This window comes from Polynucleobacter sp., from assembly GCF_018500155.2.
In the GTDB taxonomy this organism is placed as follows: Bacteria; Pseudomonadota; Gammaproteobacteria; order Burkholderiales; family Burkholderiaceae; genus Polynucleobacter.
In genome coordinates, this window is record NZ_JAHBAK020000007.1 from 1 (window position 1) to 57,671 (window position 57,671).

The window sequence follows — 57,671 nt, forward strand, 5'->3', positions numbered from 1 at the left end:
GGCTCACGCAGGCACTGAATTTCTTTTGTGCATGAGGGGGCGCTTTCCACATGCTGTTATACAAAAGGTGCAGCCCTTGATTTCCCGTGTTTATTAATATACTATTAAATATAATATTAATTAATATATTTATTGAGGAATAATCATGAAAACAGCACATGATTTGGTGGTTCAGGCTAAGGGTGTAATAGCTGAAGTTGGTCTTGCGGATGCGCCAGAGGCAATTCAACAGGCAGATGTCATTATTGATGTGCGCGAGGCAGATGAATATGCTAATGGACATATTCCAGGAGCAATACACATCCCAAGAGGCCTTTTGGAATTTAAGCTAGACAATGATCCAAGCCTTAGTGCCCGTGATCTGAAAATAGTTTTATATTGCAAAACTAGTGGTCGTGCAGCCTTAGCTGCAAAATCACTAAAAGACATGGGTTATTTGCATGTGCAATCCATTTCGGGTGGTTTTGATGCATGGTTATCCAATGGAAATGACATTGTCAAACCAGAATCGATTAAGTTTGAGTAATATGATTTTGTATTTATTTGATCAAGTTAAAGGAGTATTTAGTGAGTGGTGAGCCATCGGTAAGACTAGTTCAGCGGGCGGATTATCAATTCGCTATTTATTACAACGAGGAGCGAGATCCTATTTATGGTGATGAACCACCGCCCCTTGGGAAATCAGAAGGAGCAACGCCCTCACAGTTTCTTTTGGCTGGAGTCGCCAATTGCCTATCAGATTCTCTGCTTTTTGCATTGAGAAAATTTAAGCAAAATCCGGAGCCGATTGAAACGAGAGCACGTTGTGAAATTGGTAGGAATGAACAAAACCGGTTACGTATTCTGGCAATATTCGTAGATATACATATTGGGGTACCAGGCGCAACTTTGGAAAATTTGGAGCGCGTTTTGGCGCAATTTCAGGACTTTTGCACCGTGTCTTCCAGTGTCAGTCTTGGTATACCTGTGAATGTCACCGTTGTAGATTCAGAAGGTAAGAAGCTTTACCCACAATAGCCGAAGTTAAGGTGATGCAGTTGACGTTATATGGGTTTCAATCCCATATAACGCTTACATTTAATCTGTATTTCTTACTCTTCCTCGCGACGCAAATGCGGGAACAGAATCACATCACGAATGTTCGGCGCATCAGTCAAAAGCATCACTAAGCGATCGATGCCGATGCCGCAACCGCCTGTTGGAGGCATGCCATATTCCAGAGCGCGAATAAAGTCATGGTCAAAGTACATTGCTTCTTCATCGCCAGCTTCTTTTTGCTCGACTTGCTTTCGGAAGCGATTGGCTTGATCTTCAGCATCATTTAATTCAGAGAAGCCGTTGGCAATTTCGCGACCGGTAATGAATAGTTCAAAGCGTTCGGTGATACCAGGTCGTGTGTCCGATTCTCTAGCAAGAGGGCTAACTTCAATAGGGTAGTCAATGATGTAGGTAGGTTCCCAAAGGTGCTCTTCAGCAACCAATTCGAATAAAGCTAATTGCAAGGCGCCAATCCCAGCATTCTTGAGGGCTGGAGAGTCTGGGTTCTCGCCACCTTTTTTCAATTCAGCACGAATGAATGCAGCATCTTCTAACTGAGCAGCCTCATAGTTTTTGCCGGAATGACCGCAATACTTGAGGATCGCTTCATTGATCGTCAAACGTTGGAAGGGTTTGCTCAAATCGAGTTCACGACCTTGATGGGTTAATACTGCAGTGCCTTGTGCATCGATTGCTGCCGCACGAATTAAGCCTTCAGTGAAATCCATTAACCAACGGTAGTCGGTATACGCTGCGTAGAACTCCATCATCGTGAATTCTGGATTGTGACGCGGACTCACGCCTTCGTTGCGGAAGTTGCGGTTGATTTCAAAAACACGCTCGAAACCACCAACAACCAAGCGCTTAAGATAGAGCTCTGGCGCAATACGCAAGAACATCTGCATATCTAGTGCATTGTGATGTGTGATGAAGGGTTTAGCTGCGGCTCCGCCAGGGATCGGGTGGAGCATTGGTGTCTCTACTTCCATGAAGTCCGCATCAAGCATGTGGCGACGCAGGGATGCGATGGCTTTGCTGCGTGCTTTAAATGTCTCACGACTTTCTGGATTGACGATCAAATCAACGTAGCGTTGACGATATTTAGTCTCCAAATCTGAAAGGCCATGGAACTTATCAGGTAGCGGGCGTAGTGATTTGCTGAGTAAACGCAAATTACTGCATTCGACTGAAAGCTCACCCTTATTGGTCTTAAAGAGGTTGCCTTCTGCGCTGATAAAGTCGCCCATATCCCAATGTTTAAAGGCGTTATGCGTATCGGCGCCGGTTAACTCATCATTGATATAGAACTGAATTTGTCCACTGCGATCTTGAATAGTAGCAAAGCTGGCTTTTCCCATGACGCGTTTCAGAATCATGCGTCCAGCGACTTTGACATGAATCTTTTTGGTAGCTAGCTCTTCTTTTGTCAGGCCGTCATAGTGGGCATGGAGGTCAGCAGCTAAATGGGTCGGTACAAAATCGTTTGGAAAAGCAACTCCGTTTTGACGAAGCTTGGCAAGCTTTTCACGACGCTCAGCAATGATGTGATTTTCATCAACTGCTTCGGTAACTGGGGGCAAATTCGTTTTATCGTTCATATTAGTAAAAATTAAACACCTTGTTTCAGGCTAGCTTCAATAAATGCATCGAGATCGCCGTCCAATACTTTTTGGGTATTAGAAATCTCAACGTTAGTACGTAAATCTTTAATACGGCTTTGATCCAAAACATAAGAGCGGATTTGATGACCCCAGCCCACATCGGTTTTGCTTGCTTCTAATTTATCTTGCTCAGCACGGCGTTTTTGCATTTCATGCTCATAGAGTCTTGACTTGAGCATACTCATTGCCTCAGCGCGATTACGATGCTGGCTACGGTCATTTTGACACTGCACCACAATTCCTGTTGGTATATGGGTTAAGCGCACAGCAGAGTCAGTTTTATTGATGTGCTGACCGCCAGCCCCAGAGGCGCGGTAGGTGTCAGTACGAATATCGGCGGGATTGACTTCAATCTCAATCGAGTCATCAATCTCAGGATAGACATAGATTGAGGCAAAGGAGGTGTGGCGTCCATTGGAGGAGTCAAATGGTGACTTACGCACTAAACGGTGAACACCTGTTTCTGAGCGCAGATGTCCATAAGCATATTCACCATCGACCTTAATGGTTGCGCTTTTAATGCCAGCTACATCCCCATCAGACTCTTCTAGTATTTCAGTTTTATAGCCTTTGCTCTCGCAATATTTGAGATATTGGCGATAGAGCATGCTGTCCCAATCCCATGCCTCAGTGCCCCCAGCACCCGCTTGAATTTCAATAAAACAGTTCCATGAATCCATTTCGTTATGGAACATACGACGAAATTCAAGATCATTAATGACTTTGCTGTAACCCTCAACATCTTGTTCGATGGCGGCAATCGTTTCAAAATCACCTTCTTCTTTTGCCATATCAAAGAGCTCGATTGCTCCTGTGATGTTGTTGTTTAAGTCGGTGAGGGTTGCGACAACACCATCGAGCAATTTCTTTTCTTTGCCCAATGCTTGTGCTTTTTTTTGATCATCCCAAATGGTGGGATCTTCTAGGATTGAATTGACTTCAGTAAGGCGGCGTGACTTTACTTCGAAGTCAAAGATACCCCCGTAGAGCTTGCTCACGATTGAGCAGATCAGACAAGGTATTTGAAATGGTATTTAGTTGTTCGGCTTCCATCCCCTAATTATAAGGGGGTTATAGGGGGCGCTTCTGGGAACTAGCCAGCTACTGAGCTTTCGTCGTGCGCCTCAATCATCAGCTGTACTCGGGCTTGACCTTGATAGCGATCGGTTACCAAGCGGTAAGCAAGTTTGGCTGTCGCTGGTAGGCTCTGTGTGCGGTTAAACCATACAGCGGTTAGCGGCGCTCCATTTGTATTGGACGAGGCACTCTCAGTCATGGGGCGAACCATCAGACGAAGATGCTTTTCTTTCATCAAGCTCTGCGAGATGATCTCAAACTCTCCATAAAACACCGGCTGAGGAAAGCCTTGCCCCCAGATTTCTTCTGCGAGTAAATCACCAATTTCGGGGGTAAATTCCGAAGGGAGGAGTGCGCCATCATGGGGGTGGCGACGCTCGAGAATGTCATCGGTTAGCAAACTATCAGCCACTTCCTGAAAGCAGCGATCAAACTTTGCAAAATCATCTTTACGTATGGTGAGTCCTGCAGCCATCGCATGTCCGCCAAATTTTAGGATAAGGCCAGGCTCGCGCTTAGAGACCATATCGAGCGCATCACGCAAATGAAAGCCCGTTAGTGATCTACCCGAACCTCGTAATTCTTCACCAGTATTCCCATCGGGTGCAAAAACAATGGCAGGGCGATTAAAACGTTCTTTTAAGCGCGAGGCCACAATACCAACAACACCTTGATGCCATTCAGGATGCCAGAGGCAAATGCTATTGCGTTGCGCGATAGTTCCTGAGAGCTGTTCTTCTGAGAGGTTTGCTAATGCTGTCTCTTGCATTCCTGTTTCGATGACACGCCGTTCACGGTTAATGCGATCAAGCTCTTGGGCTAATGCCATAGCCTCATCAGGGTGATCTGTAAGTAGTAGTCGAATACCCAGCGTCATATCCGCCAAACGCCCAGCAGCATTGAGTCTAGGACCGATTGCAAATCCAAGATCAAAGCTATTTGCCTTACGAGGATCGCGTCCGGCGACCTGAAACAATGCTTGTATGCCAGGTTGAGCAATGCCCGCGCGAATGCGTTTTAATCCATTGGCAACCAGAATGCGATTATTGCGATCAAGGTGTGCAACGTCAGCAACGGTGCCTAGGGCGACAAGATCCAAAAGATTTTCTACTTTAGGCTGAGTTTCATTCGTGAACTTACCGCGTTTGCGTAGCTCTGCACGCAAGGCTACTAAAACATAAAACATGACCCCAACACCTGCTAATGCTTTACTTGAAAAAGTACAGCCAGGTTGATTGGGATTCACAATTGCAGCTGCTTTTGGTAACCGATCACCGGGAAGATGGTGGTCAGTCACAATCACTTCCATGCCTAATTCACGCGCGCGATCTACACCAGCTTCACTCGCTATCCCGTTATCAACGGTAATGAGGTACTTGGGCTTAGGGTTTTGTTGTGCAGCAAGCTCAACTACCTCAGGGGTGAGACCATAACCCATCGTAAAGCGATTTGGCACCAGAAACTGTATGGGCGTATCAATACCCCCCAACATTTTTAGCCCTCGCAATCCTACGGTGCAGGCTGTAGCCCCATCGCAGTCGTAATCTGCAACGATCAGCATGGACTCTTTTTTCTCCAGAATATCGGCAAGCAGATATGCAGTGCTAAGACAATTTTTGAGTTCGGTTGGAGAGAGTAGATGTTTTAATTCCAGCGGTAGTTCGTCAGGCGATTCAAGACCGCGCGCAGCGTATAACCTTGCCAACAGTGGATGTAAGCCACTTTGCTGCAACCAGATTGCAGTTCGTTCGGAAAACGGACGTTGTGAAAACAGGCTCATTTAGAAACCACTTCACTCCAAGGGAGCAGCTCTTTTGTTTTCCAGAATGCCCATGATTTTTTGTATATATCTTTTGCGCTAAATATCCGCTCACGCAACTTTCCATTGGGAAAATCGATCAGCATCAATTCATCTATTTGATGATGTGTAAAGGATGCGCAGATCTTAGGCCAGAACAATTCTGGTTGATTGGACCACACAAATGCGCCAGCAAGATTTTCATTCGGTCGGTTCGGGCTATATGAAATGCCTAAAAGTTTTGCTAGACCTGCAAGTAAAGGATGGTCGCCGTAGCAATGTGTTGACTGCTTGAGCGGCTCTGGCGGGTTGACATCGCTCAGTTTGCCAATACCGCTGATCCATATAGAGTTGATACTTGGCATGCCATGTTGTTCTCGCGCTTCATTGACCGGATCAATATGCCAAAGCATTTGAATTTCATTTTGTAATTTACGCCAGCGTTTCGCAATACCTTCTTCTTGTGAATCACGGGGCATCCACCAATCAATATTGCGACCATGGGCTTGATCCACACTGTAAGTTGCAAGGCTGGTAAATGGACCAGCCGGTAAAAACCAGAACTGTTTGTTGTGAAATAAAACGGGATGATGAAAATCCTCTTCTATTAGTGGCAGCGCAGATCGAAGAAGTTTGGATGATTCATTCTCTGTCAGATCAATCTGATTTTGACCCATCAAAATGAGGTGGTCACGCGTAGCATGCAGATGAACAGGCTGAAGGCATGCGATGGATTCATTGGGATCAAACGATATATTGGTTTGACTCAACAGCAGAATAGGGGCGCTTGGAACCAGCTCGCCCAGTAAATATCGCTCATGGGGCAGGCCTTTAGATGGCTTATCTCCAAAATCTGCGGCATCCAATGCATCCTCGCCAGATAGCATCAGGGTTAGGCGCCGGATATTGCCAGTGGAGACTAGGGGGGTGCTTGGGTTGGATTGCATTTCCCTAATTTTAGGTGGCATTTGAATATTCCACCGGCTTGTCTTAGCAATTGTCTAAACTGTAGCCATGTTGAGACTTCCCATCGAACTAGAGATTGGCCTGCGCTATACCCGCTCTAAGCGGCGTAAGGCCGTCGGCAAGCGAGATGGCTTTCTTTCCTTCATCTCAGGAATCTCGACTGCTGGCATAGCCCTGGGCGTAGCTTCTCTGATTGTAGTTTTATCCGTTATGAACGGCTTTCAGAAAGAAGTTCGCGATCGCATGCTTTCCGTGCTTTCCCATGTCGAGATCACCTCTCCAGAGGGTTTAGCAAATTGGGAGTCTCTTGCTGCCAAAGTGGCTACACAACCTCATGTTATCGGTGTTTCCCCAATAGTCAGTTCACAAGGTTTGCTTACCCGCGAGAATGTCATGCGTGGTGTGGCTATTCGTGGTGTCTCACCTGCGGATGAAGGCAAGGTATCAGACCTACCCAAGCAATTTGTATCGGGCAATATTGATGATCTCAAGCCGGGTGCTTTTGGTGTAGCCCTAGGCGCACAACTTGCTTCCATTGTTGGTGCTCGCATGGGAGACAGGATTAATTTAATCGTTCCTGAAAGTGATTTAACGCCTGCAGGCTCAATGCCTAGAATGCGCACACTGCAAGTGGTTGGTATTGTCGATAGCGGCCATTATGAATATGACAGCTCTCTGGCCATCATGCATTGGAAAGACGCTGCGGCTTTATTGCGCTTGCATGACCCATCCGGTTTACGCGTTAAGGTGGATGATATGCAGCGTGCTCCTGATATAGCAAATGAATTAGCAACTGTAGTTCCCCAGGCTTTATGGGTTACAGATTGGTCACGTACTAATCGAAATTGGTTTGCGGCAGTTCAAACTGAAAAGAAAATGATGTTCATCATTTTGACTTTAATTATTGCAGTCGCCGCTTTTAATTTGGTATCGACCTTAGTCATGACGGTGAATGAAAAACAAGCTGATATTGCCATCTTAAGAACGATGGGTGCAAGCCCTGGCATGATTCAGAGAATTTTTCTTGTGCAAGGTCTAGCAATAGGCTTGTTAGGTTCTTTGGCTGGGGTAGCACTCGGATTACTCATAGCACTAAATATTGATGTCATTGTTCCTACGATTGAAGCAATTTTCCGAGTGCGTTTCTTGCCGCGCGAAGTGTATTTCATCAGTGAACTTCCTTCAGATGTAAGGGCGGGCGATGTGCTTACGGTTGGGCTAATGGCGTTTGGCTTATCTGTTCTTGCCACCTTGTACCCAAGTCGTCGTGCAGCTAAGGTGCAGCCTGCGGAGGCGCTCAGATATGAGTAAGGTTTTAATTAGCAAAGGACTAGCAAAAACCTACGGACTAGGCACAACAGCAGTTGAGGTGCTGAAATCGGTAGATCTTGAAGTTGCTCCCTCTGAAAAAGTAGCCATTGTCGGAGCTTCTGGTTCGGGGAAAAGTACCTTGCTGCATCTCTTGGGCGGTCTTGATACCCCAAGCGCAGGTTCCGTTTTCTTGGATGGTGCCAATATCAACCAGTTGTCCGTGGCGAAGTTAGATCGGATGCGGAATCAACGATTAGGCTTCATATATCAATTTCATCATCTTTTGGATGAACTCACCGCAGTTGAAAATGTTGCTCTGTTATTACGTATACGTGGATTGAGCAATGATGAATCTATGGAGAAGGCAAGCCATATGCTCAAAGCGGTTGGTCTAGCTAAGCGTGAGTTGCATACTCCAGCCGAATTGTCCGGTGGGGAGCGCCAACGGGTAGCCGTTGCAAGAGCTTTGGTTGGAAATCCCGCCTGCGTTCTAGCAGATGAGCCTACAGGTAACTTAGACACAGAGACTGCAGACGTTGTCTTTGATTTGATGCTAAATATTGCTAGGGAACAAGGTACAGCTTTTGTGATTGTGACGCATGATCCTGTGCGCGCAAAACGTTGTGACCGTATCTTGCACTTAGAACGTGGAGTGCTCAAGACATTTTCAGAGTGATTGCTAAGGATGCACATCCTATGTGGATAGATACTCACTGTCACTTAGATGCACCTGAGTTTGCAGGCCAACTACCAAAAATCGTTGCGGCCGCAAAGATAAAGAATGTCCAGGCAATTTTGTTGCCAGCGGTCAAAGCAGCAGATTTTCAAAATGTCAAAAGTATTGCATCTCAATTTAGCAAAGAGATTCCAGGTTTGGCATATACATTAGGAATTCATCCGCTGTATACCAATCAAGAAAGCGAACAAGATCTAGCAATTTTAGATAAACAAATTGAGGAATCACTCACTGATCCAAGATTTATTGGCATTGGGGAGATTGGTTTAGATTACTTTGTTGAAGGCTTAGATCCTCAACGGCAAGCATATATCTTTCACACTCAATTAGACCTTGCACAAAAATACCAATTACCAGTGATTCTGCATGTGCGTCGCTCTCAGGATGCCATTTTGAAAGCTCTTAGGCGGCGCAAACTTACCGGGGGAATTGCACATGCTTTTAATGGAAGTTTTCAACAGGCAGAACAATTTATTCAATTGGGCTTTAAATTAGGTTTTGGCGGTGCAGCTACTTATGAGCGTGCGCTACAAATTCGAAGACTATTAGTGGATCTGCCATTCGATAGTATCGTTACCGAGACTGACTCACCCGATATTCCCCCGGCTTGGTTAAAGCAAGAGGGGGTGAAATTCAACGAGCCTGCATTTGTTGCCAGAATTGCTAAAGAGTTAGCAGTGATTCGGGGTGTATCCGCTGAGCAATTTGCCACTGTTGTATGGCAAAACGCAATGCAGGTATTGCCACGATGGTCGGATTTATGTGCTGGTTTAACTCTCAAATAGCTCAGTTGGTTAGAGCAGTGGGCTCATAAGAAAGAAGCCCTAGGGGGTTTAAATTCGCTACACACCGCTGCCCAACCAAGTGCTCAAAAGTAAAAAGCCCTTAAAAATTAAGGGCTTAGTACAAAAATCTTGGTTGCGGGGGCAGGATTTGAACCTACGACCTTCGGGTTATGAGCCCGACGAGCTGCCAGACTGCTCCACCCCGCGTCTGAAGCTGAAATTCTACCATTTTTTGCACTGCAATGTCGAGGTATTCCGCTCTAAATCGCATAAATAAGCGGTTTTTGACCAGAAATTTCAATTTTGAGCGCCCTTTAGAAGGAGTAACATATTGCCACGCAACATCACCTTAAGGTTATGAGATGTCAATTAGTAATCCAGAGTTTTCTAGTTCAACGCTTTTAAACCCAGTTCAGGTAAGCGGTCCTGGTGGGGAGCACAAGAAAAGCCTTGCGGTCATGATGCTTGCTGCCATTGGTGTTGTGTTTGGCGATATTGGCACGAGTCCTTTGTACGCTCTTAAAGAGTGTTTTGACCCTCACCACGGTATTGCCTATACACCAGAGGCTTTATATGGCGTGATCTCAATGATGATCTGGGCATTGATATTGGTGGTTACAGTCAAATACGTTTTATTCGTGATGCGCGCGGATAACAAAGGGGAGGGCGGTGTTCTTTCTCTGATGGCGTTGGCGCTGCGTTCTTTCGATAGCAAATCAAAAGGCTATTTCTTTTTTATGACCATGGGCATGCTTGGCGCATGCATGCTCTTAGGTGAGTCTGTTATTACTCCGGCAATTTCAGTTCTATCCGCTGTAGAAGGTATCGAGATTGCGACGCCCGGTTTGCATAAATTCATTATTCCTATTTCACTCATTATTCTGGTTGCATTATTTCTAATCCAGAAATACGGAACTGCGGCGGTAGGAAAGTTGTTTGGGCCAATTACGCTTGCATGGTTTATCACTTTGGCGGCGCTGGGAATTATCAACATCGGAGATGCTCCGGAAATTATTGCAGCCTTTAATCCTTTGTATGCTATTGATTTTGTCGCACTTCATCCGACAACTGCTTACATTGTGATGGGTGCGGTTGTATTGGTTGTTACTGGGGTTGAGGCGCTTTATTTGGATATGGGCCATTTTGGCCGCACACCTGTCCGATACGCTTGGTTATTAGTTGTCTTACCAAGTTTGCTGATTAACTATTTAGGTCAGGGCGCCCTGGTGCTTTCAAACCCTGAAGCAATCAAGAATCCATTCTATTTAATGGTTCCAGAGTGGGCTTTGTGGCCAACAGTAGGCTTAGCAACCGCTGCCACTGTGATTGCATCACAAGCAGTTATTTCTGGTGCATATTCTTTGGTCAGTCAAGCCATCTTGCTTGGCTTTATGCCCCGCATGAATATCCTGCATACATCCGACTCTGAGCAGGGACAAATTTATATTCCATTGGTCAATTGGGCGCTCTTATTCATGGTGGTGGTGACTATCATTGAATTTAGAGAGTCAGTCAATCTTGCTGCTGCATACGGCATTTCTGTGACCTCAACGATGTTAATTACAACCATTCTGTTGGCAGTGGTCATGTTCCGAGAGTGGAAGATGAATCTGGTGCTGGTTTCAGTCATCACCGCCTCTTTTTTCTTGGTGGATTTTGCGTTTTGGACGGCTAATTTAATTAAGGTTAAAGACGGCGGCTGGTACCCGCTTGCACTCGGATTGCTTTGCTTTACGTGTTTGATTACTTGGTATCGGGGTCGGCAAATTTTGCGTCAGCGCGCAATGGAAGAGGGTATCCAATTAAGTAGTTTTATTAGCGCGCTTTTGCAACATCCCCCTCATCGAGTTGAAGGTACGGCAATTTTCCTAACTGCACACGTTGATTATTTGCCTGTCTCGTTTTTACATAACCTTAAACACAATCATGTATTACATGAAAGAGTATTTTTTCTGAAGGTTAGTATTTGGGATGTACCCTATGTCAATGATGAGGATCGAATCACGCTAAAAGACTTGGGTGGCAATATTTTTGTGGTGAGGGCAATTTATGGATTTAAAGAAACCCCAGACATGGGTACCATCATTCATCTGATTGAGACACACTTCAATATGAAGTTCGACATGATGAACACCTCTTTCTTTTTATCACGCGATACCATCGTGCCATCAGCCATCCCTGGCATGGCTCTGTGGCGGGAGAGATTATTTTGCTGGATGTATCAGAATGCTGGTCGTCAATCTAATTTCTTTAAGATTCCGGCAAACAGAATTGTCGAGTTGGGCGCGAAGGTGGAAATTTGAGTAGGCACTTCCCATTACATTCCAAAATCGCAGTTGGAATTTTTCTATTATTTAGCACCTGCAGCGGACTTGTTTTAGCAACTCCAGAAGAAGAGGCTGAATTAGAACAGCTCAATGCTATAGAAAAGCAATTAGAAATTCAGCGGGAGTGGGTTACTTACCGCTGGGAAAAAGCATCCTTTGAGTGCTACAAAGATTTCTGGGTTAATTACTGCCTAAATGATGCGCGAGCCAGCTACAGAGAAGAGCTTGATCCTATCCGCGAGCAAGAAGTTGCTTTGCGCGAGGCGCAACGCATTCTGCGCAAGAGCATTAAAGATCAAGAAGATCAACGGCGCGCGGCCGAGCGTGCATCACCGCTCAAAGCAGTTGAGCGTGCTGATAATCAGCGTCAATTCGAAGAGAAGCAAAAAGCTGCAGCTGCAAGGGCAGCAGATCTTGAGCAGCGCCGTAAAGATGCTCCGAAACGTGCTCAAGAAAATAAAGCTGGTACGCAGCTTGATTAACATAACCCCATCTTTCTAAAACTGAGTATCTCTTGGCCAAAGTTAAAACGATTTATATCTGTCAATCTTGTGGTGGCACCTCTGCAAAATGGCAGGGTCAGTGTCCATCATGTCAGGCGTGGAATACTATGGAAGAGGGGTTGCCAGAAACTACTTCTCAATCACGCTTTCAGGGGCTTGCTCAGTCATTGCCAAGACAAAAACTTTCTGCAATTGCTGCGGAAGATTTGCCGCGCTTTAGTACGGGTGTAGAAGAATTTGATCGTGTCTTAGGGGGTGGTTTAGTGCCTGGTGGAGTTGTTCTACTAGGCGGTGATCCAGGAATCGGTAAATCCACTCTTTTGTTGCAAGCTTTAGCGCAAATGAGTAATTCAGGGATGAAGGTGCTCTACAGTAGTGGCGAAGAATCAGCTGCGCAAATTGCTTTGCGCGCAAAGCGTATCGCATTAGACGCGCCTCAATTAGAAGTATTGGCAGAGATTCAGTTAGAAAAACTCATTTCGATCATGGATACCGTCAAGCCGCAGGTATTGGTCGTTGATTCGATTCAGACTTTATATTCTGAGGTTTTGAGTTCTGCGCCTGGATCAGTAGCGCAAGTGCGTGAGTGTGCTGCTCAATTAACAAGGGCAGCAAAAGCAAGTGGTATTTGTGTTCTGATGGTAGGTCATGTGACTAAAGACGGGCATTTAGCCGGTCCACGAGTTTTAGAGCATATTGTCGATACCGTCTTGTATTTTGAGGGCGATACACATTCATCATTTAGATTGGTGCGCTCAATCAAGAACCGTTTTGGTGCTGTCAATGAGCTTGGTGTATTTGCAATGACCGAAAAGGGTTTGCGTGGCGTTACTAATCCCTCCGCAATCTTTTTATCGCAACATGAGCAAATGGTTCCAGGCGCATGTGTACTGGTGACTCAAGAAGGCAGTAGACCGCTCTTAGTGGAGATCCAAGCTTTAGTTGATACAGCCCATGTACCCAATCCTCGTCGTTTGGCTGTTGGCCTTGAACAAGCACGCTTGGCTATGCTGTTAGCGGTATTGCATCGCCATGCTGGAGTAGCTTGCTTTGATCAGGATGTATTTTTAAATGCGGTGGGTGGCGTCAAGATTTCTGAGCCAGCAGCTGATTTGGCGGTATTGCTAGCGATACAGTCTTCCATTCGTAATCGCGCGTTACCCAAAGAATTGATTGTGTTTGGTGAAGTGGGTTTGGCTGGCGAAATTCGGCCATGTCCACGGGGTCAAGAACGTTTGAAAGAGGCTGCCAAGTTAGGCTTTACTGTGGCCATTATTCCTAAAGCGAATATGCCTAAAACCAAAATCCCAGGTCTTAAAGTCATTCCCGTAGAGCGAATTGATCAAGCCATTGCAGCTGCCGCCGAGCTCAGCTAAATCAATATAGCGGAATTAACGCAAGTCTTCTGCTTGTATTAATAAAACCTGTTCATCGCCTGCAGAAACTTCCATCCAGATAACGGGAATTTGTGGAAACGCTTTCTTAAAGTTTTCAAATTCATTGCCAATCTCTAGAAGAAGTGCGCCACGCTCAGAAAGGTAATCGGGTGCTAGAGCAATGATTCTACGAATAATGTCCATGCCATCATCTCCACCTGCAAGAGCGAGGTCGGGTTCTGCACGATATTCCGCTGGAAGCTCATTCATAGAAGACGCATTTACATAGGGAGGGTTGCAGATAATGAGATCAAATAGATTGTCTTCATTAGGTTCAGGCAAGGCTTCCCACAGGTCACCATCTAAAAGCTCTATTTGAGAACCAAGGCCATGACGATCAACGTTTCTTGCGGCTACAGAAAGGGCGGGTAGACTGATATCGCAAGCACTTACATGGATATCCGGGCAGGATAAGGCCAGCAATACTGCGAGTGAGCCATTACCGGTACAGAGATCGAGAACATTCCCGTCTGCGGGCAACCACGGCTCAAGTGAGCCATCCACAATAAGCTCGGCAATCCAAGAGCGAGGAACAATGCTTTGCTCGCTGCAGTAAAACGGCACGCCCATCAACCAAGCTTCACCTAAGATGTAAGCCAAAGGTTTGCGTGTAGCAATTCTTTGCTCCGTTACTGCAAGGGCATTGCGATATTGATCAGACGATAAAACTTGCTCTAAATAATCGAGTGCTTCTGCTGGACTTAAATCAAGTTGCTTGCTGACGATCCAAAGCGCTTCACTGTTTGCATCAATCGCACCATGACCAAAATGCAAATGGGCGGCATTTAATTTTTGTGCAATCTGTTCAATGCACTCGTTAACAGTCAACGATGGAGAAGGATCAGGATCCATTAGTGATGGGATATGTTAAGAAATAGTAGTAAATGGGCCGATAGTCTGGCGTTCAAGCAATGAGTTGCTCAAGAGTTCTGCGGTAAATATTTTTGAGTGGCTCAACATCGTCAACATTGACGCATTCATCAATCTTATGGCTGGTGGCGTTGATTGGCCCAAATTCAACGACTTCTTTACAAATCTTGGCTATGAAACGCCCATCACTAGTACCTCCAGTGGTAGATAGCTCAGTATCCACTTGGGTTTCAGCCTTAATGGCTTTGCGAAGAGCGCCTGCGAGATTTCCATCGCCGGTAATAAAAGGGCTGCCGCCAAGCACCCAATCAATTTCAAAATCTAAACCAGCATTTTTCAGAATGGTTTCGAGACGTTCGCGTAACTGTTCTGGCTTGCTCTCTGTTGAAAAGCGGAAATTAAAGTCGATGACGAGTTCACCTGGGATCACATTATTGGCACCAGTGCCGGCATGAACGTTTGAGATTTGAAAGCTAGTGGGCTGAAAATATTCATTTCCTTTGTCCCATTCAGTTTCAACCAGTGCTGTGATAGCTGGTGCAGAAAGATGAATGGGGTTCTTCCCAAGATGAGGGTAGGCAATGTGGGCCTGAATTCCTTTGATCCTTACTTTGCCAGATAGCGAACCACGACGACCATTCTTAATCATGTCGCCCAATTGGTTAACTGATGTAGGTTCACCAATGACGCAGTAATCAAGACGTTGACCATGTTTTTGCAAGCGGTCGCACATGATGACTGTGCCATCATTGGCCGGACCCTCTTCATCGCTAGTGATGAGAAAGGCAATAGAGCCAGCATGATTTGGATGGGCTGCAATAAATTCTTCTGTAGCCACAACAAAGCCTGCTAAAGATGTTTTCATATCTGCAGCGCCACGACCATAAAGCATCCCATCGCGGATCGTGGGAGTAAATGGATTGCTGGTCCACTTTTCTACTGGGCCCGTTGGCACAACGTCGGTATGTCCCGCAAATAGGAGTACTTTGCCTTGATCGCCCGCTTGCCCTTTTTTGATGGCCCATAGATTTCTAACTTGGAAATTGTCGGGGCCGCTAATAACGCTTTCGGTATGAAAGCCGAGTGCTTGAAGCCGTTCTGCAATGAGATCTTGGCAACCATCATCGGCAGGTGTAACCGATTGACAAGCAATAAGGGCTTCAGTCAGCTCGAGGGTGGCGCTCATGGATATTTAGTCGCGTAGAAGTTCGTTAATAGCGGTCTTTGCTCTAGTTTGAGCATCCACCTTTTTCACAATGATGGCGGCATAAAGGCTGTATTTGCCGCATGCTGATGGCAGTGAACCTGGCACTACAACAGAACCTGCTGGAACACGACCGTAATGCACCTCACCGGTCTCGCGATCGTAAATCTTGGTGCTTTGGCCAATGTATACGCCCATTGATAGAACCGCGTTTTCTTCGATCACGACGCCTTCTACTACCTCGGAACGGGCGCCAATAAAGCAGTTATCTTCAATAATGACTGGCCCCGCTTGAATTGGCTCCAAGACACCGCCGATACCAACACCGCCAGATAAATGAACGTTTTTGCCGATTTGGGCGCATGAACCTACCGTTGCCCAAGTGTCCACCATGGTGCCTTCGCCTACATATGCACCAATATTGACGTAGGAAGGCATCAGAACGGCATTTTTACCGATAAAGGAGCCTCTGCGGGCTACTGCGGGTGGAACTACACGAAAACCACCTGCTGCAAAGTCGGCCGCGGTGTAGCCCTCAAATTTGCTGGGAACTTTGTCGTAGAACTGGGTATATCCACCCGCGCTCATTGGAATGTTGTCTTCTAGGCGGAAGGACAGGAGTACAGCCTTCTTAACCCATTGATTTACTTCCCATTTGCCAACATCACGGCGTTCCGCAACACGGATTGTGCCCGCATTCAGGCCTTCCAGAACGGCGTTTACAGCGCCACGAATTTCTCCGGGGACTTTGCTAGGGGAGAGTTCTGCACGGTTTTCCCAGGCTTGTTCAATGATGCTTTGTGGTGATTGGCTCATACTTTTTAGTTAACTATCAGATTGTTAAGGGATTTTGCCTTAGAAGGTCAATTTATCATTATATCGATGGGGCAAAAACGCGTCTAAGTAGGCTCAAGCTTGCTATCATCTTCCCACTTTAGAAGTAATTTTTTATTCCCTTTTTGAACCTCTTTTTTCCCTGCAAAGTACGCCGTGCAACTGAAATCGATCAAACTTTCTGGTTTTAAGTCTTTTGTTGACCCAACCCATTTTGAAATGCCCGGCCAATTAATTGGCGTGGTGGGTCCCAATGGTTGCGGAAAGTCGAACATTATTGATGCTGTTCGCTGGGTTTTGGGAGAGTCTCGCGCCAGTGAATTGCGTGGCGAATCGATGCAGGACGTTATTTTTAATGGCTCTGGCTTACGTAAACCTGCTGGTCGCGCTAGCGTAGAGCTCATATTTGATAACTCTGAAGGTCGCGCCCAAGGTCAATGGAGTGCATTTACAGAATTGGGTATTAAGCGTGTTTTGACGCGTGATGGCAATTCAAGTTATTACGTTAATAATCAAGTAGTGCGCCGCAAGGATATCCAAGATATCTTCTTAGGTACCGGCATGGGTCCAAGAGGCTATGCCATTATTGGTCAAGGAACTATTAATCGCATCCTAGAAGCGAAACCAGAAGAGTTGCGTGTGTTCTTGGAAGAAGCGGCTGGTGTTTCAAAATATAAAGAGCGTCGGAAAGAAACTGCTGCACGCCTTGAAGATACTGTAGAAAATTTGACGCGTGTTGAAGACATTCTGCGCGAGCTTGATCAGCAACTGACTCGCTTGGAGAAGCAGGCAACCGTTGCAGAACGTCATGCAGAGCTCTCTACGCAAATGAAATCACAGCAGCAATTGTTGTGGTTTGTGCGTCAAACGGAAGCTGGCAAAGAGCAAGAGCGCCATGCCAACGGCATTCGCGATACTCAAGTGGGCTTGGAAGAGCAGACTGCAAAATTGCGGCATGCAGAGGCAGAACTCGAGACCATGCGTACACAACAATACGCATTGCAGGATAAAGTTTCTGAAGCGCAAGGTGAGTTGTATCAAACCAATTCTGACGTGAGTCAAGTTGAGTCGCAAATTCATTATGTGCAAGAAGCACGACAACGCTTGCAACAACAAACGCAAGATTTACAAGCCCAACTGCAACGTTGGACTGTTCAAGAAACTGATGCTGCTCAAGCACAACGTAGTGCTGAACATGAATTGGCTTTAGCTGCTGAAAAAGAACAGACCTTATTAGCTGATCTCAATGGTTTGCAAGAGCAAATGCCAAGTCGTGACGAGGCATATCAAACAGCTTCACGTGATTTGAATGATGCACGTGACAGTTTGGCTTCTATTGAGCAACGTCTAGCTAGCTTAGGTGAACGTATGCGAGCTATGTCCGCACAAGCTGACGAGCTTAAAGGTCGCGAAGGCCGCCTAATAAGCGAGCTTGACGGTATGCGCAGACCAGATGCTCAGGCACTGCAGATGGCTATTGATCGTCAAGCCATGGCTCAGCGTAAGGTTGAAGAGGCTAGAGTGCGGGCTACTGAAACTCAGCAACGGGTTCCTGCGGCCGATGAGGCGCGCAATGCCGCTCAACAAAAAATTCAGACTGCTAATCAAGACTTAGCGCAAACTGAAGCGAAGTTGACAGCGCTAACGGCATTACAAGCTAGTGTCCAGGCGCAAGGCAAGATTGGACCTTGGTTAGAAAGCAAAGGTCTAAAAGAAAGCAAGCGTCTATGGCAAGAGCTGAAGGTGGAAAGTGGCTGGGAAGCAGCTTTGGAATCTGTTCTGCGCGAACGTTTAGCTGCCGTTACAGCGAAGAGCGTTCAAGAGACTTTGGCTTTGGCCAATGATGCACCTCCTAGTCGTTTAGCAATTTTGCTAACAGAAGATATAAGTCCTGCTCATACATCGGCGCCAGCAGATTTCACGCCTTTATTAAGTCGAGTTCAAAGCGCAGGCGCACCGAGACTAACCTCGGTATTGCAGGAATGGTTAGACAATATTTATATTGCTACTAGTCTTGAGGATGCATTGCACCGTCGGGAAAAATTGCCCGCTGGTGGGGCATTTGTGACTCAACAAGGACATTTAGTGAGTCGTGTAGGCGTGCAACTCTACGCGGCTGATTCAGAGCAGGCGGGGATGTTGGCTCGTGCTCAAGAAATGGAAAGCCTTGAAAAGCAATTGCGCGCTCAGCAACTCATGCAGAGCGAGTTGCAAGGCGAGTTGGATCAGTGTGTAGCTAACTATCAAGCAGCACATCAAGCAGCTGAACAAGCTCGCATTGCTGCTGAGCAAGCGGTGCAAGAAGCACATGGTTTTGAAGTGGAAAGAATGCAGTTGACACAAGCCGAGGAGCAATATAGTCAGCGTGCTACACAAATTCAAAATGAATTGAATGAGTTGCGTCAGCAAATGGAGCAGTTAGGCCGTAATCAAGAGCAATCTGCAACTGAACTGAATGCATCTGAAGATTCCAAACAAGGCTCACAAGAAGCGCTGGCATCCGCGCAAGAAAAATTAGAGATAGCCACGCAAGAGCGTGACCGTTTGCGTGAATCGTTGCGCGCTGCAGAAATGGCTGCGCAAGAAGCCGCATTTGCTACGCGTTCATTGCAACAACGCATTGCTGACCTGCAACGTGATCAAAGTACCGCACGTACCCAGATCATGGAGATTCAAGACAAACATGATCTTGCTACGCAGGAACTAGAGTCATTAAGCGATGAAGAAGCCCAAGAGAAATTGCAGGGACTTTTGCTGACGCGCAGTGCGCGTGAGGCAGCTTTAGCAAATGCGCGTACCGAGCAAGATGCATTGCTGCATCAATTACGTGAGGCTGATGAAGCCCGTATGCAAATTGAACGCAGCTTGCAGCCGATGAGAGATAAAGTGGTTGATTTGCAGTTGCGTGAACAGGCTGCTCGCTTAAATTACGAACAGTTTGCAACTTTATTGTCTGATGCCGAAGCAGATTTATCTGCTCTCGAAGCAAGTTTTAGTCCCGACTTAAAAGTGGGCGCTTTGCAGACCGAAGTAAATCGCCTCAATTCTGAAATTCAATCTTTGGGCCCTGTAAATATGGCTGCGCTTGATGAGTTAGCAAGCTCACGCGAGCGTAAGCAATTCTTAGATGCGCAGTCTGCTGACTTAAATGAGGCAATGCAAACGCTGACTGATGCAATTGCGAAGATTGATGCTGAGACTCGTGATTTGTTACAGGGCACGTTTGATCAAGTCAATGGCCACTTTGGCAAATTATTTCCCGAATTATTTGGTGGCGGTCATGCGGAGCTGGTCATGACTGGCGAAGAGATTTTGGATTCTGGCGTGCAAGTCATGGCGCAGCCTCCTGGCAAGAAAAATAGCAGCATCTACTTGCTTTCTGGTGGTGAGAAAGCATTGACAGCGATTGCGCTGGTTTTCTCATTATTCTTATTGAATCCTGCCCCATTCTGCTTGCTAGACGAGGTGGACGCACCATTAGATGATGCGAATACCTTGCGCTATGCACAACTAGTTGCCAAAATGTCAGATAAGACGCAATTCTTATTTATTTCACATAACAAGATCACTATGGAAATCGCACATCAGTTAATTGGTGTCACCATGCAAGAGCAGGGTGTTTCTAGAATTGTTGCTGTGGATATTGCTTCAGCTGTTTCCATGGTGGAGGCCGCTTAAGTGTACGTAGAACAAATCATGACGATGTTGGGTTTGTCTGATTTGCAATTTGCGTTGGCTGTGATTGGGCTACTGATTTTGATATCAGTAGCTTTTCTGAATTTCAAATACTCGCGCGCACGTCGTAAGGCAAAAGAAGCGCTCTTTTCTTCGGATGAGCGCATTGCACGCGAGCCTACCTTTGGGCCAGGCTTTGCTGATGCCGATAGTGCTGAGCCTAATTTAGGTTTTGCGCAATCAGACATGGTTGCAGCGCCTGATAAGTTTGTGATTGACCCTCGAATTGATTGTGTTATCACGTTGCGCTTTGATCAGGGCATTAGTGGCGCAGAAATCTTAGAAGAAATTCAGTCTTGGTCTGACCTTCAAGCACCAGCAAAAGCAAAATGGATATGCGAGGGCTTAAAAACAAACCATGAAGCTGGCGATGAATGGGAAGAATTAAATCCTGAGGCCACCTATTCTGAACTGCAATTAGCGATTCAATTGGCAAGTCGTCGAGGTGCAATAGGGGTATTAGAGTTATCCGATTTTTGTTCGCGCGCACAGGCTTTAGCCGATACGCTTGGATCGCAAATTGACATGCCCAGTGTAAATACAATGCTTGAGCATGCAAAAGAATTGGACGCCATGGCTGCTGAGAGTGATATACAACTGAGTATCAACGTTTTGTTTGATGAGCCATGCCCATGGGGTAATTTTGATGCCCTCATGCGATTACGTGGATTTAGATTGGCTCGCAATGGACGTCAGTATGAGTTCTATAGCAATGGCAGACTCATTTTTAATAGCGCTGATCTTGATCCAAATCAGCCTGTGAAGCAAATTACATTGCTTCTTGAAGTTCCATTGGTTGCGCATGAAGAGCGCGCCTTTGAGAGAATGCTAGGAGAAGGTGTAGAGATTGCGCAAGCAGCGCATGGGCGCATCGTTGATGACAATGGCATTAATCTTAGTGAGGGCGCGGTCATTAGCATTCGTCAGCATCTAGATGTTTTATATGCCAATCTTGAAAAATCTGGCATTTCTGCTGGATCTTCTGCTGCCTCTAGACTCTTTAGCTAGGAAATAACCTTGCCGTCGAATAGTCCGACAAATTTAGCGGAGCGTTATGCATTCTTGCAGGCGGAGCTGGCTCGACTAGAGCATGCTTACTATGTTCTGGACAATCCCTTGTTGCCCGACATCGAATATGACCGTCTTTATCGTGAGTTGTTAGAGATTGAAGCGATTCACCCAGAGTGGGTTACGCCTGAGTCTCTATCCCAGAGGGTAGGTGGTGCACCTCTGAAAGAATTTGATTCGGTCACCCATGAAGTTCCCATGCTTTCACTCAATAATGCATTTGAAGAAGCTGAGCTGATTGCTTTTGATAGGCGCTGCAGAGAGGGGCTCAATGCAGAGCATGTCTCCTATGCAGGAGAGTTGAAATTTGATGGTCTTGCCATTTCTCTACGTTATGAAAATGGCTCTCTTGTAAGAGCTGCGACTCGTGGTGATGGTGCTAGCGGTGAAGATGTTACGGCAAATATAAAAACCATACGTGCCATCCCTCTCAAACTATTAGGGCGAAATATTCCCCAAGTGCTAGAGGTACGTGGTGAGGTATTCATGTATCTCAAAGACTTTGAGAGAATGAATCAGCAGGCTGCGCTGGCAGGAGAAAAGGAATTTGCTAATCCACGAAATGCTGCAGCTGGTAGTTTGCGTCAGCTAGATTCAAAAATTACCGCAAAAAGGCCTTTGTCATTTTTTGCATATGGCTTGGGTGTTCTTGAGCCCCAATCTTGGCTACCAGCTACTCATGAAGAATTATTGAATAAATATGTTGAGCTTGGTCTACCGGTTTGCTCAGAGCGTAAGGTTTTGCACTCCGTTCAAGAAATTTTGCAGTTTTATGAAGAGATAGGCGCAAAAAGAGATTCGTTGCCCTATGACATCGACGGTGTTGTCTATAAAGTGAATGCATTTGCCGAGCAGGCAAAGCTAGGTTTTGTATCTAGAGCCCCACGTTTTGCATTAGCGCATAAGTATCCAGCGCAAGAAGCGCTTACCAAGGTTTTAGGTATCGATGTGCAGGTGGGCCGTACAGGTGCCATTACTCCCGTCGCACGCTTAGCTCCAGTAGAGGTAGGTGGCGTAACCGTCACGAATGCAACCTTACATAACGAGGATGAAGTAAAGCGTAAAGACGTTCGCATTGGTGATACGGTCTCGGTTCGCAGAGCGGGCGACGTCATTCCTGAAGTGGTTTCAGTGATTAAAGACCGTAGACCAGTCGATGCCAAAGAATTTGTCATGCCTAGCAAATGTCCTGTATGTGATTCGCATATTGAGCGTTTAGCAGATGAGGCAGTTGCTCGTTGTAGCGGAGGATTATTTTGTGGCGCACAGCGCAAGCAAGCCTTAATTCATTTTGCGCACAGAAGGGCGATGGATATAGAGGGTCTTGGCGAAAAGATTGTTGATCAATTGGTGGATCAACACCTTGTAAGAACTCCGGCAGATATCTATCGTTTAGGTTTTACTGCCTTAGCTAACCTTGAGCGAATGGGCGAAAAGTCGGCTGATAATTTGATTCAGGCAATCAATCAATCCAAAAATACTACTCTAGCTAGATTTATCTTTGCTCTTGGTATTCGTCATGTTGGCGAAACTACCGCCAAAGATTTAGCGAATCACTACCAGTCGGTGCACGCCTTAATGGATGCGACTATGGAAGATCTTCTAACGGTGAAAGATGTGGGGCCAGTGGTGGCTGATTCAATCACCAGTTTCATGCAAGAAGCACATAACCGCGAGGTCATTGAGCAATTATTGGCTTCTGGCATGGAGCTCTCTGTGGAAGAGAAAGTCATTAGTGCAGCAGTTTTGGGTAAAACATTTGTGCTTACTGGCACCTTTCCAACTCTGACTAGGGACCAAGCAAAAGATTTGCTCGAGAAAGCCGGGGCAAAAGTGGCTGGATCCGTCTCTAAGAAAACAGATTACGTTGTAGCTGGCACAGATGCAGGAAGTAAGCTCACTAAGGCAGAAGAGTTGGGTGTCCCTGTGATTGATGAGGCGGCGATGCTGGCCTTGCTAAGCTCCTAAAGCCTCTAGCAATTCAGTTTCTAGTTGAATCTGTAGTTTGGGGTTTTTGCCTAAATTGGCAGCATCAAGCAACAATACATCTTCTACTCGTTCGCCCAGGGTGTTAATCCTGGCGCTATGAATCGATACCTGATGTTTCGCTAAAACTCTGGAGATGGTATACAGCAGTCCTGTGCGATCGCTTGCTGAAAGTGCAAGTGTGTAATACCGACCGCGATCATCGGGAACCATATGCACGCGTGGCTGAATAGGGAAGGTGCGCGACTGCCTAGATAGGCGACCCATACTTGGTGCAGGCAAAGGTTCCGCTTTTGTTAAGGCGGCAGTTAATTCAAACTCAACTAGCTGAATAATGTCACGATAGCTTCCGCCTTCATCGACTAGGTTGCTGCCGGAGATTTGGAATGTATCTAAGGCGTATCCATGCCGAGTTGTGTGGATGCGAGCATCCCAAATAGAAAATCCGTGGCGCTCAAAGTAGGCACAGATTCTGGCAAAAAGATCTTCCTGGTCTTTTACATAGACTGCTACTTGTAGCCCTTCGCCAATCGGCGATAGCCTTGCCCTCACAATGGGTTGATCGGCATTCACCTTGTTATAGAGGTGCCGAGTTAACCATGCAATATCAGAGGAATCTTGTCTGAGAAAAAACGCGACATCGAGTTGCTTCCAAAGATCTTCGTAGAAGTCATCATTAATGCCGTAAAGGCGCAGTTTGGTACGTGACTCTTCTTGGTGTTGCGCTAACTCTGATGAGGCGTCTGGTTTTGCGCCACCTAATACTCGCAGGGTAGCGCGATACAGATCTTCAAGCAGTTTGCCCTTCCAAGCATTCCAAACTTTAGGGCTAGTACCACGCACATCTGCAACCGTGAGTAAATACAAGGCAGTGAGATGGCGTTCGTCACCCATTTTCTTGGCAAAAGCGCGCACCACATCTGGATCTGTAATGTCTTGTTTTTGCGCTACTTGACTCATATTCAGATGTTCTGCCACCAACCAGACCAATAAGTCTGTATCTTTTTTATCAAGACCATGTTCTTTGGCGAATTTGCGCATATCCGCTTTGCCAAGTTGCGAATGATCGCCTCCACGACCTTTGGCGATATCGTGAAAAAGTGCTGCAATCACAATCAGCCACGGCTTTTCAAAATGGGCGATGAGGCTGCTGCAAAATGGAAACTCGTGTGTATGTTCAAGCGTCATAAAGCGACGAACATTACGGAGCACCATCAAAATATGTTGATCTACTGTGTAGACATGAAATAAGTCATGCTGCATTTGACCCACAATTCTTCTAAAGGCAGGTAGGTAGCGTCCAAGAACGCTGGTGCGATTCATGAGTTGAAATGCGCGACTTACTCCTTCAGGTTGCTTGAGGATCTCCATAAATAAGGCGCGATTAATCGGATTAGTGCGCCATTTAGCGTCCATCTTTTGGCGAGCGTTATAAAGCGCTCTAAAAATAGTTGCCGAAAGACTTTTGACGTTGGAGGTTTGAGCAAATACCAGGAAAGTGCGGAGGATTTGGTCGGGATGTTTTTGAAACAGCTGTGGATCAGTAATATCCAACACACCCTGTCTTTCAATGAAATACTCATTGCCTTCACCTGGAATAGCGTGGGTTGTTTTGGATTCTTGCGGAAATAGCAGCGCTTCAATATTTTGCAAAAGAACGTCGTTTAATTGGGTGACCGCTTTTGCTGCCCAGTAATAACGACGCATAATGGCTTCACTTGCCTGCCTTGAGGAGTCTGTTTCAATGCCCATGGCTTTAGCAAGAGAGGCTTGCAGATCAAACGCAATGACATCCTGACGACGTCCTGCTAGTAAATGCAAATTGGCTCTGAGGGTTTCCAGAAAACGTTGATTTCGATTTAGCTCTTTTAACTCACGTTGCGTAACTAGGCCTGCTTCATTCAAGTCTTTAAAGGTGTTGCCTAGTAGTGCAGCTTTGCTTACCCAAGAAATCACTTGCAAATCACGTAAGCCACCAGGGCTTTCTTTGCAGTTGGGCTCCAGAGAATAGGGTGTGTTTTGATATTTGTAATGCCGCTGAATTTGTTCTGCCTGTTTTGCTTGGAAAAATGTCTTGGGATCCATCGCAGCTTCATAGGCGCTGGCAAACTCTTTAAACAATTTCTTTTGACCACAAATAAAACGCGACTCCAGTAAAGAGGTGCGTACGGTGATGTCTTGCTCTGCCTCGGAAATACATTCAGTGACCGATCTGACAGAGGATCCAATTTCTAGACCGGTATCCCAGCAGCGAGCAACAAATTGTTCAATAGATTTGGATAAGTTCTCAGCCAGCTTTATATCCGCCGGTAAGAGAATGAGAATGTCGATATCAGAATACGGAAATAAGGCGCCGCGTCCATAGCCGCCTACAGCGATCAATGTAGCGGTGTTGCCTAGCCCACAATCATTCCATAAATGAGAAAGCAGTTGATCGGTGAGCTTGCTCAGTTGTTTGGTGAGTTTACCTACTGCTTGGGTGTTTTTAAATTCTGCATAAGCGCATTCACGGGCAGCTTTTAAGCTAGCGGCATCAGTAATCGTTTGTGAAGTGCTGAACTGTCCCATGCGATTAGGCGTTTGTTGCTGTTGGTCTGAATGTGAGTCCTTTTACACAATCTGGTGGTGGATTGCTGCCCTCAGACCAAGTCAGCACTTCAACACCCGTTTGGGTGACTAGCAATGTGTGCTCCCATTGTGCTGAGAGGCTGCGATCCTTGGTCTTTACTGTCCACTGATCTGGCATCGTGCGAATGTCACGTTTGCCCGCATTAATCATTGGCTCAATCGTGAAGGTCATACCGGCCTGCAGTTTTTCTCCCGTGCCTGGTCGACCATAGTGAAGAATTTGTGGGTCTTGATGAAAGACTTTTCCAATCCCGTGTCCACAGTATTCACGTACTACAGAATATCCCGCTTTTTCAGCATGTGTTTGAATAACGTGACCAATATCACCAAGTGATGCACCTGGTTTTACCTGAGCAATGCCAAGCCACATGCATTCAAAAGTAATTTGCGTGAGTCGTTTTGCCATGACAGAAACATCACCCACCATAAACATCCGGCTAGTGTCACCGTAGTAACCATCTTGAGTAATGACGGTAATGTCGAGATTCACTACATCACCACTTTTAAGAATCTTGTCACCAGGAATGCCATGGCAAATCACATCATTGACGGATGTGCAGATGGAGGCAGGAAAGGGTGGGTAGCCTGGTGGTTGGTAATTTAGCGGAGCAGGAATGGTTTTTTGAACATCACGCATGTACTCGTGGCAAATTCGATCGAGTTCACCGGTGGTGACCCCAGCTTTGACAAAAGGCGCTACATGGTCCAAAACCTCGCTGGCTAAACGCCCAGCTTCTCGCATCCCTTGGATGTCTTTTTCTGCAGTAAATAGGCTATTCATGCCTTGATTATCAACGACTTGGACGCTTTTGACAGGTCATGGCTGCCTAAAATTTAAGCAAAACCCTTCATTTGGATTATTCAGATGCCATTCCATCTTGCTGCCAGCCTTATGGAGACGGGCTAAGTCTGGCTAGAGCATTGATATTTAAGCTATAATTTTGGACTCAGGTCTATTTTGGATCTGAAATCGCGAGTTGAGCCTTCCAGGGTGGCGTTTTTTAGCGCAGCTAGGACTCAACTTTAGAACCAACCCTTAGGAGAAGTTATGTCAGTAACAATGCGTCAAATGCTGGAAGCTGGTTGCCATTTCGGTCACCAAACACGCTTCTGGTCCCCAAAGATGGCCCCTTACATTTTCGGTCATCGTAACAAGATCCACATCATCAACTTGGAAAAAACATTGCCAATGTTTCAGGACGCCCTGAAATTTGCAAAACAAGTTGCTGCTAATCGTGGCACGATTTTATTTGTTGGTACGAAGCGTCAATCCCGCGAGATTATTGCTGAGGAAGCAACTCGTGCTGGTATGCCATATATCGACAGTCGTTGGTTAGGCGGTACGCTCACCAACTTCAAAACTGTAAAAGGCTCCCTCAAGCGCTTGAAGGATATGGAAGTTGCCAAAGAAGCTGGCGATTGGGAAAAGCTTTCTAAGAAAGAGGCTTTGACTAATGATCGTGAGCTCGACAAATTGCAAAAAGCACTTGGTGGTATCAAAGATCTCAACGGTGTTCCAGATGCAATTTTTGTAGTGGACGTTGGTTATCACAAGATTGCTATTACTGAAGCTAATAAGCTCGGCATTCCGGTGATTGCTGTAGTGGATACCAATCATTCACCAGAAGGTGTTGATTACATCATTCCTGGTAACGATGACTCAAGCAAAGCAGTGACTCTTTATGCACGCGGAATTGCTGATGCAATCTTAGAAGGCCGTGCAAACGCAGTTCAAGAAGTATTGACTGCTGTTAAAGAGGGTGAAGAAGAGTTCGTTGAAGAAGGGAAAGCAGAATAATGGCCGCAATTACCGCTGCAATGGTTGGCGAGTTACGCGCCAAAACAGATGCTCCAATGATGGAGTGCAAAAAAGCTTTGACTGAGGCTGATGGTGATATGGCTCGTGCAGAAGAAATTTTGCGCGTCAAGCTTGGTAGCAAAGCTGGTAAAGCAGCTTCCCGCGTCACTGCTGAAGGTATCGTTGCCGTTTCTATAAATGGTACTAACGGCGCTTTATTGGAAGTGAACTGTGAAACTGACTTCGTTTCTAAGAACGATGATTTCTTGGCTTTTGCAAATGACTGCGTGAAGTTAATTGCAGAAAAGAATCCTGCAGATGTTGCAGCATTACTGGCATTGCCTTTAAATGGTCAAACTGTAGATGAAGTACGTAGTGCGTTGATTGGCAAGATTGGCGAGAACATCATGCCACGTCGCTTTCAACGTTTTTCCGGCAATAACAAGTTAGTTTCTTACTTGCACGGCACACGCATTGGTGTTGTAGTCGAGTTTGAAGGTGATGAAGTAGCTGCGAAAGATGTGGCAATGCACGTTGCTGCTATGAAGCCTGTTGCTTTATCTACTGCGGATGTACCAGCGGAAAAAATTGCAGTAGAGCGCAGTGTTGCTGTTCAAAAAGCGGCTGAATCTGGTAAACCACCAGAAATCGTTGAAAAAATGGTTGAAGGTTCTATTCAGAAATACCTCAAAGAAGTTTCTCTATTGAACCAAACCTTTGTGAAAAACGACAAGCAAACTGTTGAGCAAATGTTAAAAGCTGCGAATACAAACGTTAAAGGTTTTACGATGTTTGTAGTGGGCGAGGGTATTGAGAAGCGTCAAGACGACTTTGCGGCAGAAGTTGCTGCACAGGTAGCTGCTGCTTCCAAGGCAACTGCTTAAGCAATTCGATGGGGCTTGCCCCGTCGGGATATCCATCCCCAAAAGGGCATAGAAACCTTAGTTTCTATGCCCTTTTGTTCGTTCTAGCTCAAGCCATTTATAATTCCAGGGAATATTAAAAAGCGCTTAAAGATCAATAAGCTATGTATAAAAAGTACTTAGCAAATTACGGAAAATAAAAAACATGCCAGGCTACAAACGCGTCCTCCTTAAATTATCTGGTGAAGCCCTGATGGGGGATGATGCTTTTGGCATTAATCCAGTAACCATTGATTCCATGGTTTCTGAAATTGCACAAGTCGTTAATAGCGGGGTAGAGCTAGCGATTGTGATTGGTGGCGGCAATATTTTCAGAGGAGTTGCAGGTGGTGCAGCAGGCATGGATCGCGCAACTGCTGATTACATGGGTATGTTAGCAACCATGATGAACTCTTTGGCCTTGCAGGATGCATTACGTCAAAAGGGTGTTGAGGCGCGCGTGCAATCTGCATTGCGTATGGACCAAGTGGTTGAGCCCTATATTCGTCCACGTGCTATTCGAGCGATGAGCGAAGGTAAGGTTGTTATTTTTGCTGCAGGTACAGGTAATCCATTCTTTACGACCGATACCGCTGCTGCCTTGCGTGGCGCGGAGATGGGCGTTGAGGTCATGCTCAAAGCAACTAAGGTTGATGGCATTTATAGCGCCGACCCAGTGAAGGATCCTTCTGCCACTCTATATAAAACTATTACTTTTGATGAAGCCCTCATCAAGAATTTGCAAGTCATGGATGCAACTGCATTTGCATTGTGTCGTGACCGTAAATTGCCCATTAAAGTGTTTTCGATTCTCAAGCCTGGCGCATTAATGCGTGTGGTACAGGGTGAGCCTGAAGGCACTCTGGTGCACGTTTGATAGGAGATGTGATGTCTGCAGCAGAAATTAAAACCACCGCTAAACAAAAGATGGAAAAGTCCCTAGAGGCTTTGAAGGCTAATTTAGCGAAAATTCGATCTGGCCGTGCTAACCCAGGAATTCTGGAGCACATTCAGGTGGAGTATTACGGCAACCCAACACCATTGAGCCAAGTGGCTAGCCTCGGTTTAGCCGATGCGCGCACGATTAACGTTCAGCCATTTGAAAAGACTATGGTTGCTGCAGTTGAAAAAGCGATTCGTGATTCTGATTTGGGTTTAAATCCTGCTTCCCAAGGAACTGTGATTCGCGTTCCTATGCCCGCGCTAACAGAAGAGCGCCGCCGCGAATTAACCAAAGTAGTGAAGGGTGAGGGTGAAGACGCCAAAATTGCTGTACGTAATCTTCGTCGCGATGCCAATGAGCACTTGAAGCGCCTCACCAAAGACAAGGAAATTTCTGAAGATGAAGAGCGTCGTGCTACAGATGAAATTCAGAAGATGACTGATAAAGCAGTTGTAGATATTGACAAGATCATTTCCGAAAAAGAAAAAGAGATCATGACCGTCTAAGGTCCCAGGCATTTTCTTATGATCAAGCACCTTAGTTCAACGCAAGCTATTCCAGAAGTTAGCGCTATTCCGCGCCATGTGGCAATCATCATGGACGGTAATGGACGTTGGGCGAGTAAACGTATGATGCCTCGTGTCGCAGGGCATTCTGAAGGATTAAGTGCGGTTCGTAAAATTGTGCAAGAGTGCCGCCGTTTGGGTGTGGAGTATTTGACGGTTTTTGCATTTAGTTCTGAGAACTGGCGTCGTCCTCCAGAAGAAGTTGGCTTTTTAATGAAGCTCTTTCTTAAATCACTGAAGGGTGAGGTATCTCGACTGGCAGACAACGATATTTGCTTGCGTTTGATTGGTGATCTCACTCGTTTTGATCAAGCGATTCAGGAGATGGTTCAATTTTCCGAGCAAAAAACTGCCGGTGGCAAATCGTTAACATTTACCATCGCAGCAAACTATGGTGGACGTTGGGATATTTTGCAAGCGATGCAACGCTGCCTTGCTGATAATCCAAATATTAAGCCTGAAGATATTAGCGAAGGTGTTTTGCAACCCTATCTGTCCATGGCTTACGCACCAGAGCCTGATTTATTTATTCGCACCGGTGGTGAACAACGTATCAGTAACTTTTTGTTATGGCAGTTAGCCTATACCGAGCTGTATTTTACGGACGTGCTTTGGCCAGATTTTGATGAGCTTGAGTTACAAAAGGCTTTTGACTGGTTTAGTCAGCGTGAACGTCGTTTTGGGCGCACTAGTGCTCAACTTGCATCGCAAGTGACAAGCGATGCAGTGTAATCCCTTCAAAAATTCTACATGTTAAAAACTCGAGTTATTACTGCCCTAGTTTTGTTGGCGGTACTTCTTCCTATTCTGTTTTTATTACCCGCTATTTACATTGGTGCATTTTTCTTGCTTGCTCTTTTGGCCGCCGCTTGGGAGTGGAGTCGTCTCTTGGCCCCTGAAGCAGGACGTGCAGCCTATCTATATGCTCTTTTTTGTTTAGCCATTATTTTATTTTTGCTGGGGATGCAAAACGTCAGCTGGCAATTTGCATTGCTGCTCTTGGCCGTTATTTTCTGGTTATTCATTGCTCCATTTATTTTGGCTAAAGGCATGAACCTTTCCTTAATAAAGCTGCGTCCGTTTTATGTCGTCCTTGGTCTAATCGTGCTGCCTGCCACCTGGTTTGCGCTCGTCTTTTTGCGCGAGCTGGGATTGGTATTTTTGCTAAGCACAATGGCTTTGGTCTGGGTTGCAGATATTGGTGCCTATTTTGTCGGCAAGGCTTTTGGCAAACGCAAATTGGCTGCGCAGATTAGTCCTGGCAAATCGATAGAGGGCGCTCTTGGAGGGTTAGTTCTTTGTTACGCATATGCACTAATCTGCACTTTTTTCTTGCCATTTGAGTCCACATTATTTGGTGCGTGGGCAATCCGATTTGGTTGGATTCCTATGCTGCTTATGGTGACCGTCTTAACAACATTTAGTGTTTTTGGAGATCTTTTTGAATCCCAATTAAAGCGGTTGGCTGGTGTTAAAGATAGTAGTCATTTATTACCAGGTCATGGCGGAGTCTTAGATCGAGTGGATGCGTTGATACCGACGATGCCCATTGCTGCGTTGCTGGCAGGACTAGTCTAATGAAACGCCAGTTAGCGATATTGGGATCAACGGGGTCTATTGGTGTTAGTACGCTTGATGTAGTGCGTGCACATCCCGATCGTTTTCATATCGTTGCGCTTACTGCTGGAAAACAAGTAGAGCGTTTAGCAAATCAATGTGTTGAATTTAAACCCCTCATTGCAGTCGTATCTGAGGCTAGCGATGCAAAGCGCTTACAGAAAATATTGCTGGAAAAGCAGCTTAATACTCAGGTCCTTTATGGCCCTGAAGCGCTTGTTAGCGCCGTGATTGATTCCGGATGCGATACCGTCATGGCCGCGATTGTGGGAGCCGCTGGTTTGGTTCCGGCCTTAGCTGCCGCACAAGCAGGAAAGAGGGTGCTTTTAGCTAACAAAGAGGCTCTCGTGATGTCGGGTAAGCTTTTTATGCAAGCAATGAAATCCGGCGGTGGTGAGTTGCTACCAATTGATAGTGAACATAATGCAATTTTTCAATGCCTTCCGAATGACTTTACAAAAAATCCATCTGCCAGTTCGGGAGTGGAAGAATTGTGGCTCACAGCTTCAGGCGGCCCATTTAGAAGCACGCCCATAGATCAACTAAGTAGCATTACCCCAGAACAAGCATGCGCCCACCCGAACTGGGTGATGGGTAGAAAAATTTCTGTGGATTCGGCCACCATGATGAATAAGGGCTTAGAGGTCATCGAGGCTTTTTGGTTATTTGGATTGCCTTTAGAAAAGATTAAAGTTTTTATTCATCCTCAAAGCGTAGTGCACTCGATGGTTCGCTATCGAGATGGATCAGTCTTGGCGCAATTGGGTCAGCCTGATATGCGCACACCGATTGCCTATGGATTAGCATGGCCTGAAAGAATTGATGCAGGTGTTGAGCCTCTTAATCTCACCCAACTAGCCAATCTGAATTTTTTTGAGCCTGATTTCAAACGCTTTCCCTGTCTCGCACTTGCTTTTGATGCTGCCAAAGCAGGAGGCACGGCACCTGCCGTTTTAAATGCAGCAAATGAAGTGGCTGTAGCGGCATTTTTGGATCAAGGTTTGCCTTACTTGAGTATTCACCAAGTGGTGGAACAGGTATTAAATCGTTTGCCTGTTCAGAATGTTCAGTCTCTTGAGGATGTCTTAAGTGCTGACACATTAGCTAGAAAATTGGCTAACGATATTATTCAGGCGCTGCAATAGCGTATCGATACTCTAGAGGTTTTCTTTGCAAGCACTTATTACTATTGGCGCCTTCTTGCTCACCCTGGGGGTTTTAGTCAGCTTTCATGAGTATGGTCATTTTTTGGCAGCACGTGCTTGCGGGGTAAGAGTACTCCGTTTTGCAGTTGGTTTTGGTAAACCGCTTTTCACATTTCACGCAAAAAACAAAACAGAATGGGTGGTAGCCTCGCTACCCTTAGGCGGTTATGTGAAATTATTGGATGGTAGAGATACCTCTCAACACATCTCCCCAGAAGAGCAGGCCGAAGCCTTTGATCAAAAGCCACTGTGGCAGCGCTCTTTCATTGTTGCGGCAGGTCCTTTCGCAAACTTTTTCCTAGCCATCATTCTCTTTGCTGTGATCTATATATCAGGGGTGCCCCAGCTTCCTGCGGTTTTGCAAAGTCCTCCAGCCCATTCACTTGCCGCAAAAGTGGGTGTTCCTGAAGGCGCTAGGGTCATTGGCTGGCAAACCTTGGAGCAGTCAAATACACCCATTTCCGGTGCATTTGAGCTCGTGCCAAGCTGGAATGCTATGCGCTGGAGTCTGATGGATGCTTTGACGGCCGAGGAGGGGTTTGCCTTGGAATTAGAGGCGCCCGATGGTCATCGTTTGATCAAGGTTTTTAACTCTGCAGAGCTGCCTTTGGTTAGGCCAGATGGTGACCCCATGCTAGAGCTTGGTCTATTGCCTATGCCGACCCCCTTAGAGGGCTGGACTGAGCTGAAATTGGGCCCAATTGATGCCATTATTTTTGCTTCTCAGCGGGTTTGGTTGATTACCAAGGTGTCGGCCCGATTAATGTTGGGGATGTTCACTGGTAAAGCCTCTTTGAAGCAGTTGGGGGGACCCCTGAGTATTGCTGATATGGCTGGCAAGTCTGTACAAGTCGGCTGGCAACCCTATTTGGCATTTTTGGCACTAATTAGTATCAGTATTGGGATGCTCAATTTGCTCCCATTTCCGATGCTCGATGGGGGTCAGCTCCTGTATGATGCATGGGAGTTGGTTGCTGGAAAGCGAATTTCGACATCGGTGCAAGAAAAGTTCCAAAAAGTGGGCTTTTTGTTGCTGATATCTCTGTCGCTTCTTGCCTTATTTAATGATTTACAACGTTATTTGTCGCCTTGAATTTTTTCGAATTACATTTCCCTCGAGCTGCTCGATGCATCGTTAAATCCTTGTTGGTATTGACGGTTGGTTTTAGCTTGAACGCATTTGCGGCCGATTCTTTTGTGGTAAAGGATATTCGTGTTGAGGGCCTGCAACGTGTTGAGCCAGGAACTGTATTTAGCTATTTGCCTGTACAAGTAGGTGACAAGTTCACCGAAGAAAAAGGCGCAGAAGCGATTAAAGTTTTGTATAGCACAGGATTTTTTAGGGATGTGCAAATTCAGGCACAGGGCGATGTATTGATCGTTATTGTTGATGAGCGCCCAACCATTTCTCGCATTGAATTTACGGGAATGAAAGAGTTTGATCCTGAAGTTGTGCGTAAGTCACTCAAGGCAGTAGGCGTTGCTGAAGCGCGTTTTTATGACAAGGCCTTGATCGACAAAGCAGAGCAAGAGTTAAAACGTCAATATGTGGGTAAGGGCATGTTTGCCGCTGAGGTGGTTGCGACAGTCACCCCAGTAGAGCGCAATCAAGTTGCGGTCTATTTCAATATTGATGAAGGTCCCGTTGCCAAAATTGAGGAAATCACTTTTATTGGTAATGAGGCCTTTAGCGAAGGCACCTTAAGAAGTGAGATGCAGCTTAAAACAGGTGGATGGTTGTCTTGGTATAGCAAAGACAACCTATATTCAAAACAAAAATTAACCGCCGACCTAGAAACCATTCGCTCCTATTATTTAAATCGCGGATATTTAGAGTTCGTGATTGAGTCAACTCAGGTCTCCATTACTCCTGATAAAAAAGGCATTTACTTAACGATTAGTATTCGTGAAGGTAAAAAATTTACGGTTAAGGACATTCGCTTAGCTGGTGAGCTATTAGGTAAAGAGGCTGAGTTTCAGCAGCTGATTGTGCTCAAGCCGGGTGATACATTCTCATCAGCTAAGTTAACTGAAAGTACAAAAGCAATTGCAGAGGTGCTGGGTAACTATGGATATGCTTTCGCTACGATTAATCCTCAGCCTGACATTCGCCGTGACTTGGCTGAAGTAGATCTCACGCTGGTTGTGGATCCTGGTCGTCGAATTTATGTCCGCAAAGTCGAGATTTCAGGTAATGCAAAAACGCGCGATATGGTAATTCGTCGCGAAATGCGCCAATTTGAAAGTTCATGGTTTGATGGTGACAAGATAGAGTTATCTAAGAAGCGTTTAAATCGCCTAGGTTATTTCACAGAGACTGACGTTAGCACTCAAGATGTGCCGGGATCTCCTGATCAGGTGGATGTAAATGTGAAGGTTACCGAGAAGCCTACCGGAGCTATCAGCATTGGTGCTGGCTTCTCCTCAACCGAAAAACTCATATTGACTGCCGGTATTAATCAAGACAATGCTTTTGGTACGGGTACTTCAGTTGGATTAAATGTGGCGGTTGGTAAGATCAATCAGAACTTGACGCTGTCGAACTACGATCCTTACTTTACCGAGGATGGCATCAGTCGCTACACCGATTTGTACTACCGCTCATCCAAGCCGTTGTATTACGTTGGCGATCCTGATTATCAAATTAAGTCTGTTGGTTCTAACATTAAGTTTGGCGTCCCTTACACTGAAGTAGATCGAGTCTTCTTTGGAACGGGTGTGGAAGGGTTTCAGATTAAGACCACTTCTAACACGCCAACACCTTATTTAACCTACGCCCAAGACTACGGTATTCCAGCTCCTGGTTATCCAGGAACGCTCACAACCTATAACGTGCCATTAACAGTGGGTTGGTCTCGTGATGGTCGTGATAGCGCATTGATTCCATCAGATGGTTCTTTAGAGCAGCTCTCTGGTGAAGTGGGTACGCCAGTAGGTAATATGACTTTCTATCGTATCTATGGTCAGTACCAGAAATACCATTCATTCTCTAAAGGAAATATCCTTTCATTTAATGGTGAGGTTGGATATGGCCAGGGGTATGGGAAGTATCCCTTCCCGATTACGAAAAACTATTATGTTGGTGGCATTGGATCTGTCCGTGGTTATGCACCAGGCTCGCTTGGTCCGCAGTATTACAACACCGTCATTGGTGCTTACCAGCCTACTGGTGGTCAATCCAAAATCGTGACCAATCTCGAATACACCGTGCCAGTTCCAGGCTCTGGCGTTGATAAGACGCTGCGTGTCTTTGGCTTCGTTGATGGCGGTAATGCTTTTGGGGAGCACCTCAATCTCGTATTAAGATACTCATATGGTTTGGGTATATCATGGATATCACCACTTGGACCGCTGAAGTTTAGTTATGGTATTCCTATCAAGGCTCAGCCAACGGATAACATACAGCGTTTGCAGTTCCAGGTTGGTACGGCGTTTTAATTGTTCAAGGAAAGTTTTATGAATCGTCTTTTTATAAAGTGGACTCAATATAGCCTGATGGCACTCGCAATGGGATTGACTACCCAGGCCGCATTTGCTCAAGATTCTGGTACACGAGTAGGCGCTGTTAATGTGGATAAAGTATTTAACGAATCCAATATGGCCAAGCAGAGCCAGGCGAAACTTGAAAATGAATTTGCTAAACGTCAAAACGAATTACGTGCTGCAATCGAAAAGATTAAAGCAGCAGCAGAGAAGCTTGATCGCGATGGCGCGGTGATGAGTGAAGCAGAGCGTTCAAAGCGTCAGCGTGATCTAGCTGAGCAAGATCGTGAACTGCAACGTAAGCAACGCGAATACAACGAAGACTTAAACCAACGCAATTTTGAAGAGCGTGCCAAGGTTGCTGAAAAAGCAAATATGGCACTCAAGCAAATTGCTGAGCAGAAAAAATTGGACATCATTATTCAGGATCCTGCATACGCTAATCCTAAATCCGATGTTACGGATGATGTCATCAAGGTTCTGAACAGTCTCAAGTAATTTATGCCTACCGCCATTGAGCTGGCCAATCAGTTTCAAGCAAGCTTGGTGGGGGAGGCCTCTAGCCCCTTCGTTGGTCTTGCCCCTCTAGAGCAGGCAAGACCCGACCAGATTTCTTTCTTATCAAATCCGTTATATCGCCAGCAAGCCTCTCAGAGTAATGCAGGCGCTTTGATTGTCAGTAAGTCAGATTTAGAGTTTCTCCAGTCACAGTCAGCTGGCGCAAAAGAGCAGCGCGTTTATTTTGTCTCCCAAAATCCTTACGCCACGTTTGCGCGTATGGCCCAGTATTTTGCTAAGCAGGGCACTCCAGCAAATGTACCTGGGATTCATAACAGCGCAGTCATTGATGCAACAGCTATCGTGCCAAATTCTTGTCACATAGGTCCTTTTGTGCAAATAGGGGCCGGTGTGAAGCTAGGCGAGCGTGTCAGTATTTTAGGTAATACGACAATTGCTCGAAATGCACAGATTGCTGACGATACTGTGATTTACCCAAATGTATCGATTTACTATGGCTCGAGCATTGGTGAACGTTGCATTATTCATAGCGGTGCTGTGATTGGTTCAGATGGTTTTGGTTTTGCTCCGGACTTTTCGGCTAGTGGCGTTGAATGGGTCAAGATTCCACAAACAGGCAATGTCGTCATTGGCAATGATGTAGAGATTGGGGCATCCACAACCATTGATCGTGGTGCCATGAGTGATACGGTTATTGGTGCCGGTACCAAAATCGATAATCAAGTGCAAATTGCTCACAATGTGGTGATTGGCAATGGTTGTGTGATAGCGGGATGCGCCGCCATTTCTGGTAGCACCAAGATTGGCAACTTTTGCATTATTGGCGGTGCCGCAAATTTCGCAGGCCATTTAACCATTGCAGATCGCACAACAGTTTCTGGTAACACTTCTATCATTCGCTCAATTGTAGAGCCGGGGCAGCATTTCACCGGCGTCTATCCCTCTATGCTGCATGCCGCTTGGGAGAAAAATGCCGCGATTCTTCGTGGTCTAGATAAAATACGCCAACGCCTGCGTTTATTGGATAAAAAATAGGCTTTGGGGTCTTAGACCTTTTGATCAATATATATTAACTTTGACTAGGTAATTTATGAGCACACCAATTGCGATTGATATCAATAAGATTCTCCAATTGCTTCCACATCGCTATCCCTTTCTATTGGTGGATCGCGTGTTAGAAATTACCCCACGTGAAACAATCACGGCCTTGAAAAATGTCACAATGAATGAACCTTTTTTTCAAGGTCATTTTCCAGAATTTCCGGTGATGCCAGGCGTACTCATCATTGAGGCTTTGGCTCAAACCGCTGCGTTACTAACATTTTCTGAAGAGCGTGCAGAAGATGCAATTTATTACTTTGCCGGCATAGATGGAGCTCGTTTTAAAAAACCTGTACTTCCTGGGGATCAACTCATCATGACTGCGAAATTAGAACGTGGTCGCGCAGGAATTTATAAATTTGCAGTGCAAGCAACCGTAGATGGCGAAATCGCTGCAGAAGCAAATATCACCTGTGCAGTTCGTACGAAGGGTGCGTAATGACTCTTATTCATGCAACTGCTGTAGTAGATAGTAAGGCTGAGCTTGCTAGCGACGTCGAGATTGGGCCTTATTCAGTCATTGGACCCAATGTAAAAATTGGCTCAGGTACCAAAGTAGGTTCGCACACGGTGATTGAGGGTTACACCACTATTGGAGCAAATAATTCCTTTGCTCACTTTGCCTCTATAGGCGGACCACCTCAAGATATGAAATATCGTGGTGAACCAACTCAATTGATCATTGGGGATCGCAATACGATTCGTGAATTCACAACAATTCATACGGGAACGTCGCAAGATCTCGGTATTACGCGTATTGGTAATGACAACTGGATCATGGCTTATGTTCACATCGCGCATGATTGTCAGGTGGGGAATCACACCATTTTCTCCAGCAATGCACAGATTGCTGGTCACGTCTTGGTAGATGATTGGGCCATTATGGGCGGCATGTCTGGCGTGCATCAGTTTGTGCGTATTGGACAACATGCGATGTTGGGTGGCGCGTCTGCGTTAGTGCAAGATATCCCCCCTTTTGTTATTGCTGCTGGTGATAAAGCATCTCCTCATGGCATTAATGTAGAAGGCTTAAAGCGTCGCGGCTTTTCTAGTGAAACCATCACGGCACTGCGTCAAGCCTATAAAGTGCTCTATAAAGATGGCCTTAGTTTTGAGGATGCAAAGGTAGAAATTCAGAAAATGGTGGCGGCGCATGCAGCCGACCAAGCCACCGCTGAAAAATTAGCGCAGTTTCATGACTTTATCGCCGCCTCTACCCGTGGCATCATTCGGTAACACTGGAGATGCTTTGCCAAAGTTAGCTTGTGTAGCTGGCGAACCCTCTGGTGACCTACTCGCTGCACCAGTTCTAAGCGCATTAAATCAAATTCCCGATATGGCTGGGATTGAGGTCTACGGTATTGGTGGCCCGAGAATGCAGGCAGAAGGCATGCGTTCAGATTGGCCCATGGAAACCTTAAGCGTGCGTGGCTATGTTGAAGCGATTAAACAGTTGCCCGTGATTTTAAAAGTGCGCAAAGAACTGATTCATCAGTTACTTGGACATGATCGACCCGATGTATTTTTAGGAGTGGATGCGCCAGACTTTAATTTGGGTGTGGAGTTGAAATTGCGTCAGGCGGGAATTCCGACAATGCATCTAGTATCTCCGTCAATTTGGGCATGGAGGGCAGGGCGCATTAAAAAGATAGCGCAAGCAGTTGATCGCATGCTCTGCATATTTCCGTTTGAAACCAAAATATATGATGCAGCAGGGGTTGCCTCTACTTATGTTGGTCATCCACTTGCTAGTGAAATACCGCTTGAGCCAAATCCTCAGGAGGCAAAAGAAAAGCTATGCCATCGCCTTCATATTTCAGCGCAAGCGCTTGATGGCCTGGTGGTTGCAGTTCTTCCTGGTAGCAGAACATCTGAAATTGAATTTATTGCCCCAGTCTTTTTCAAGACCATCGAATTGCTTGCTGAGCAATTAAAAGGGCAGAAACTATATTTTGTGATACCGGTTGCCGCCCCTCACTTGCGTAGTGCGCTAGAGCGACTATTACAAGAGACAAAACATACCCATCCTGAGATACAAATTTATTTGGTGGATGGGATGGCGGATGAAGTACTTGAATCGTCAGATGTGGTGTTGATTGCAAGCGGCACCGCAACCTTGCAAGCCGCTCTATGGAAAAAGCCTATGGTGATTTCTTATAAAGTACCATGGTTAACTGCGCAGATTATGAAGCGCCAAGGATATTTACCATACGTGGGTTTGCCCAATATTTTATGTGGTGAGTTTGTTGTGCCAGAGTTATTGCAAGATGACGCAACTCCTGAAAAATTATCCAAAGCCTTGCAAGATTGGTTAAATAATCCAGCTAAAGTTTCTAGTCTTAAGGATCGCTTTGCGCAATTGCACGGAAGTCTGCGCCGTCCAACAGGTCTATTGGTTGCCCAAGCGGTTGCTCAAACGATCGCCAATCATAAAAAACATTAGGCATCTTGATGAGCGAGATTTTAATTTGTGGAGTGGATGAAGCGGGTAGGGGTCCATTAGTAGGCGCGGTAGTGGCTGGCGCTGTTGTGCTTGACCCTGCTAATCCTATTGCAGGCTTAAAAGATTCAAAGAAGCTGACTGCCGCTAAGCGAGAGTTTTTGTATGAACAAATACTGGAGAAGTCCAGGGCATGGGGGATTGGTGAAGCAAGCCCCGCAGAAATTGACCAGCTCAACATATTGCAGGCAACCATGTTGGCAATGCGACGCGCCATTGAAGATTTATCTTTACGTTTAGGGAAGTGGCCTGATACTGCTTTAATTGATGGTAATCGCTGCCCAGAGTTGCCAATTCCTGCACAAGCGATTATCAAAGGGGATGCAAAAGAACCTGCTATTTCTGCCGCATCAATTTTGGCAAAAGTGACACGTGATCGTCAAATGCAACTCCTGCACGAACGTCATCCTGAGTATGGGTTTGCGCAGCATATGGGTTATCCTACTGAGGCACACTTTGAGGCTCTTTTGCAATACGGTGCATGCGATCAACATCGACGTAGTTTTTCACCGGTGCGCAAAGTACTGGAATCCAAGGCGTAAACACCAATGAACTTTGAAGTGATCTCCTCTAAAGATAATTCTTTATTTAAGGAGATGCGACTTTTGCAGGCAACAGGTGCAAAAGGCCAGAAGGCGAGAACTGCTGGCGGGCATGCCTTACTTGAGGGAATTCATCTCGTGCAAACATGGGTGGGAGACCCCGCGTTAAAGACCTTGATCACATCAGAGATTGGATTAAAGAATGGCGAAATTGCAGAAGCTGTCTATACCCATTTGGAGATTTGCCCCTTAACTAAGGTATATCAGCTCGATAGTGCGCTTTGGGATCTCTTGAGTGATTTGGTTAACGCACCACATATTGCAGGCTTATTGAATTTGCCAAAGTCCACCCTGACTCCACCACAATCGATCGGAACTATAGAGGGCGATATTGTCATATTGGACCGCATACAAGATGCGGGCAATGTTGGCACGATATTACGCACGGCAGCTGCAGCAGGATTTACAAAAGTGTTAGCGCTCTCCGGATGTGCTCATCTTTGGTCAAGTAAAGTGTTGCGTGCTGGAATGGGTGCCCATCGCCTACTCGATCTTTATGAAGGCTGGACAACCCAGCAGATGTTGAGCGCTGTTACAGCGCCCTTATTGGCGACCAGCGCAGAGGCAAGTTGTGATCTTTATGACCTGAAAGAGCAGTTATTGCATCCAGTCGCCTGGGTGATGGGCAGTGAGGGGCGCGGCGTTTCAGAGGAGATCTTGGCGCAATCAAGGACAATATCAATTCCTATTGATCCACGACTAGAGTCTTTAAACGTCTCGATTGCAGCAGCAGTATGTTTGTTCGAGACGGTACGTGTAAGAAGTTATTGAATGACGTTATCTGTCACCCCAAAATCGTTTTATCTGACTTAATTGCTTGCAGTACGGTTGTGGCAATTTCTTCAATGGATTTGCTCGTGGTCATTACCCACGGAATTGACTGCTTTTTCATCATGGCTGTCGCTTCATTAATCTCATAGCGGCAATTTTCTAATTTTGCGTAGTTGCTTCCAGGGCGACGCTCATTGCGTATCTCGGAAAGACGCTCGGCATCAATCATCAGACCAAAGATTTTTTGTCGATGGGGAATCAGATCTTTAGGTAGCTGGCCGCGCTCAAAATCTTCCGGTATTAATGGGTAGTTCGCTGCCTTTAGACCATACTGCATCGCTAAATACAGGCTGGTTGGTGTCTTGCCAACCCGAGAAATGCCAACCAAGATGACATCTGCATCTGAAAGGTTTTGATTGGACTGCCCATCATCATGAGCTAATGAATAGTTGATGGCCTCAATACGATTTTTGTAGGCTTCTGTATCCGCGTTATGGTGTAAGCGATTCATGGCATGCGTAGATTTCATGCCCAATGCCTCTTCTAATGGCGCTACGAAGGTTTGGAACATATCTAGAATTAGTCCATTGGCTTTAGCAACAATCGCATTGAGCTCAGAATTCACTAAAGTGGTGAATACGATTGGTCGCACCCCATACTTACTAGCAGCCTGGTTAATACTTTGGACGGCCTCATGGGCTTTATCTACGCTATCGACAAATGGAATGCGGATGTGCTTAAAGCTGGCTTCAAATTGAGCCAATATGGACTGGCTAAAGTTCTCAGCGGTAATACCGGTGCCGTCTGAGACGATAAAGACGATATGGGTTTCTGTAGACATTAATTTAGCCTAAAAGTGGGGGTCAGCACTACAATAGAAGCATATTAAAGTAAGTCGTATTTTAGGCGACAGCTAGACCAGTTTTTTAATCTTTAGAGAGTATTTTATGTCCAACCAACAGCAACAAAATAGCAGTGTGGCAGATGCCTATGTATTGCCTTTTGAGCAACTCCGTATGACCGACGTTGAGTCGGTCGGAGGAAAGAATGCTTCACTTGGAGAGATGATTTCTCAGCTGGCTTCAACCGGCGTGCGAGTACCAACTGGTTTTGCTACCACGGCATTGGCATTTCGTGATTTTCTAAAACATAACAATCTGACTGAGCGCATTCAACAGCGTTTGGAAGGATTGAATATTGATGATGTGCGTGCGTTAGCTGAGGCTGGTGCTCAAATTCGTCAGTGGATAGAAACAGCCCCTTTTCAGCCAAGATTAGAGGAAGAGATCCGCAAGGCATTTGCTGTTCTGGATGATTCTGGCAAAGGCTCTTTTGCAGTGCGTTCTTCTGCTACCGCCGAAGACTTGCCTGATGCCTCATTTGCTGGCCAACAAGAAACTTTCCTGAACGTTGAAGGCATTGAAGATGTTCTCAAGAAGATCCGCGAGGTGTTTGCTTCCCTCTATAACGATCGCGCCATCTCTTACCGTGTTCACAAAGGTTTTGCTCATGCTGAAGTTGCCCTATCAGCGGGTATTCAGCGTATGGTTCGCTCTGACCTGGGGGCTGCTGGCGTCATGTTTACCTTGGATACTGAATCAGGGTTTGAAGATGTAGTGTTCATTACCTCAAGCTACGGTTTGGGAGAGACAGTAGTGCAGGGCGCTGTGAATCCTGACGAGTTTTATGTATTCAAGACTACCTTGGCGCAAGGTAAAAAAGCCATTATTCGACGTGCATTGGGATCAAAACTCATTCAGATGCAGTTTGCACCAAAAGGTTCAGCTGAAAAAGTACAAACAGTAGATGTTGCTCCTGAGAAGCGCAATCGCTTTTCATTAGAGGATGAAGATATTGCGGAGTTGGCCAAATACGCTGTCATCATTGAGAAGCACTATGGTCGTCCTATGGATATCGAGTGGGGCAAGGATGGTCAGGATGGACGCATTTACATCTTGCAGGCTCGTCCCGAGACAGTGAAGAGTCAAGCCGCTGGTCAAGTGGAAATGCGTTACAAGCTCAAGGGTAGCTCTAAGGTTTTAGCAAAAGGTCGTGCTATTGGTCAAAAGATCGGCGCCGGACCAGTTCGTATCATCCGTGACCCCAGCGAAATGGATCGTGTTCAGCCTGGTGATGTACTCGTTGCCGACATGACTGATCCAAATTGGGAGCCGGTCATGAAACGCGCCTCTGCAATTGTGACTAATCGTGGCGGACGTACTTGTCATGCGGCAATTATTGCGCGTGAATTGGGAGTGCCAGCAGTAGTTGGTTGCGGTGATGCCACAGAGCAATTGCAAGATGGCATGGTGGTGACGGTCTCTTGTGCAGAAGGTGACGAAGGTCACATCTACGATGGTTTGATTGAGACTGAAGTAACAGAAGTGTCCCGCGGCGTACTGCCAGAGATTCCTGTGAAGATCACCATGAATATTGGTAATCCACAGTTAGCGTTTGATTTTTGTCAGATACCAAATGCTGGCGTTGGTTTAGCGCGTTTGGAATTCATCATCAATAATTACATTGGTGTTCATCCCCGCGCCGTACTTGAGTACCCCAATATTGATCCAGACTTAAAACGTGCTGTAGAAAGTGTGGCTCGTGGTTATGCAAGTCCAAGACAGTTTTATGAAGATAAATTGGTTGAGGGTGTCGCAACGATTGCGGCCGCGTTTTATCCAAAACCAGTAATCGTGCGCCTTTCAGACTTTAAATCCAATGAGTACAAAAAACTGATTGGCGGATCTCGTTATGAGCCAGATGAAGAAAATCCAATGTTGGGTTTCCGTGGCGCATCACGATATGTTTCTGATGAATTTGGTGAGGCATTCGCTCTCGAGTGCTCCGCCATGAAGCGCGTACGCGAAGATATGGGTCTGGATAATGTAGAGATCATGGTGCCTTTTGTCCGCACGATTCCACAGGCGGAGCGGGTGATCGCGATGATGGAAAAGTTTGGTCTCAAGCGTGGCGTGAACGGATTGCGTCTGATTATGATGTGCGAGATTCCTTCAAATGCGATTTTGGCAGACCAATTCCTAGAATATTTTGATGGTTTCTCTATCGGTTCAAACGATATGACTCAACTAACACTAGGTCTGGATCGCGATTCTGGAATGGAATTATTGGCGATTGATTTTGATGAGCGCGACCCTGCTGTGGAATTTATGATTGCACGCTCGATTGAAGCTTGTCGCAAACAAAATAAATATGTCGGTATTTGCGGTCAAGGGCCTTCTGACCATCCTGACTTTGCGCGCTGGTTAGTTGAAAAAGGAATTACTTCGATTTCCTTAAACCCAGATAGCGTTGTGGAGACTTGGGAAATGTTGGGTAAAAGTCTAAAAGCCTAAGGCTGATACCAAGCCCATCAATAGCAGCAATGAAAGCCTAGACTTTGGTCTAGGCTTTTTTCTTTGCAGCGGCTCTCTTAGCGGGCTTGCGCGTTTTAGTGGTGTTGCGTGTAGTTGTTTTAGGTTTGGCTTTGGGCGCACGATTGATGGGTACGCCGCCCATTTTTTTTGCAGGGATTGAAATTGCAGCCGATTTATTGGCGCCACTCCAACTTGGCTCAGCTATCGAATTAAAGGCTTCGCGTAATTTTTCTCCCCACAGGCGGTGGATCATGGCGAAGTAGGGATTCTCCTCATCCATCGTGACCAGTTTTGAGGCTTGTAATGAATCTTTCTCATAAACCAACATATCTAGTGGCGCTCCCACTGAAATGTTACTTTTTAGTGTGGAATCCATCGAAATCAGTGCGCACTTGGTGGCTAAGTTGAGCGGAGTAGAAAAATTAAGCACTCTATCCAGAATCGGTTTGCCATACTTAGATTCACCAATTTGGAAGTAGCAAGTCTCCGGTGTTGCTTCAATAAAGTTGCCGGCGGAGTAAATATTGAATAAGCGCGGTTTTTCGCCTTTCACTTGTCCACCAAAAATCATATTGCAATTGAAATCCAGTCCTGCTTTGGTGAGTGCTTCATGATCACGTTCATACACTTGCTTGATCGCATCACCAACCAGGACAGCAGCTTCATATGAGTTCTTAGCAGTCCAAAGGTTCTTTCCATTGATGAGTTGTCCTTGGAGTAGGATTTCTTTAACGGATTGCGTGATGGCTAGGTTTCCAGCGCTCATCAAGACGAAGAAGCGATCTTTATCCTTTTGAAATAAGGTCATCTTTCTGAAGGTGCCAATTTGGTCTACCCCTGCGTTGGTGCGGGTATCAGATAAAAAAACGAGACCATCTTTCAGGCAAAGCCCAACACAATACGTCATAAACCCTATCCTTATTGAGTGCTACTAAATGATTTACTGGGATTATCTCTTAAATGGCTGACGGCCTTAGGAGAGTTGTTGGATAGAGATATTGGCTGTGAGCTCTTCTCCGCCGCCGCCAGTCCGTACTCCTTTGACAGGGGCTGCTGAATAGTAGTCGCGTCCAATAGCAAGGCGAATATGCCGCGCATCAATTAGGCATGCATGAGTGATGTCCACACTAATCCACACCCCTTTTTCAATATCACTACAAAAATCAATCCAGGCGTGGCTAGCAAGGTTAGGGGACTCTTCGGCAAAGAAATATCCGCTGACATAGCGCGCCGGAATTTGGGCAGCTCTGCAAAGACTCAACATGATGTGGGCATGGTCTTGGCATACCCCTCTTTTCATGGCAAAGGATTGGGCTGCCGTTGTAGCAAAATTGGTTTGTCCAGGGGAGTACTCAATAGATTGTTGGACTGCTGCCGCTAGTTTTAAAACTTCATCTATCGAGTTCTTTTTTGGTAGGGATGCGGCAAAGTAGTCAAGCATCCCTTCGGAGGGCTCAGTCAAATTGGTTTGCTGAAGTAAGTAATAGGGCGATACCGCTTTTGAATCGTCAATATATTCATAAGCATCATGAGTAAGGACTTCGCCCTCGGCTTCAATCATCATTGATGTATAGGATGCCTCTTGGACAAATACGCTGCAGACATTATTAAAGGTATCAATGGAGTTGCTTGCCTTGATGGGGGTGCTAATTTTCCAGCGTTCAATTTCTTGTCCAGCAGCGGTGGGTGGACTTAAGCGTAGTTCTTGAATGGAATAGCGCACTGGGGTTTCGTAGCGATACTCAGTGCGGTGGCGGATCTTTAGATGCATATATTCAATTTCAAGTATTAAGCTACTGCTAATGGAATGAGGTAAGCGCTACTAAATTCATCGGCAATATGGTTAATGCGCTCTAAAAAGCTCTCGATAAATTCATCTAGCCCTTGTGCAAACACCTCGTCGATATCGGAATAGTCTAGGCTTGCCTTGAGTTTGCCAAGTAAGCGTTCAATCTCTTTAGATTGTTGATTTTTCACTTCTGAAACCAAGGGAATCAATTCATTCACGCAGCTCACTAAAGAGCGGGGCATTTGCTTATTAAAAATCAGCAATTCGGCAACTTGCTTTGGTGTAACTTGATCAGAGTAAATTTGTCGATAAATTTCGAATGCAGACACCGATCGTAGTAGTGCGGCCCAATGATAAAAGTCAAATAATTCACCATCTGATCCATCATCATTTAATTTGGTTTTATAGGTTTTGCCAAGCGTTGTTTCATTCTCGTATTTAGTTTCCAAAATACGAGCCGTGTTATCAGCGCGTTCTAGTAATGTGCCAACATTAATAAAGTAAAAAGCTTCGTTCTTTAGCATCGTTCCGTACATCACGCCACGAAATAAGTGGCAACGGTGTTTTACCCACTCGAGTAGTCTGCTGGGGTCAGCTTGATGTCTTGTTTGGAGAATACGTTGTAACTCCAGCCAAGTAGTATTTTGGGTTTCCCAAACCTCGGAAGTGATCTTTCCGCGAATAACTCTGGCATTTTCTCGGGCTGCGTACAAGCACGAAACAATACTTGAAGGATTGCTCGTTTCATAAATCATGAAATCTAAGACATTCTCACGATTAATCACATCGTATTTGCTTAAGAAAGCGCCCTCTAACTTGGAGATAGTGAGCAACTTTTTCCAGCTTTGTTCTAATACTTCGCTAGGTTGTGGCAGCAAGGAAGTTTGATGATTGACATCAAGCATGCGTGCGGTATTTTCTGCGCGCTCGGTATAACGAGCCATCCAGTAAAGACAATCAGCGGTGCGACTTAACATATTCTTTCTCTCTTACTCTTCAAGCACCCAGGTATCTTTAGTGCCACCACCTTGAGAGGAGTTCACCACTAAAGAGCCTTCTTTGAGGGCAACCCTCGTTAATCCACCGGGAACCATCTTGATCGTTTTTCCTGAGAGGACGAAAGGTCGCAAATCAATATGCCTAGGAGCAATGCCGGACTCCACAAATGTCGGGCAGGTTGATAGTGCTAGAGTAGGTTGGGCAATATATTTATCAGGGTTCGCCATTAAATGCGCCCTAAATTCTTCGATTTCAGCTTTAGTGGAAGCAGGCCCTACCAACATGCCATAACCTCCAGCGCCATGGGTTAACTTCACAACGAGTTTTTCTAGATTGGCTAAGGTATAAGCGAGATCCTCAGGTTTGCGGCATTGGAATGTAGGGACATTGTTGAGGATGGGTTTTTCCCCAAAATAGAACTCAATCATGTCTGGCACATAAGGGTAAATAGATTTGTCATCTGCAATACCGGTGCCAATTGCATTTGCGAGTGTGACATTTCCTGCGCGATGGGCAGAGAGTAAGCCAGCTACTCCTAATGTGGAATCGGAGCGAAAGGCGAGTGGATCTAAAAAGTCATCATCCACGCGACGATAGATGACATCTACGCGCTCAGGTCCTTGCGTAGTGCGCATAAAGACTTGTTCGTTTTTGACAAATAAGTCTTTTCCTTCAACCAACTCCACGCCCATTTGTTGAGCAAGATAGCTATGCTCAAAATAAGCAGAGTTATACATACCTGGGGTGAGTACGACAACGTTAGGTTTTTTAACGTCATCGGGTTTAACAGATTTGAGGCATTCTAGTAGTAGATCGGGATAGTGCTCAACCGGTGCAACGCGGTATTTCTGAAAGAGGTCGGGAAAGAGGCGCATCATCATCTTGCGATCTTCAACCATATAGGACACACCAGAGGGAACGCGCAGGTTGTCTTCTAATACGTAGAACTCACCTTCACCTGCACGCACAATATCAATGCCAGCAATTTGGGCATAGATATCTCTGGGCACATTGACGTTGCGCATCTCAGGACGATATTGCGCGTTATTGAAGATTTGTTCGGCAGGAACAATGCCTGCTTTAATGATTTCTTCATTGTGATAAACGTCATAGATAAAGCGATTGAGCGCTTTGACACGTTGGCGTAATCCAGCTTCAAGTTGTTCCCATTCTTTGGCAGTAAAGATTCGTGGAACCTGGTCAAAGGGAATTGTTCTCTCGGATCCAAGATCATCGCCATAGACGGCAAAGGTAATGCCAACGCGTCTAAAAATGAGGTCGGCTTCAGCACGCTTGAGACCCATAAGGGTGTCGCTTTGTTGCTTTAACCAGCTATGAAAAATTTGGTAGTGGGGACGCGCTTTACCGGCGCTATCGAGCATTTCATCAAAAGGCAGTTTCATATCTATTAAATTAATGCCTTCAGAAGAGAGTTTTTAAGGGATTTGAAGCAGTTTAGTGCTGCGATGCACCATATGAGTGCATAGATGCCCTGAGATTTCAATCTACTGGCTAAAAAGCCCAAAAACCGCTTTTTATGCGTTTAGATCGCCTCTGGCGATGCGACCCTTTTGGACTTCCCATTCACGCGCTTTGGTGGCTGCCCGCTTGTCATGCTGCTTTTTGCCTCTGGCTAATCCAATTTCACACTTCACATTTCCCTTGGAAAAATGCAAATTGAGCGGGACTAGGGTATAGCCCTTTTGCTCGACTTTGCCAATCAGTTTGCGAATCTCAATGGCATTGAGAAGGAGTTTTCTCGTGCGAACGCTGTCGGGAACAATGTGGGTTGAAGCAGAGAGCAGGGGGGTAATATGGCATCCGATCAGAAATAGCTCCGCCTTGCGAATGACGACATACGCTTCCTTGATGTGCACGCGACCAGCGCGGATGGCTTTGACTTCCCAGCCTTCTAGCACTAATCCTGCCTCAAAGCGCTCCTCGATAAAATAATCAAAGAAGGCTTTTTTGTTATCGACGATACTCATATTTATTTAGCTTCCAAGATCGATTATGGCAGACGTCTACAAGACCGTATTAATTAGTCAATCAGCCGACCGCATGTATGGCTTGGTGACGGATGTAGCGCGTTATCCAGAGTTTTTGCCTTGGTGTGGCGGGGTAGAGATTTTTGAACAAACCGATACCGTATTGGATGCCAAAATCAAGATTAGCTTTAAAGGGATCAATCAATTTTTTCATACGCGCAATATCAATCATCGTCCAGAAACGATCGATATGGTTTTTGTGGACGGCCCATTTAAGCATTTTTCAGGTCAATGGAATTTCATTCCTTTACGGGAAGATGCGTGCAAAGTGGAATTCAAATTGCATTGGGAATTTAAAAGCGCAATTTTGGACAAGATCATTGGCCCCGTCTTTGGACATATTGCCGGCACCTTTGTTGATTGTTTTGTAAAACGTGCTGAAGACTTATATGGTCAATAAATTTATCGACATTTATCTTTGTGATGCAAGGCAAGGTGTACCTACTCTTAGGGCATTCCAACTAGTTCTTGCCGCAGAAGAGTCTCCAACTGTAGGTTTAGCCTTACTAAAAGCAGGGCTGGCAACCGGTAAAGACGACCCCGCCTTGGCTCGTAAAGGCTGCTTTGGGGTCTTTGGAAAGCGTAAAGAGTGGGATAGCCCTATTTATCCAGGAGATCGCTTGGAGCTGTACTCCCCTTTATTGATTGACCCTAAGGCGGTTCGCCGCAAGAAGGCAAATCAGAGTCAGGATGCCAAATTCCAGGCTGCAGCTGCCAAAAGGAGGGCTAGGAGGCTATAATCTGTTTTTGCGACTAGGGGTTTTGCATGCGACTCATTCAAAAAGCACTCACTTTTGACGATGTGCTCCTCGTACCGGCTTATTCATCGGTACTCCCTCGAGATGCCAGCTTGGCAAGTAAATTAACTCGAGATATTTCACTCAATACACCGCTGGTATCTGCTGCAATGGATACTGTCACCGAAGGCAGATTGGCAATTGCTATGGCCAGTGAGGGTGGTATTGGCATTATTCATAAAAATCTCAAGCCCGCCGAGCAAGCTCGTGAAGTTGCCAAAGTAAAGCGCTATGAATCTGGCGTGTTACGTGATCCCATCACTATTGCTCCCGATGTTACGGTACGACAAGTGATGCAGCTATCACGTGAACATGGTTTTTCAGGATTTCCAGTGTTGGTTGGCAAAGAAGTGGTTGGCATCATTACAAATCGTGATTTACGTTTTGAAGAAGATTTAGATGCACCGGTTAAATCAAAAATGACTCCTCGTGAGCGCCTGGTAACTGTAAAAGAGGGTTGCTCATTAGAAGAGGCAAAACGCTTAATGAGTCAACATCGCCTCGAGCGCGTTCTCGTAGTGGATGACAAATTTGAGTTACGTGGTTTGATCACTGTTAAAGATATTTTAAAAGCTACTGAACATCCGAATGCTTGTAAAGATAGCGAAGGAAAGTTACGTGTTGGTGCAGCAGTTGGCGTAGGTCCTGACAATGACGAGCGTATTGAATTGTTGGTACGCGCTGGTGTGGATGTGATTGTGGTGGATACTGCGCACGGCCATAGCCAAGGTGTGTTGGATCGCGTGAAGTGGGTTAAGAAAAACTTCCCCCAAGTCCAAGTGATCGGCGGAAACATTGCGACTGCCGATGCAGCTAAGGCATTAGCTGATCACGGCGCAGATGGCGTCAAGGTGGGTATCGGCCCTGGCTCGATTTGTACTACTCGAATTGTTGCTGGTGTTGGTGTGCCACAAATTACGGCGATTGTGAATGTCGCAACTGCTCTCAAAGGCACTGGAATTCCATTGATTGCTGATGGTGGCGTACGTTATTCAGGTGATGTTGCCAAAGCATTGGCGGCAGGTGCTAGTGCAGTGATGATGGGCGGTATGTTTGCTGGTACTGAAGAGGCGCCTGGTGAAGTCTTCTTATACCAAGGGCGTTCTTACAAGAGTTACCGTGGTATGGGATCTTTGGGTGCGATGGCAGATGGTTCTGCAGATCGTTACTTCCAGAGCGATATCGTGGCCAATGCTGAGAAGCTGGTGCCAGAAGGCATTGAAGGTCAAGTGCCTTATAAAGGCAGCGTACTGGCTATCTTGCATCAGTTAACCGGAGGAATACGTTCTTCTATGGGCTATCTTGGTTGCAAAACGATTGCAGAGCTTCATGAAAAAGCGAATTTCGTGGAGATCACCTCTGCAGGTGTTCGTGAATCTCACGTGCATGATGTGAAGATTACTAAAGAAGCTCCCAATTACCACATAGATTAAAAAAGTTGAATTTAAGATTGATTCTTTCGTGCACGACAAAATACTGATTCTCGACTTTGGTTCACAGGTTACTCAATTAATTGCAAGACGCGTTCGCGATGGGAAGGTGTATTCCGAGATACACCCCTATGATTGTGATCCAGAATTTATTCGTCAATTTATTCAAGAGCAGGGTGGTAAGGGCATCATTCTGTCTGGTGGGCCTAGCTCTGTTACAGAAGAGGGTAGTCCACGCGCCCCTCAAATCGTATTTGAATTAGGCGTCCCTGTTTTGGGTATTTGCTATGGTATGCAGACGATGGCCACTCAACTTGGTGGCGCCGTTGCTTCCGCGGAATCGCTGGGTAAGGCTCGCGAGTTTGGCTACTCCGAAGTAAGAGCACATGGTCACACCCATTTACTCAAAGGGATTCAAGATTTCTCCACGAGCGAGGGGCATGGCATATTGAAGGTGTGGATGAGTCACGGTGATTCGGTGACTGCAATGCCACCAGCATTTAAGTTGATGGCTTCTACAGAATCTTGTCCGATTGCAGGCATGGCGGATGAAGAGCGTCGCTTTTATGCATTTCAATTTCATCCAGAGGTGACCCATACCATTCAGGGCACCGCTATTCTTGAGCGTTTTGTTCATCAAATTTGCCAATGCAAACCAGATTGGGTAATGGGCGATTACATCGCTGAAGCGGTGGAACATATTCGCCAGCAAGTTGGCAATGAAGAAGTGATTTTGGGTTTATCTGGTGGGGTTGACTCCAGCGTTGCAGCTGCCTTAATTCATCGCGCTATCGGCGATCAATTAACTTGTGTTTTTGTCGATCATGGTTTGCTTCGTCTTAATGAAGGCGACATGGTGATGGAAATGTTTGCGCGCAATCTTGGTGTTAAGGTCATTCGTGTAGATGCCAAAGAGACCTTTATGGGTAAGTTGGCTGGTGTGGCTGATCCTGAAGCTAAGCGCAAGATTATCGGCAAGGAGTTCGTCGAGATTTTCCAAAGTGAATCAGCCAAAATCAAAAATGCGAAGTGGTTGGCTCAAGGAACGATTTACCCAGATGTCATCGAGTCTGCTGGTAAAGGTAAGAAGGGTGCGCACACTATTAAGAGTCACCACAATGTTGGTGGCTTACCAGAAGATATGCATCTGAAATTGCTAGAGCCTTTGCGCGAATTGTTTAAAGATGAAGTCCGCGAACTCGGAGTGGCATTGGGCTTGCCAAGGGAGATGGTTTATCGCCATCCATTCCCAGGGCCTGGCTTAGGCGTTCGTATTCTTGGCGAAGTCAAAGCTGAATTTGCGAGCCTCTTGCAAAGAGCGGATGCAATTTTTATTGAAGAGTTACGTAATACTATTGATGAAGTCAGTCAAAAGTCATGGTATGACCTTACCAGTCAGGCGTTTGCTGTGTTTTTACCGGTGAAGTCTGTTGGCGTAATGGGTGATGGTAGAACCTACGAATATGTCGTTGCACTACGGGCAGTGCAAACACAAGACTTCATGACAGCGCATTGGGCACATTTGCCACATGAGTTACTTGGTAAAGTGTCTAATCGCATCATTAATGAAGTGCGTGGCATCAATCGCGTGGTCTACGATATCAGTGGAAAGCCGCCTGCCACCATCGAGTGGGAATGATGCTAATGAAGAGGATGATTTTTGTCTCCCTTCTTATTAATATTTTGGTTTTAATTCCTGTTTGCGCTGGGTTATTTTTTGATGCCGATTGGGTGGTGGATGGTTATGGTCCCGTTAGTCCCGCTAGAGGCATCCTGCTCTCAATCTATGGCGCAATATTAGTCACTTCATTTTGCTTGCTGATTAAGCCTTTACCGCTCTTAGTTGCGCCCTTACTCCTAGTGCAGGTGCTTTATAAGTTAACGACTCCTTTTACAGTCGGCAACATTAACAATCCAGTCGTAATTAGCAATCTTGCTATTGCAGCAGTGCATCTAGTAACTCTTTTCTTAATCCTAAGAGTGATTCAATTTAGCCCTTCTAATAAGTCGCCATCGAGTGGGAATAAAAGCCACCGCCTTATCTAAATGAGCGAGTTACGCCAAGTTGCCTTAAATATCCTGGCTCAGACTGAGCCCCGAGAAAAAGTGAATCATGTTTTTCAATTATTCACGGACTATCAAGAGCGGCGCATCACACTCAACCCCGACTCATGCTTGAGTGAGCAAAATCTACTATTGCCTGGACGGCCTGAGAAGCCAGTGTTAGTTCCCCCTCTGCAAGTTCCTCGTAGAAAAATGGATACGGTAGAGGGTAGAGCATCTTTAATGCACTCTTTGGCGCATATCGAATTTAATGCCATTAATCTGGCGCTAGATGCTATTTGGCGTTTTTCAGGGATGCCAGCGCAATACTATGAAGATTGGTTAAAGGTTGCTAAAGAGGAGGCCTATCACTTTTCTCTTGTAGAAAATTATATGCAGTCCTATGGTTATTACTATGGCGACTTTGAGGCACATAATAGTTTGTGGGAAATGGTTGAGAGAACTACAGATTCCATTCTTGCCAGAATGGCGTTGGTGCCAAGAACTATGGAGGCAAGGGGCTTGGACGCTGTACCCATGATTCGTGAGCGTTTTAAGCAAATCAAGGAAAACGGCGCAGTGCAAATCCTAGATATCATCTTGCGCGACGAAATTGGTCACGTTGCCATTGGTAATCATTGGTTTAATTATTTATGCAAGCAAAGCAACCTCTCCCCTATAGTTGCTTATCAAGAGTTGGCAATAACGTATCGTGCTCCAAAACTGAAGGGGCCATTCAATGTTGAAGCCCGCAGATTGGCGGGATTTAGTGATGAAGAAATCGAGCTGCTTGGGGTATAGTAAAACTAATCTCATTATTAGAGTGATGGAGTCCCTATGAATTTATCTCGTCGAGCATTTATTGTTTCTTCCGCTTTGGCTCCCATAGCTTGTGGCGTTCCCCTTGGGTATGAGCGTGGCACGCAAGTTGCGCAACCTAATCCGTTGCCTACAGTGCGTCCACCAGCTGTTGGACAGGAGTGGACTTATCTCAAGCGCAGTGTATTTGATGGAAAAAACTTAGGCTTGATCACTGAGCGTGTAGCCAATATTGGCTCAACCATCACGATTGAGCGTTCAAATGATTATGGCGAGCAGCTGCCAAATGAAATACAGGGCCCATGGGGAATGGTTCTAACCGACCCACAATGGCCTCATCTGGTGAGCTTTAACCCTGCCATTCCCTTGTGGCCACAAGCACTTACTGCAAATTGGAATAAGCAATTCATCACCAAATACAGCGTTGGCGGCTACGATAATGGTCGACTGAGTTGGCAGCAATATATGAGTGCTCACGGATGGGAGCAAATCACCGTACCTGCAGGTACTTTTTTAACTTTGCGTTATCAAAGTTTGGTTAATTACGATAGTAACGATGACAATAAGGTGAATTGCATTTTGCGAGAAACGGTTTGGTTTGCTCCGAGCATTGGACGTTGGGTCGCACGTGAATCTTCTGGTTCGTACATGATACGAGGTCAGTTGGGTGCGCCAAATCTCGAAGATAGTTTGCAATGGCATCTAACTTCTTACAAATAAAGAATTTACAGCGATTATTTCTATTGCTCCTGCCGATTCTGTTGGCAGGATGTATTTCTGCATTGCCTGCCCCAAGTGGAATGGTTGCACCCCAACCGTCGCCAATACCGTTAGTGCGCGCTCCCCAAGTTGGGCAAGAGTGGGTTTATCAAATACGCAATGTATTTAATCAAGAGGTAGTGGATACCGTTACAGAGAGAGTGGTATCAGTCGGTCCTGAGATTCGTATTGCAAGAATAGGGGCTAAAGCAGGAGCTTTGCCTGATGAAATTCAAGCACCTTGGGGTTTTGTATTACAAGATTCCCATTGGAAGCCACCACAACGTTTTGAAAAACCCATGCCTCTATGGCCTGAGCAATTGCTGGCTGGCCAGAATGCTTTTTATAAAACGCAATATCAAGTACTCGGATACCCAGACAGTCAGTATTACTGGGGATTGAGTATGAGTGCCATTGGCTGGGAGAAAGTCTCATCGCCAATTGGTCAAGTACTGACCTTTCATTATCAAAATGAAATTCCGTATTTTCAAAGCAATGATGTATTTAGAGTGCAAAACATTCGCGAGGAAGAGGTTTGGTTTTCTCCGGAAATTGGCCGCTGGGTATATCGCAGGGGCTTTGGAAGATATATCACGCCAGGTGTTTATTGGGCCAATGCTTATTGGGAAGACTATTGGCAGTGGGAGTTAATCTCTTGGAAGTGAGTAAAACGCTTAAAATAAGCGGATTGCTATGTATACCGTAAAAGAGCTTTTTCCCACTTTGCAAGGCGAAGGTGCGCACGCTGGACGTGCTGCTGTATTTTGCCGTTTTGCAGGCTGCAATTTATGGAGCGGTCGAGAAGAGGATCGCGCTACTGCGATATGTCAATTTTGTGATACTGATTTTGTTGGCAGTGATGGACATGGTGGTGGAAAGTTTGAAAACGCAGCCAATTTGGCTGATGCAATAGAGAGAGCCTGGAGAAGTACCTCTGCGGGACCTCAGCAACGCTATGTTGTGTTTACTGGCGGTGAGCCTCTTTTGCAATTAGATGAGGATCTTATTGGTGCGCTTCATCAAAAAGGCTTTGAAGTTGCTATAGAGACCAATGGCACATTGAAAGTTCCCAAGGGTGTTGATTGGGTTTGCGTCAGTCCTAAAGCGGGCTCCGATCTCATCGTTTTGCAAGCAAATGAATTGAAATTGGTTGTACCGCAGGTAGGGCATGATTCTATTGAGAAGTTGATGGACCGCTTTGAGAAGATGGACTACCGTAATCGATTCTTGCAGCCTATGGATGGGCCTGATGTCAAACGTAACACTGAGTTAGCAGTGAGCTTATGCCAAAAGCGTCCATTATGGAGGCTGAGTCTTCAATCGCATAAACTGATTGGGATTCGATAGAGATTTATTTATTTTCCGTGAACCCATGACGAACCAACAACGCCCAATATCAATTACTCGCCGCCTTGAATTTGATTCAGGGCATCGTATTCCAAATCATGATGGACAATGCAGACATCTGCATGGGCATCGTTATGCCATCGAGGTGACATTAACTGGGGAGGTAGCCGATCATCCCGGTAAGGCCGATGATGGCATGGTGCTTGATTTTGGTGATATCAAAAAACTTACCAATCAATACGTAGTTGAAAAATGGGATCACGCATTCTTGGTAGCAAAAGAAGATGAGGGGTTAG

At 45.8% G+C, this 57,671-nt stretch carries 53 protein-coding genes and 1 tRNA gene (1 of these 54 running past the window's edge); 38 read left to right on the forward strand and 16 right to left on the reverse strand.

Going from position 1 to position 57,671, the window contains the following annotated elements; all coding sequences use genetic code 11:
* The first annotated feature begins 145 nt into the window (after window positions 1-145).
* Complete coding sequence (locus KIH43_RS00650) at window positions 146-526, forward strand: rhodanese-like domain-containing protein (protein WP_296968355.1); 381 nt, start codon at window positions 146-148, stop codon at window positions 524-526.
* A gap of 41 nt (window positions 527-567) precedes the next feature.
* Window positions 568-1,017, forward strand: a complete 450-nt coding sequence (locus tag KIH43_RS00655) for an OsmC family protein (protein WP_296968353.1) — start codon at window positions 568-570, stop codon at window positions 1,015-1,017.
* A gap of 74 nt (window positions 1,018-1,091) precedes the next feature.
* Here the strand turns inward: KIH43_RS00655 and lysS are convergent, their stop codons facing one another.
* The 4 genes from lysS to KIH43_RS00675 all read right to left on the reverse strand — a co-directional run bounded on the left by lysS (window position 1,092) and on the right by KIH43_RS00675 (window position 6,542).
* Window positions 1,092-2,636 carry a lysine--tRNA ligase gene (gene lysS, locus KIH43_RS00660; RefSeq protein WP_297716714.1) on the reverse strand — a complete coding sequence of 515 codons (1,545 nt, stop codon included), beginning with the start codon at window positions 2,634-2,636 and terminating at the stop codon, window positions 1,092-1,094.
* An 11-nt stretch (window positions 2,637-2,647) separates the two neighbouring features.
* A protein-coding gene (gene prfB, locus KIH43_RS00665; RefSeq protein ID WP_297716716.1) for a peptide chain release factor 2 occupies window positions 2,648-3,752 on the reverse strand; the annotation gives its coding sequence in 2 pieces (ribosomal slippage) (window positions 2,648-3,679 and window positions 3,681-3,752; 1,104 coding nt in all).
* A gap of 40 nt (window positions 3,753-3,792) precedes the next feature.
* A complete protein-coding gene (recJ, locus tag KIH43_RS00670) occupies window positions 3,793-5,556 on the reverse strand; it encodes a single-stranded-DNA-specific exonuclease RecJ (protein ID WP_297716717.1) in 1,764 nt (587 codons plus the stop codon).
* Window positions 5,553-6,542 (reverse strand): hypothetical protein, encoded by a 990-nt coding sequence (locus tag KIH43_RS00675; RefSeq protein ID WP_297716719.1) that lies wholly within the window; start codon window positions 6,540-6,542, stop codon window positions 5,553-5,555. The genes recJ and KIH43_RS00675 overlap by 4 nt, the downstream gene beginning before the upstream one ends.
* A gap of 49 nt (window positions 6,543-6,591) precedes the next feature.
* On the opposite strand from KIH43_RS00675, the gene KIH43_RS00680 reads away from it, so the two are divergent.
* Genes KIH43_RS00680 through KIH43_RS00690 form a run of 3 tightly spaced genes read left to right on the forward strand, consistent with a single transcriptional unit; the run spans window position 6,592 to window position 9,372 of the window.
* Window positions 6,592-7,851 (forward strand): lipoprotein-releasing ABC transporter permease subunit, encoded by a 1,260-nt coding sequence (locus tag KIH43_RS00680; RefSeq protein WP_297716801.1) that lies wholly within the window; start codon window positions 6,592-6,594, stop codon window positions 7,849-7,851.
* Window positions 7,844-8,527 (forward strand): ABC transporter ATP-binding protein, encoded by a 684-nt coding sequence (locus tag KIH43_RS00685; RefSeq protein ID WP_297716721.1) that lies wholly within the window; start codon window positions 7,844-7,846, stop codon window positions 8,525-8,527. The genes KIH43_RS00680 and KIH43_RS00685 overlap by 8 nt, the downstream gene beginning before the upstream one ends.
* A 20-nt stretch (window positions 8,528-8,547) precedes the next feature.
* Complete coding sequence (locus tag KIH43_RS00690; protein WP_297716723.1) at window positions 8,548-9,372, forward strand: TatD family hydrolase; 825 nt, start codon at window positions 8,548-8,550, stop codon at window positions 9,370-9,372.
* 130 nt (window positions 9,373-9,502) lie between these two features.
* Here KIH43_RS00690 and KIH43_RS00695 read toward each other — a convergent pair.
* Window positions 9,503-9,579: transfer RNA gene (locus KIH43_RS00695), tRNA-Met, on the reverse strand.
* A gap of 254 nt (window positions 9,580-9,833) precedes the next feature.
* On the opposite strand from KIH43_RS00695, the gene KIH43_RS00700 reads away from it, so the two are divergent.
* The 3 genes from KIH43_RS00700 to radA are packed head-to-tail and all read left to right on the forward strand — an operon-like array spanning window position 9,834 to window position 13,578.
* Window positions 9,834-11,675 carry a potassium transporter Kup gene (locus tag KIH43_RS00700; protein WP_296968405.1) on the forward strand — a complete coding sequence of 614 codons (1,842 nt, stop codon included), beginning with the start codon at window positions 9,834-9,836 and terminating at the stop codon, window positions 11,673-11,675.
* Complete coding sequence (locus tag KIH43_RS00705; RefSeq protein ID WP_297716725.1) at window positions 11,672-12,181, forward strand: hypothetical protein; 510 nt, start codon at window positions 11,672-11,674, stop codon at window positions 12,179-12,181. Before KIH43_RS00700 ends, KIH43_RS00705 begins: the two co-directional genes overlap by 4 nt.
* Window positions 12,182-12,213: 32 nt before the next feature.
* Window positions 12,214-13,578 (forward strand): DNA repair protein RadA, encoded by a 1,365-nt coding sequence (gene radA, locus KIH43_RS00710; RefSeq protein ID WP_297716726.1) that lies wholly within the window; start codon window positions 12,214-12,216, stop codon window positions 13,576-13,578.
* Between the two features lie 15 nt (window positions 13,579-13,593).
* Here the strand turns inward: radA and prmB are convergent, their stop codons facing one another.
* Genes prmB through dapD form a run of 3 tightly spaced genes read right to left on the reverse strand, consistent with a single transcriptional unit; the run spans window position 13,594 to window position 16,528 of the window.
* Window positions 13,594-14,490 (reverse strand): 50S ribosomal protein L3 N(5)-glutamine methyltransferase, encoded by an 897-nt coding sequence (gene prmB / locus KIH43_RS00715; RefSeq protein WP_297716728.1) that lies wholly within the window; start codon window positions 14,488-14,490, stop codon window positions 13,594-13,596.
* Between the two features lie 52 nt (window positions 14,491-14,542).
* Complete coding sequence (dapE, locus tag KIH43_RS00720) at window positions 14,543-15,694, reverse strand: succinyl-diaminopimelate desuccinylase (protein ID WP_297716730.1); 1,152 nt, start codon at window positions 15,692-15,694, stop codon at window positions 14,543-14,545.
* A gap of 6 nt (window positions 15,695-15,700) precedes the next feature.
* Window positions 15,701-16,528, reverse strand: coding sequence for a 2,3,4,5-tetrahydropyridine-2,6-dicarboxylate N-succinyltransferase (gene dapD / locus KIH43_RS00725; RefSeq protein WP_296968333.1), 828 nt, complete (start codon window positions 16,526-16,528; stop codon window positions 15,701-15,703).
* 174 nt (window positions 16,529-16,702) lie between these two features.
* Between dapD and smc the strand changes: the two genes are divergently transcribed.
* Genes smc through ligA form a run of 3 tightly spaced genes read left to right on the forward strand, consistent with a single transcriptional unit; the run spans window position 16,703 to window position 23,317 of the window.
* Window positions 16,703-20,224: a chromosome segregation protein SMC gene (gene smc, locus KIH43_RS00730; RefSeq protein WP_297716733.1), complete on the forward strand. Its 3,522-nt coding sequence runs from the start codon at window positions 16,703-16,705 to the stop codon at window positions 20,222-20,224.
* Window positions 20,225-21,289: a cell division protein ZipA C-terminal FtsZ-binding domain-containing protein gene (locus KIH43_RS00735; protein ID WP_297716734.1), complete on the forward strand. Its 1,065-nt coding sequence runs from the start codon at window positions 20,225-20,227 to the stop codon at window positions 21,287-21,289.
* 9 nt (window positions 21,290-21,298) lie between these two features.
* The gene (gene ligA, locus KIH43_RS00740; RefSeq protein ID WP_297716736.1) at window positions 21,299-23,317 is read left to right on the forward strand and encodes an NAD-dependent DNA ligase LigA; all 2,019 of its coding nucleotides are present in this window, start codon (window positions 21,299-21,301) and stop codon (window positions 23,315-23,317) included.
* Here ligA and KIH43_RS00745 read toward each other — a convergent pair.
* Together KIH43_RS00745 and map are read right to left on the reverse strand one after the other, a co-directional pair.
* Window positions 23,306-25,903, reverse strand: a complete 2,598-nt coding sequence (locus tag KIH43_RS00745) for a [protein-PII] uridylyltransferase (protein WP_297716738.1) — start codon at window positions 25,901-25,903, stop codon at window positions 23,306-23,308. The two genes, ligA and KIH43_RS00745, sit on opposite strands and share 12 nt — an antisense overlap.
* A 4-nt stretch (window positions 25,904-25,907) precedes the next feature.
* On the reverse strand, window positions 25,908-26,744 hold the full coding sequence (gene map, locus KIH43_RS00750; protein ID WP_297716740.1) for a type I methionyl aminopeptidase: 837 nt from the start codon (window positions 26,742-26,744) through the stop codon (window positions 25,908-25,910).
* A 267-nt stretch (window positions 26,745-27,011) separates the two neighbouring features.
* On the opposite strand from map, the gene rpsB reads away from it, so the two are divergent.
* The 16 genes from rpsB (at window position 27,012) to KIH43_RS00830 (ending at window position 41,970) form a co-directional block, all read left to right on the forward strand.
* Window positions 27,012-27,761 carry a 30S ribosomal protein S2 gene (rpsB, locus tag KIH43_RS00755; protein WP_296968322.1) on the forward strand — a complete coding sequence of 250 codons (750 nt, stop codon included), beginning with the start codon at window positions 27,012-27,014 and terminating at the stop codon, window positions 27,759-27,761.
* Window positions 27,761-28,645, forward strand: a complete 885-nt coding sequence (gene tsf / locus KIH43_RS00760) for a translation elongation factor Ts (protein ID WP_296968320.1) — start codon at window positions 27,761-27,763, stop codon at window positions 28,643-28,645. Before rpsB ends, tsf begins: the two co-directional genes overlap by 1 nt.
* 184 nt (window positions 28,646-28,829) lie before the next feature.
* Window positions 28,830-29,540 carry a UMP kinase gene (pyrH, locus tag KIH43_RS00765; RefSeq protein WP_297716742.1) on the forward strand — a complete coding sequence of 237 codons (711 nt, stop codon included), beginning with the start codon at window positions 28,830-28,832 and terminating at the stop codon, window positions 29,538-29,540.
* Window positions 29,541-29,551: 11 nt separating this feature from the next.
* A complete protein-coding gene (gene frr, locus KIH43_RS00770) occupies window positions 29,552-30,112 on the forward strand; it encodes a ribosome recycling factor (protein WP_297716744.1) in 561 nt (186 codons plus the stop codon).
* Window positions 30,113-30,130: 18 nt separating this feature from the next.
* Window positions 30,131-30,904 carry a polyprenyl diphosphate synthase gene (gene uppS, locus KIH43_RS00775; protein WP_297716746.1) on the forward strand — a complete coding sequence of 258 codons (774 nt, stop codon included), beginning with the start codon at window positions 30,131-30,133 and terminating at the stop codon, window positions 30,902-30,904.
* A gap of 18 nt (window positions 30,905-30,922) precedes the next feature.
* A complete protein-coding gene (locus tag KIH43_RS00780) occupies window positions 30,923-31,750 on the forward strand; it encodes a phosphatidate cytidylyltransferase (RefSeq protein ID WP_297716748.1) in 828 nt (275 codons plus the stop codon).
* On the forward strand, window positions 31,750-32,934 hold the full coding sequence (ispC, locus tag KIH43_RS00785; RefSeq protein WP_297716750.1) for a 1-deoxy-D-xylulose-5-phosphate reductoisomerase: 1,185 nt from the start codon (window positions 31,750-31,752) through the stop codon (window positions 32,932-32,934). Before KIH43_RS00780 ends, ispC begins: the two co-directional genes overlap by 1 nt.
* A gap of 25 nt (window positions 32,935-32,959) precedes the next feature.
* The gene (locus KIH43_RS00790) at window positions 32,960-34,087 is read left to right on the forward strand and encodes a site-2 protease family protein (RefSeq protein ID WP_297716752.1); all 1,128 of its coding nucleotides are present in this window, start codon (window positions 32,960-32,962) and stop codon (window positions 34,085-34,087) included.
* A gap of 77 nt (window positions 34,088-34,164) precedes the next feature.
* Entirely contained in the window at window positions 34,165-36,432 is a 2,268-nt protein-coding gene (gene bamA / locus KIH43_RS00795; protein ID WP_297716754.1) for an outer membrane protein assembly factor BamA, read from the forward strand.
* Between the two features lie 18 nt (window positions 36,433-36,450).
* Window positions 36,451-36,975, forward strand: a complete 525-nt coding sequence (locus KIH43_RS00800; RefSeq protein WP_296968305.1) for an OmpH family outer membrane protein — start codon at window positions 36,451-36,453, stop codon at window positions 36,973-36,975.
* 3 nt (window positions 36,976-36,978) lie between these two features.
* Window positions 36,979-38,031: a UDP-3-O-(3-hydroxymyristoyl)glucosamine N-acyltransferase gene (lpxD, locus tag KIH43_RS00805; RefSeq protein WP_296968304.1), complete on the forward strand. Its 1,053-nt coding sequence runs from the start codon at window positions 36,979-36,981 to the stop codon at window positions 38,029-38,031.
* A gap of 55 nt (window positions 38,032-38,086) precedes the next feature.
* A complete protein-coding gene (gene fabZ / locus KIH43_RS00810; protein ID WP_296968302.1) occupies window positions 38,087-38,536 on the forward strand; it encodes a 3-hydroxyacyl-ACP dehydratase FabZ in 450 nt (149 codons plus the stop codon).
* Window positions 38,536-39,333 carry an acyl-ACP--UDP-N-acetylglucosamine O-acyltransferase gene (lpxA, locus tag KIH43_RS00815; protein ID WP_297716757.1) on the forward strand — a complete coding sequence of 266 codons (798 nt, stop codon included), beginning with the start codon at window positions 38,536-38,538 and terminating at the stop codon, window positions 39,331-39,333. The genes fabZ and lpxA overlap by 1 nt, the downstream gene beginning before the upstream one ends.
* Window positions 39,293-40,540 (forward strand): lipid-A-disaccharide synthase, encoded by a 1,248-nt coding sequence (gene lpxB / locus KIH43_RS00820; protein WP_297716759.1) that lies wholly within the window; start codon window positions 39,293-39,295, stop codon window positions 40,538-40,540. The genes lpxA and lpxB overlap by 41 nt, the downstream gene beginning before the upstream one ends.
* A gap of 8 nt (window positions 40,541-40,548) precedes the next feature.
* Window positions 40,549-41,139, forward strand: coding sequence for a ribonuclease HII (gene rnhB / locus KIH43_RS00825; protein ID WP_297716761.1), 591 nt, complete (start codon window positions 40,549-40,551; stop codon window positions 41,137-41,139).
* A gap of 6 nt (window positions 41,140-41,145) precedes the next feature.
* Entirely contained in the window at window positions 41,146-41,970 is an 825-nt protein-coding gene (locus tag KIH43_RS00830; RefSeq protein ID WP_297716763.1) for an RNA methyltransferase, read from the forward strand.
* A gap of 13 nt (window positions 41,971-41,983) precedes the next feature.
* Here the strand turns inward: KIH43_RS00830 and KIH43_RS00835 are convergent, their stop codons facing one another.
* Complete coding sequence (locus KIH43_RS00835) at window positions 41,984-42,811, reverse strand: pyruvate, water dikinase regulatory protein (RefSeq protein ID WP_297716765.1); 828 nt, start codon at window positions 42,809-42,811, stop codon at window positions 41,984-41,986.
* A 106-nt stretch (window positions 42,812-42,917) separates the two neighbouring features.
* Between KIH43_RS00835 and ppsA the strand changes: the two genes are divergently transcribed.
* Window positions 42,918-45,323 carry a phosphoenolpyruvate synthase gene (gene ppsA / locus KIH43_RS00840; RefSeq protein ID WP_297716767.1) on the forward strand — a complete coding sequence of 802 codons (2,406 nt, stop codon included), beginning with the start codon at window positions 42,918-42,920 and terminating at the stop codon, window positions 45,321-45,323.
* Between the two features lie 49 nt (window positions 45,324-45,372).
* Here the strand turns inward: ppsA and KIH43_RS00845 are convergent, their stop codons facing one another.
* From KIH43_RS00845 to smpB, 5 genes are all read right to left on the reverse strand, one after another.
* Window positions 45,373-46,251, reverse strand: a complete 879-nt coding sequence (locus tag KIH43_RS00845; RefSeq protein ID WP_296968290.1) for a proteasome-type protease — start codon at window positions 46,249-46,251, stop codon at window positions 45,373-45,375.
* A 66-nt stretch (window positions 46,252-46,317) separates the two neighbouring features.
* Window positions 46,318-47,115: a transglutaminase family protein gene (locus KIH43_RS00850; protein ID WP_297716769.1), complete on the reverse strand. Its 798-nt coding sequence runs from the start codon at window positions 47,113-47,115 to the stop codon at window positions 46,318-46,320.
* Between the two features lie 17 nt (window positions 47,116-47,132).
* A complete protein-coding gene (locus KIH43_RS00855; protein WP_297716771.1) occupies window positions 47,133-48,110 on the reverse strand; it encodes an alpha-E domain-containing protein in 978 nt (325 codons plus the stop codon).
* A 12-nt stretch (window positions 48,111-48,122) separates the two neighbouring features.
* Window positions 48,123-49,535 (reverse strand): circularly permuted type 2 ATP-grasp protein, encoded by a 1,413-nt coding sequence (locus KIH43_RS00860; protein WP_297716773.1) that lies wholly within the window; start codon window positions 49,533-49,535, stop codon window positions 48,123-48,125.
* A gap of 132 nt (window positions 49,536-49,667) precedes the next feature.
* Window positions 49,668-50,120, reverse strand: coding sequence for an SsrA-binding protein SmpB (gene smpB, locus KIH43_RS00865; protein ID WP_297716775.1), 453 nt, complete (start codon window positions 50,118-50,120; stop codon window positions 49,668-49,670).
* Window positions 50,121-50,145: 25 nt separating this feature from the next.
* Here smpB and KIH43_RS00870 point away from each other — a divergent pair, with 25 nt between their 5' ends.
* The 10 genes in view from KIH43_RS00870 to queD are tightly spaced (at most 36 nt apart) and all read left to right on the forward strand, a layout consistent with a single transcriptional unit that may run on beyond the window.
* Window positions 50,146-50,580 (forward strand): type II toxin-antitoxin system RatA family toxin, encoded by a 435-nt coding sequence (locus KIH43_RS00870; protein WP_296968282.1) that lies wholly within the window; start codon window positions 50,146-50,148, stop codon window positions 50,578-50,580.
* Window positions 50,570-50,920 (forward strand): RnfH family protein, encoded by a 351-nt coding sequence (locus KIH43_RS00875; RefSeq protein ID WP_297716777.1) that lies wholly within the window; start codon window positions 50,570-50,572, stop codon window positions 50,918-50,920. Before KIH43_RS00870 ends, KIH43_RS00875 begins: the two co-directional genes overlap by 11 nt.
* Window positions 50,921-50,946: 26 nt before the next feature.
* The gene (gene guaB, locus KIH43_RS00880; RefSeq protein WP_296968278.1) at window positions 50,947-52,410 is read left to right on the forward strand and encodes an IMP dehydrogenase; all 1,464 of its coding nucleotides are present in this window, start codon (window positions 50,947-50,949) and stop codon (window positions 52,408-52,410) included.
* A 28-nt stretch (window positions 52,411-52,438) separates the two neighbouring features.
* The gene (gene guaA, locus KIH43_RS00885; protein WP_297716779.1) at window positions 52,439-54,046 is read left to right on the forward strand and encodes a glutamine-hydrolyzing GMP synthase; all 1,608 of its coding nucleotides are present in this window, start codon (window positions 52,439-52,441) and stop codon (window positions 54,044-54,046) included.
* 5 nt (window positions 54,047-54,051) lie between these two features.
* On the forward strand, window positions 54,052-54,453 hold the full coding sequence (locus KIH43_RS00890; protein ID WP_297716781.1) for a hypothetical protein: 402 nt from the start codon (window positions 54,052-54,054) through the stop codon (window positions 54,451-54,453).
* Window positions 54,454-55,251, forward strand: coding sequence for a ferritin-like domain-containing protein (locus KIH43_RS00895; protein ID WP_297716783.1), 798 nt, complete (start codon window positions 54,454-54,456; stop codon window positions 55,249-55,251).
* Between the two features lie 36 nt (window positions 55,252-55,287).
* Entirely contained in the window at window positions 55,288-55,989 is a 702-nt protein-coding gene (locus tag KIH43_RS00900) for a hypothetical protein (RefSeq protein ID WP_297716785.1), read from the forward strand.
* Complete coding sequence (locus KIH43_RS00905) at window positions 55,965-56,693, forward strand: hypothetical protein (protein ID WP_296967657.1); 729 nt, start codon at window positions 55,965-55,967, stop codon at window positions 56,691-56,693. Before KIH43_RS00900 ends, KIH43_RS00905 begins: the two co-directional genes overlap by 25 nt.
* A gap of 28 nt (window positions 56,694-56,721) precedes the next feature.
* The gene (gene queE, locus KIH43_RS00910) at window positions 56,722-57,375 is read left to right on the forward strand and encodes a 7-carboxy-7-deazaguanine synthase (RefSeq protein WP_296967659.1); all 654 of its coding nucleotides are present in this window, start codon (window positions 56,722-56,724) and stop codon (window positions 57,373-57,375) included.
* Window positions 57,376-57,400: 25 nt separating this feature from the next.
* A protein-coding gene (gene queD / locus KIH43_RS00915) for a 6-carboxytetrahydropterin synthase QueD (RefSeq protein WP_296967660.1) crosses the window boundary here: on the forward strand, window positions 57,401-57,671 show its 5' portion. It continues 194 nt past the right edge of the window; 271 of the gene's 465 nt are visible here — the first part of the coding sequence; it begins with the start codon at window positions 57,401-57,403; its stop codon lies off the right edge, out of view.

Coding starts and splice junctions, on each gene's coding strand:
- KIH43_RS00650 (WP_296968355.1), top strand. CDS start 146: ATGAAAACAGCACATGATTTGGTGGTTCAGGCTAAGGGTGTAATAGCT.
- lysS (WP_297716714.1), bottom strand. CDS start 2,636: ATGAACGATAAAACGAATTTGCCCCCAGTTACCGAAGCAGTTGATGAA.
- recJ (WP_297716717.1), bottom strand. CDS start 5,556: ATGAGCCTGTTTTCACAACGTCCGTTTTCCGAACGAACTGCAATCTGG.
- KIH43_RS00675 (WP_297716719.1), bottom strand. CDS start 6,542: ATGCCACCTAAAATTAGGGAAATGCAATCCAACCCAAGCACCCCCCTA.
- KIH43_RS00685 (WP_297716721.1), top strand. CDS start 7,844: ATGAGTAAGGTTTTAATTAGCAAAGGACTAGCAAAAACCTACGGACTA.
- KIH43_RS00690 (WP_297716723.1), top strand. CDS start 8,548: ATGTGGATAGATACTCACTGTCACTTAGATGCACCTGAGTTTGCAGGC.
- KIH43_RS00700 (WP_296968405.1), top strand. CDS start 9,834: ATGCTTGCTGCCATTGGTGTTGTGTTTGGCGATATTGGCACGAGTCCT.
- prmB (WP_297716728.1), bottom strand. CDS start 14,490: ATGGATCCTGATCCTTCTCCATCGTTGACTGTTAACGAGTGCATTGAA.
- dapE (WP_297716730.1), bottom strand. CDS start 15,694: ATGAGCGCCACCCTCGAGCTGACTGAAGCCCTTATTGCTTGTCAATCG.
- dapD (WP_296968333.1), bottom strand. CDS start 16,528: ATGAGCCAATCACCACAAAGCATCATTGAACAAGCCTGGGAAAACCGT.
- KIH43_RS00745 (WP_297716738.1), bottom strand. CDS start 25,903: ATGGGACAGTTCAGCACTTCACAAACGATTACTGATGCCGCTAGCTTA.
- map (WP_297716740.1), bottom strand. CDS start 26,744: ATGAATAGCCTATTTACTGCAGAAAAAGACATCCAAGGGATGCGAGAA.
- rpsB (WP_296968322.1), top strand. CDS start 27,012: ATGTCAGTAACAATGCGTCAAATGCTGGAAGCTGGTTGCCATTTCGGT.
- tsf (WP_296968320.1), top strand. CDS start 27,761: ATGGCCGCAATTACCGCTGCAATGGTTGGCGAGTTACGCGCCAAAACA.
- pyrH (WP_297716742.1), top strand. CDS start 28,830: ATGCCAGGCTACAAACGCGTCCTCCTTAAATTATCTGGTGAAGCCCTG.
- frr (WP_297716744.1), top strand. CDS start 29,552: ATGTCTGCAGCAGAAATTAAAACCACCGCTAAACAAAAGATGGAAAAG.
- uppS (WP_297716746.1), top strand. CDS start 30,131: ATGATCAAGCACCTTAGTTCAACGCAAGCTATTCCAGAAGTTAGCGCT.
- KIH43_RS00780 (WP_297716748.1), top strand. CDS start 30,923: ATGTTAAAAACTCGAGTTATTACTGCCCTAGTTTTGTTGGCGGTACTT.
- ispC (WP_297716750.1), top strand. CDS start 31,750: ATGAAACGCCAGTTAGCGATATTGGGATCAACGGGGTCTATTGGTGTT.
- KIH43_RS00800 (WP_296968305.1), top strand. CDS start 36,451: ATGAATCGTCTTTTTATAAAGTGGACTCAATATAGCCTGATGGCACTC.
- lpxD (WP_296968304.1), top strand. CDS start 36,979: ATGCCTACCGCCATTGAGCTGGCCAATCAGTTTCAAGCAAGCTTGGTG.
- fabZ (WP_296968302.1), top strand. CDS start 38,087: ATGAGCACACCAATTGCGATTGATATCAATAAGATTCTCCAATTGCTT.
- lpxA (WP_297716757.1), top strand. CDS start 38,536: ATGACTCTTATTCATGCAACTGCTGTAGTAGATAGTAAGGCTGAGCTT.
- lpxB (WP_297716759.1), top strand. CDS start 39,293: ATGACTTTATCGCCGCCTCTACCCGTGGCATCATTCGGTAACACTGGA.
- rnhB (WP_297716761.1), top strand. CDS start 40,549: ATGAGCGAGATTTTAATTTGTGGAGTGGATGAAGCGGGTAGGGGTCCA.
- KIH43_RS00830 (WP_297716763.1), top strand. CDS start 41,146: ATGAACTTTGAAGTGATCTCCTCTAAAGATAATTCTTTATTTAAGGAG.
- KIH43_RS00835 (WP_297716765.1), bottom strand. CDS start 42,811: ATGTCTACAGAAACCCATATCGTCTTTATCGTCTCAGACGGCACCGGT.
- ppsA (WP_297716767.1), top strand. CDS start 42,918: ATGTCCAACCAACAGCAACAAAATAGCAGTGTGGCAGATGCCTATGTA.
- KIH43_RS00845 (WP_296968290.1), bottom strand. CDS start 46,251: ATGACGTATTGTGTTGGGCTTTGCCTGAAAGATGGTCTCGTTTTTTTA.
- KIH43_RS00850 (WP_297716769.1), bottom strand. CDS start 47,115: ATGCATCTAAAGATCCGCCACCGCACTGAGTATCGCTACGAAACCCCA.
- KIH43_RS00855 (WP_297716771.1), bottom strand. CDS start 48,110: ATGTTAAGTCGCACCGCTGATTGTCTTTACTGGATGGCTCGTTATACC.
- KIH43_RS00860 (WP_297716773.1), bottom strand. CDS start 49,535: ATGAAACTGCCTTTTGATGAAATGCTCGATAGCGCCGGTAAAGCGCGT.
- smpB (WP_297716775.1), bottom strand. CDS start 50,120: ATGAGTATCGTCGATAACAAAAAAGCCTTCTTTGATTATTTTATCGAG.
- KIH43_RS00870 (WP_296968282.1), top strand. CDS start 50,146: ATGGCAGACGTCTACAAGACCGTATTAATTAGTCAATCAGCCGACCGC.
- KIH43_RS00875 (WP_297716777.1), top strand. CDS start 50,570: ATGGTCAATAAATTTATCGACATTTATCTTTGTGATGCAAGGCAAGGT.
- guaB (WP_296968278.1), top strand. CDS start 50,947: ATGCGACTCATTCAAAAAGCACTCACTTTTGACGATGTGCTCCTCGTA.
- KIH43_RS00890 (WP_297716781.1), top strand. CDS start 54,052: ATGAAGAGGATGATTTTTGTCTCCCTTCTTATTAATATTTTGGTTTTA.
- KIH43_RS00895 (WP_297716783.1), top strand. CDS start 54,454: ATGAGCGAGTTACGCCAAGTTGCCTTAAATATCCTGGCTCAGACTGAG.
- KIH43_RS00900 (WP_297716785.1), top strand. CDS start 55,288: ATGAATTTATCTCGTCGAGCATTTATTGTTTCTTCCGCTTTGGCTCCC.
- KIH43_RS00905 (WP_296967657.1), top strand. CDS start 55,965: ATGGCATCTAACTTCTTACAAATAAAGAATTTACAGCGATTATTTCTA.
- queE (WP_296967659.1), top strand. CDS start 56,722: ATGTATACCGTAAAAGAGCTTTTTCCCACTTTGCAAGGCGAAGGTGCG.